Source organism: Nostoc sp. (assembly GCF_036917615.1).
Taxonomy (GTDB): Bacteria; Cyanobacteriota; Cyanobacteriia; order Cyanobacteriales; family Nostocaceae; genus Nostoc.
In genome coordinates this window covers 1-57,671 of record NZ_JBALCZ010000060.1, presented here as the reverse complement: position 1 = coordinate 57,671, position 57,671 = coordinate 1, and the positions used below count along the sequence as shown (strand labels likewise).

The window sequence follows — 57,671 nt, the reverse complement described above, 5'->3', positions numbered from 1 at the left end:
ATCGACTTTTAAGCCTTTGAATGTGGCGATCGCTCTGGAAAATAGCGTCATCAAACCAGATGATATGTTTAATGACTCCGGTTCTATTCGAGTAGCTAATTACACCATCAAAAATGCGATGAATAATGCTAACGGGCGAATCAGTATCGCTCAGATTTTGCAATATTCCAGCAACATTGGCATGGTGCAAATTATCCAACGCTTAAAGCCTTCAATTTACTACAACTGGCTAGAACGCTTGGGACTAGGACAAAAAGTTGATACAGATTTACCTTTTGAAGTTGGCGGTCGGCTGAAAAGTCAAGAGGAATTTATCGCTTCGCCAATTGAGGCAGCTACTACTTCCTTTGGGCAAGGCTTTTCCATGACACCGTTACAGCTAGTGCAAATGCACGGCGCTTTAGCCAATGGCGGTAAGTTGGTTACACCCCATGTAGTTCGAGGGCTGATTGATAGCAAAGGGCAGATGCATGATTCACCCACTCGCACCATCCCACGCCAAATTTTCTCAGCCGCAACAACCCAAAAGGTTTTGCAAATGATGGAAACTGTTGTTACTGAAGGTAGCGGGAAGGCGGCACAAATTCCGGGATATCGCATTGCTGGTAAAACTGGTACAGCCCAAAAAGCTAGTCCTAATGGCGGCTACATCAAGGGTGCTAGAATGACCAGCTTCGTGGCTATTTTGCCAGTGGAATCTCCTCGCTATGTAGTGTTTGCACTCGTGGATGAGCCAAAAGGAGAAAGTGCCTATGGTTCTACTGTCGCCGCGCCAATTGTGAAGTCGGTGATCGAAGCACTGATTCCTCTTGAGGAGATTCCGCCAAGTAAGGCGATTGAGCAACAGCCGGAAGCGCCGTAGGGAATGGGAGCAGGGGAGCAGGGGAGCAGGGGAGCAGGGGAGCAGGGGAGCAGGGGAGCAGGGGAGCAGGGGAGCAGGGGAGCAGGGGAGCAGGGGAGCAGGGGAGTTCAAAGACTCGTCCGCGAGTATCAAAGACTCGTCCGCGAGTATCAAAGACTCATCCGCTATTGCCCAATGCCCAATGCCCAATGCCCTGTATTCCTCTTCTAGACTTAATCTTTCTTTATAACCAGGGAAAGAGGTAGAGAAAGCTACTTGTGTGGAAACCTAAGTATTAGAGGTGAAAGTAATTTCTCACTTTTGCAAAGCTACCGAAGATTCCATGCAAAGCAATTTAGTTATATTTCCTAACGCTGGGGCTGCGAAAAAAAGCACGCAAACAGAAAAAAGAACAATTACCAAGTACAACCGTGCTGAGGAGCAATTTATAGAACTTCTAGCAATGGAGGATTTGGACAATCAACTGGATGTAGAACCTGCAAGAGCCAGTGAGTTTGAACAGACGCTCTCTATGGCAATTGGCGCCGCTTATCAAAACGATCGCTCTGATCAACAGGCTCACCTTTTTCTCCAGCGGATACTTTATCGAATTAATCGGCTAAAGCTGTTTTGGTACGACGATTTGCGGCACTATACCAATGAGCGATCGCTTTACTTGTACTCATGTCGTGACCAAATTGAAGCTGCTTGGCAAAAGTGGGAACTGGCACAAATCGATGTGGCTGCACTGCAACAATTGGATGTAAAACAAGCTTTAATTGAGCGTGCATCTGCCGATTTAAATCCGGCTTTGTCGGAGAGTAGTCGCTATATTCGTGAGGAAATGACTGAAGCTGGCTATCGTCATTTACTAGCGATCGGCTCCTTTGATGGGTTAGTTGAAGGTAGTCGTCTTTGCTACGTATTAGGTGGTGCTGCTAATGAAGTGCAGTGTACGCTGGTGCGAGTATTGCTAGAAGAATACGGCAATGGTCGTTTATCCCGCAAGCACTCTACATTTTTTGCTCAAATGCTGGCTGAATTTGGGATGAACACTCAACCAGAAGGATACTTCGATTTAGTACCTTGGGAAGTCCTAGCTTGCGATAATCATAACTTTCTGACCACTGATCGCAAACGCTATTTCCTCCGTTACAGTGGCGCGTTGACTTATTTTGAGGTGGCTGGCCCTGCGGCTTACAAAAACTATCTGGCGGCGGCGCAACGACTGGAACTGTCAGAAGCGGCGATGGGTTATTGGGAACTGCACATCAGAGAAGATGAACGCCACGGTCGTTGGATGTTGGATGATGTGGCTTTGCCTTTGGCAGAACGATATCCCGATAATGCATGGGAACTGGTGCTTGGATATGACCAGGAGAAACTAATGGGCGATCGCGCGGCTGGTGCTGTTATGCGATCGATACGTGCAGCAGAACAAGCCGCCTTACTCATCTAATAAATCTAAATCTAAGAAATTAGAAATTAAAAATGGCAGATTCTTTCTGGCGTTTCTAATTTCACATGTCTAAATCATTCTATTTCCTAATCTACTTACAACCCAATTTCTTTAGTGAGGACTTCTTTACTAAAGGAATGGTTAGACCAATTCAAAATTCAAAATTAAGAAAGCCTGATTGAGTCTAGTCCAGGTTTGTACCTGTCACATTCTTTTTTTTTGATTGGGATTATTTATTGCCTTTAAATTCAGGTAATAAATAACCTCCTATTAGATTGATTATACCTTATACATTGAAGTGCAGTCAAATGAAAGACATTTTTATCTGTCCTGAAGAATCTAATTTCTACTCAAGCTGCTTAGACAATTTTGTGATCAGAAATTGCAAAAACTACGAATCTATTGTGGAGTTTGGCTCAGGAGATGGTAGCCCTGTAATTAATTCCTTATTGAAAAACAACTTTGATGGCGTAATCCAGGGATTTGAATTAAATACTTCTGCATGGAAAGTCGCAAATTCAACCATCGATGAATATAATCTCACAACTAAATACATAATCCATAATTCATGTTTGTTTAATTCTTCTCAACCCGATGCAGAGTATCTTATAGCTAATCCACCGTATCTCCCCGCACCAGATAATGATATTTATATGCCACTCTTATTTGGCGGCATAGATGGAGCCACAGTTACCAACGAGCTTTTGTCGTTAGGTTATGAAAATGTGTTGGTTTTAATCTCTAGTTTTTCTAATCCAACAAGTACGCTGAACCTAGCAAAAGAAAATGGATATTGTGTTCAAAATTTCATGGTGTTGCCTTTGCAGTTCGGCTACTATAGCTCTGATCCCAAGGTAAAGAAACACATAGAAAAACTCCGAGAAAATAAGATGGCATTTTATTCTGGCGATTATTATTTTTTAGCTGGTGTTTTATTTAAAAAATGCCATGAGTCTGGAATTGATTTATCTAATGAATTAGCTCAGGTCATGACTAGTTTGTGAAAATCGAGAACAACTTACCGTCAGACGGCGAGAAAGCCCATTTTTTCTAGGTATGGGATTCTTCGCCGCTCACCGACAGGCGTCATTAGTCATTGGTCAATAGTCAGCCCCAACTCTTGGAGACGCTACGCCAACGGGTAAGTCAAAAGTCACTCATTCAAAATTCCCAAGTAATCAGTTTGTTTATCTGAAATTATTGGATTAACTTCTTTGTTCTATAGTTGCACTGCTAGAGTCAGGTTTGCCCTTGAGCGCTACAAATAAAATTACAACAGCACCGAACGACAAAATAGGAACGCCTGAAGTTGGTTCCGCTACAGAGACAGATGAAATTGGCGTCAAGAGGAAGGCGTGTAATTCACCATTAACTGCACCACGACCGACAATTTGTCCATTAATATTAATGGCAGATGCTGCTGTCAAGGTAAAGCCAGCGTTTGAACCAGGAGCAATCAGGTCATTTAAGTCGTACAGAGTGTTATCACTATAAAGAAAAGCCCGCAAACCATTGTCCTGTCCTCCAAAAGAGTTATTGTCAGAGCCAGAATACCCGACTACTTGACCCAAATTATTGATCCCCAAAGCAGCACTGAACAAATCTGTAGGATGTAACCTACCGAGGTTTTCGAGTCCCGTGCTGGAACTGTACAGAAAAGCACGACTATCATTTACTCCAGTGAGTCCCGAACTACCAACTACTTGTCCTAAGTCATTAATGTTCTGTGCTGAACTGTAGTTGTCACTCGGAGGAAGGATGCCGAGATTAGTGATTATGCCGTTGTTATATAAAAAGGCTCGGCTAGCGGTAGAACCGAAAATGCCAGCTACCTGACTTAGATTATTTATGCTATAGGCAACATAATTTTCTTGTAAATCATTGTTGTTTATGATAGTCGTTGTACCATTACTGTATTTGAAAGCGGCCCCATAGGGAAAGGCAAGTTTTGGGAATATACCGCCACCAGTCGTACCGCCAACCACCTCACCTGAGTCATTGATAGCATATGGAATGCCTTTAACACCGATATTTTGGGTTGTTCCATTACTGTAAATAAAGGCGTTATTATCACTGTCGGTGTTACCGATTGAATTACCAACTACTTGCCCCAAGTTATTGATACCAGTCACTGCAAGTTGATTATCGCCAGGTAACGGACTAATTTTTTTGAGCGAACCATTGCTGTAAAAAAAAGAACCCTTTAAAGAATTAATCGCTACCTCACCTGAGTCATTGATGTCTGTAGCGTAACTGTAGGCTTCTCCTGTAAGACTGCCTAAGTCAGTAACTGAGTATAGAGATACTGCCAATGCCGACTTGGATGCAGTAAGACTGATTGCGGTCAAGGTTATTGCTGTTATACAGGATTTCCACTTAAGTAAAACCATGTTACTTTTCCGTAATTTTCTATTACCCTACCAAATTACCACTCAACAGTAGAGTGGGAACCTGCCGTATCTGGGTAATCGCTAAATACGCCATTAACACCTAAGCTGAAAAATAGTTCATATTCCCCTTGGGGATTTCCTTGAAAGTCGAGTGGCAAAAAGCAGTCTTCATTGCGGAAAGTCCAGACATGAACCAGCAAACCAGCCACATGAGCATCTGTAACTAAAGATGTGAGCGATATCTGGCGACAAGCCGCTCCGCGTCTACGCAATTTACCATTGCTGTCTCTAGGAACCAATAAATTTTTATGAACGCCAACCGCCTGTGCATATTTAGCAATCTCCCTTAAACCTGATGCAGTTGCTAAATCTGCATAGGTGCTATCATTACCACTCACTACAAAATCATTAGGTTTACCACTGTTATTCAGCAATTGCACCAAAGGTAAATCAGTCTTTGTGGATAAATCTTGTAAATTACTGACTTCAAAAGACTGAATAAAAACAGGTGCATTAGCTCCCTGATAACCGTTAGCTGTCAAAGTTGCAAGTAAGGGTGCTTCTAGGGCTAACCCAATAGATTTAAAATAAGTTGGGTGCTTAGTTTCGGGGTAAATGCCGATCGCCCGATTAATTTCGGCACTTTTACCCTTGGCTAAATCGATGATTTCTTGCAGCGTGGGAATTTCTAAGAGTCCATCATAGGCGGTATTTTGCGATGCCTGGGTTGGGCTACGCCTACGCAGTTGGGGAATTCGCTCTTTGGCTCGTAGTGTTTTCAGTTCTGCCAGGGTAAAGTCTTCAGTAAACCAGCCAGTTTTTGATTCGCTATTAATTATTTTGGTGGTTTGACGGTGAGCAAATTCTGCATGGCTAGCAACGTCGGTGGTTTCAGAAATCTCATTTTTGTGACGAGCAATTAAAACACTGTCTTTGGTGGAAACTAAATCAGGTTCAATATAGTCAGCGCCCAGTGCGTAGGCGTACAGGCATCGCTAATTCATAAGCAGCCAAAGTATGTTCTGGACGATAGCCGCTAGCACCTCGGTGAGCAATGATAATTGAAGGTTTACCTGTAAAATTTTTAACCATGATTGCGTGCCATTTGTAATTTTGTAAGTTAAAAATTAAATATTAATTTAGGTGAGTGCATGACTAGTAATAATATTGAAATTGCTTTCAGCTTTGATACAACTGGGAGTATGTATCCTTGTCTTACCCAGGTACGGCGAAAAATCAAAAATACCGTTACCAGACTGATAGACGAAATTCCCTTGATTCGGATTGGGATTATTGCTCATGGTGACTACTGTGATGAAGGCTCAACTTATGTCACCAAAACATTTAATATATCCGGTGATGTTGATGCTATCTGTGATTTTGTGCAAAATGTTGCACCTACTGGTGGCGGAGATGCACCAGAATGTTACGAATTGGTATTACATGAATCTCAATCTTTATCTTGGTCAAAATCAGCAACAAAATCATTGGTTTTGATTGGCGATGATATTCCCCATCCTCCAGCACACAATCCTAAAAAACTGAATTGGCGCAAAGAGTTAGATAAATTAGCCGAGGCAGAAATTACAGTTTACGGAGTTCAAGCACTCAATCGCTCTCATGCTACTCCTTTTTATCAAGAACTTGCAGAAAAGTCTGGCGGTTTTCATATCAACTTAGACCAGTTTTCGTATATTAGTGACTTGTTTTTAGCAGTTTGCTACCAACAATCTTCTAATGAACAGCTACAAGCTTATGAACAAGAAGTAATTGACCAAGGACGCATGAGCCGGGGGTTAAATAAAATATTTAACACCATGATGAACCGGGAAGCAACATCCTATTACGAATCGGCTGATTTACGGGCAGTTTCTCCAGGGCGTTTCCAGATTTTAGAGGTTGAACAAGATATTTCAATTAAAGCCTTTGTATTGGAAAATGGTTTGAGTTTTAAAGTTGGGCGGGGTTTCTACGAATTCACAAAAACAGAAACTATCCAGGCTCAAAAAGAAATTATCTTAATGGATCGGGGAACGGGTGATTTATTTGAAGGAGGTGCGGCACGAGAAATGTTAGGTCTACCGATGGATGCAACGATTAGGATTAAACCGAGTAACCTAGAAAAGTATGTTGTGTTTGTCCAAAGTACCTCTGCTAATCGTAAACTGATTGGCAAAACTCGATTTTTATATGAAGTCGAAGACTGGGATCGCTAAGTCCCAACGACTACAAGTCGTGGCTACCCAAACAAAGCCTGCTGATGCAGGCTATTCTATTCGCTAGGTATTTTGTAATCATTCTAATGACACAGATTAAGCCTGAAGTAAAGCGCACAGAAGAGTTGCGCCAGTTATTGCAACAAGCCAGCTATGCTTATTACGTCCTAGATGCTCCAATCATGGAGGATGCAGTCTATGACCAGCTATATCGAGAATTGCAACAACTGGAAATTCAATATCCAGAATTGACGACACCCGATAGTCCGACTCAGCGCGTGGGTGAAAGGCCAGCAACGCAATTTACCTCGGTGCGGCATAATATCCCGTTGTACAGTCTGGAGAATGCATTCAATATCGATGAGTTGAAAGGGTGGGATCAGCGCTGGCGGCGACAAGTACCGAAAATAGATTCAGTGGAATATGTCACTGAACTCAAAATTGATGGTTCTGCTTTGGCTCTTACCTACCAGAATGGCATTCTAGTTAGGGGGACAACTAGGGGTGATGGGGTGACGGGTGAAGATATCACTCAAAATGTGCGGACAATTCGCTCAATTCCCTTGCGTTTGAATTTTGAAGGATTAGAAATTCTGGAAAGGGTGGAAGTACGCGGCGAGGCATTTTTGCCCTTGGAAGTATTTAAACAAATCAATCAGGAAAGGCAAAAAGCAGGTGAGCAATTATTTGCCAATCCCCGTAATGCCGCAGCTGGTACACTCAGGCAACTAGACTCCCGCATTGTCGCTAAACGGCGGTTAGATTTCTTTAGCTACACCTTGCACATTCCTGGTAGAGATGACACCAGTATTGCCAATACCCAATGGGAAGCATTGGAGTTGTTAGAACAGATGGGTTTTCGAGTCAACCCCAATCATAAACTGTGTGCTTCGATCGCAGAAGTGGCAAAATATTATGAATACTGGGATACGGAACGGCTGAATTTACCCTACATGACTGATGGGGTAGTAGTGAAACTGAATTCTTTTAAACTTCAAGAACAGCTAGGGTTTACGCAGAAATTCCCTCGCTGGGCGATCGCCTTAAAGTACGCAGCCGAAGAAGCGCCTACCCGTGTGGAAAATATTGCTGTAAATGTCGGACGAACGGGGGCATTAACGCCGTTAGCAGAAATGCGCCCTGTGCAACTGGCGGGAACAACAGTTTCCCGCGCGACTTTACATAATAGCGATCGCATTGCTCAATTAGATATCCGCATTGGCGATACTGTCATTGTCCGCAAAGCTGGGGAAATCATCCCAGAAGTGCTAAGGGTATTAAAAGAACTCCGTCCCTCTGACACTGAACCTTTCGTTATGCCCACCCATTGCCCAGTCTGTGGTCAACCAGTGGTGCGAGAATCAGGTGAGGCAGTGACTCGGTGCGTCAATGCTTGTTGTGCGGCGATTCTCAAAGGTTCCATTGAACATTGGGTAAGTCGTGATGCCTTGGATATTAAAGGTTTAGGCGAAAAATGCGTGCATCAACTCGTTGATAAAGGTTTGGTGCATTCCGTTGCTGATTTGTATGAGTTGACAGAAAGCAAATTGTGTGCATTGGAAAGGTTGGGGCAAAAGTCAGCAGAGAAATTAATAGATGCGATCGCTCAATCAAAAAATCAACCTTGGTCAAGGGTATTATATGGTTTAGGCATCCGTCACGTTGGCAGTGTGAATGCCCAATTGTTGACTCAGAAGTATTTCACTGTAGACCAGTTAACTACAGCAAAGCAATCAGATATTGAAGGAATTTACGGTATCGGTGCTGAAATTGCCCAATCTGTGTACCAGTGGTTTCGGATTGACGCTAACCAAGCGTTGATAGAACGCTTGCAAGCAGAAGGATTGCAATTAACTGCCACAGAGTCAACAAAAACAGTTGGTGATGGTAATCAAAAGTTCGCAGGTAAAACTTTTGTAGTTACGGGTACATTGCCAACCTTAAAGCGAGATGAAGCAAAGGTTTTGATTCAAAAAGCTGGTGGAAAAGTGACTGATTCCGTGAGTAAAAAAACAGATTATTTGGTGTTAGGAGAAGATGCCGGTTCTAAATTAGAAAAAGCGCTCTCCTTGGGAATTACGCAGTTAAGCGAGGCGCAATTATTGGAGATGCTTGAAGGTTGAAACAAGGTAAAAAGATAACTTATAGTAATTCTCCGTAAGCTTACACTTAATGATTACTCCTTCTCTACGTTTATTTGCTTAATTTCAACAGCAGTACTGTTTGTCAAAGTTTGATCACCAAAAATATTGGTAACAGTTACCAACAGTTGGTATTGTTTTAGAAACATGAATGCTCAAAGCCAAGGTTCATTGCTTATGCGATCGCCTATATCTTTGACATATTTTGTAGTGTGGTGATTTCAAAGTAAATAGTGAATTGTGAGGAGTGATAGTGGCTGTGGAAAAATTATTTGTCTTGTTTCGGCGATGTCTTTTATTTACCGCCTCAATAGTGGCGTACACTCTTCCTGTTTTGAGTCAGGAGATACCAAAAACTGACAGACAACTATTACCCCGACAGACAGCAGCCAATCAAGTTAAACCAACCCAAAAGATTTATAGTTTGAGTGATATGCAGTCAGCTTTCACCAGTGCAACTTATTTACTGAGGACACCCAGAGATCAGAACAAAGTCTCCCAACTTAGTCAAGCTACAATTCCTGTCGTGTCGGTGACGGATGTGAAGATAAACACTACCGACAAAGGAATAGAGATAATTTTAGTTACGCCCAGTTCTGAGAAATTGTCAGTTTTTGGGAAAGTAGAAGGTAATTCATACGTAGCAGATGTCAAAAATGCTCACTTTCAACTGACAAGTGGTGAGAGTTTCCAACAATCAAAGCCATCTGCCGGCATAGCACTAGTTACAGTTACCAATGTGGACACTAACACGGTGCGGTTAACAGTTGTGGGGAAAACGGGTGCGCCAGTAGTGGAATTATTTGATAATCAGACTCAGGGTTTGGTGTTTGGGGTAACGAGTACTGCAACAACACAGCAGACACCAGGGGAAAACCCGGCGATAGAATTAGAAGTAATTGCTCCCCCAGATACTGGTTATCGCGTACCGGATGCCACTACAGGGACAAGAACAAATACGCTAAACCGGGATATTCCACAAACGGTTCAAGTTGTCCCAAGGGCAGTAATTGACGACCAAGCAGACAAACGCGTTGGCGATGTCCTGAGAAATCTTGGCATCGGTCAGAACTCGGAACCAAGCCGCCTTGGTGAGAGTGTGATTATTCGCGGTTTCGATGTTGAGGCTTCAAATAGTCTCAGAGATGGCTTGAGAGATAACTTCACTAGTTTTATTGGTACTCCATTTCAAAATGACCTTGCCAACATAGAACGTGTAGAGGTGCTACGTGGACCTGCTTCGGTGCTTTATGGGAATGGTTCGCCGGGAGGTGTGTATAATTTAGTAACTAAACAGCCCTTAAGTACACCTTACTACTCAATACAGGGTAACGTCGGTAGTTATAGCTTATATAAATCCTCTATAGACTTCACAGGTCCTCTAACGACTGATAAAAAGCTGTTGTATCGCTTCAATGCTGATTACGAAAATTCCGGCAGCTATATTAATCATGTATACGCAGAGCGGACTTTTTTTGCACCCGTTATTAGTTGGCAACCGAGTCGTGACACAAAGTTGACTGTATCCGGGGAGTATCTCAATTCACGACAAGCGGAACTCTCTCCTCTGGGTTTACCCGCGATTGGAACAATACTACCAAATCCAAATGGCAAGATTTCTCCTAACACCTATGTGGGAGATCCCACGCAAGACAGAGAGAAGGTGACACAAGGACGAGCTAGCTACAAATTTGAGCATAATTTTAGTGATCAGTGGTCTTTGTACAATAGCTTGAGCTATGCGTTTGCAGAGCGACCTTATACTACTAACGTTACACCAACGAGTTTAGAGGCAGATAACCGTACTGTCGATCGCTTTGAGCAGATTTGGGGTCCGACTAGCGTCAGCAACCTTTCTCAAGATACTCATGTAGTGGGTAAGTTCAACACTGGTTCTTTAGAACACCAATTACTCGTTGGCGTTGATTGGTATCAACGGATAGTTTCACCCTACAGTTTTGTAGTCCGAACTTTTCCGTCGCTTGATATTTACAATCCAGTTTATGGACAGACACCAGGAGATTTTTTGGACACTCGCAAAGATAAGGAAAGAATCGATGACTTAGGAATTTATTTTCAAGACCAATTAGCGATCGCACCTAACTTGAAGTTGGTCTTGGGTGGACGTGGAGACTTTGTGGATCAAAAGACCATCGCCACAAGTGTTAGCGAGCAATCCAATTCAGCGTTTAGCCCACGCTTAGGCATTGTCTATCAACCGATTCCACCTGTTTCACTCTACGCCAGCTACAGTCGCTCTTTCGATCAACCTTTGGGTACAGATGTTAATAACAATTCCTTTGAACCTACACGCGGTACTCAGTATGAAGTTGGAGTCAAAACCGACTTGCTCAATAATAAACTTTCCGCAACACTGGCTTTGTACCAACTCACCCAAAGCAACATTGTAACGACAGATATAAACGATCCCACCTATAGTATCCAAGTTGGTGAGCAGAGAAGTAGAGGTGTTGAGCTATTTTTCACCGGGGAACTTGCCCCAGGATGGAACATCATTGCCGCTTACAACTATACTGATGGCCGTGTGACTCGTGACAACACCTATAAAGTCGGAAGTTTACTTGCTAATACTCCAGAAAATAGCGCGTCTTTATGGACAACCTATATTATCCCCAAAGGCAAATTGCAAGGGTTGGGAGGCGGCTTGGGTGTGTTCTATTTTGGTGACAGAGAAGGTGATTTAACTAACACATACACTTTACCCAGTTATGTTCGTACCGATGCTGCTTTATACTACCGCCACAACCACTTCCAAGCAGCACTAAATTTCCAAAATTTGTTTGATGTTCTTTATTATGAAGGTGCTTACAATATTAATCGCGTTTTTCGAGGTGAACCTTTCGGGGTAGAGGCAACTTTAAAGTGGCAATTATAAAAGTAACAATTATGGTGAGGTGGCTATCCCTAATTGCAATGTTGCTGCTGCTATTTTTGTATGGTTGCAGCTTGTGGAAACCTTCATACAACAATAGTCATTCCTTGACTAAATCACCATCCCAAGTCGATGTCCGCGTAGTCAAACATGTTATGGGTGAAACGATAGTTCCTGCCCATCCTCAACGGGTAGTAGTTTTGGTTTACGCTTTATTAGAACCTACTTTTGCTTTGGGAGTCACGCCCATCGCTGCCCCAAAGGATGCTGTCTCTGACTTGCAGCGATTGGTGGGCAAACTTAAAGGCATTGAGGATGTGGGTTTGGAGTCTCCCAATCTAGAGAAACTTTTGCGACTCAAGCCAGACTTAATTCTAGGCTTGAGTTCCCATCAAGATATCTACAGCCTGTTATCCCACATCGCACCTACAGTTTTGGCTACTTTTGATCCAGTTTCACCGTGGAAGGGGTTCTTAGCTTCTACTGCTGATGCCTTGGGGAAAACTCAGTTAGCGCAGCAGTTAATGACTAATTATTATGCACGTTTAGCACAGTTGAAAGCTTCTATAAATCAGCGTCTGTTACCTACAGTTATATCGGTTGCTGAATTGCGTACTGATGGAGTTTTCCTACCTGAGGCGGCTTCTTTTGAGGGAGAGATATTTAAAGATGCTGGTATTCAACGTCCGCCAAATCAATTACTCCATTTTGAAACAAGCAACAAAATGCGCTTGGGAGGACGTTATGCTTTTCTTCCCATATCTGAGGAACTCTTGGGTGAAATTGATGGAGATATCCTATTTTTAGTTACCGAAGATATAAGGAGTCATCAAAATCCCAATTCAGAACTTCAAAAGTTGAAGGCATCTCCATTATGGTCTAAGTTAAAAGTCGTGCAGCACTCCTCAGTAGATGAAGTTGGTTTTTACTGGCGTGGTATGGGCCCCATCTCGGCAAACCTGTTAATAGACGATTTATTCCGATATTTGATTAAATCTATTAAACCAACAACTACTATGCCATAAGTGTCCCACACCCAATGCTGATGCGTTGGGTAAAACTTGTTTCAATAATTATAACGCCGTGTACAAATTTTATTAAACTTTTGTAGCTCTTGATACAGACAAAAAGCTTAAAACTCTGTCTAAATATCAATTTTTCATTCAAAATAGGACGAATTGTCGTAAATAATTAGACATCTCCAGAAAAGAATGTAGAGACGCGAAATTTCGCGTCTCTACAAGGGTTTGGGTGAACGCATAATTAATTTTCGGAGATGTCTCAATAATTTATTGATTTTCGGTCAGATTTGCGTGAGGTAAGGAAAACATTGGCAGTAAAACTGATTTATCAATGCTACTTATATGAAGAAATTTAGACAATTTTAGATGTATCATTAGGCTGCATAATAGGCTGGAAACAAAGTTTTACTTAATAAAAGCAATGTCTGAACAAAAACCCGTAAGTCCCTGGAACTACAAACCTTGGTGGTGTCAGCCCTGGTCTATAGTTCTCACAGGTGTAACACTGATTGCTGGTAGCTGGTTACTATTTAAAACTATCTGGCTAACAGTTCTCGTCTCTATTCCTGTAGTGATGTGGATGGGATTTTTTGTGTTGTTTTGGCCGCAACTAATGATTCGCAGTGGTATTTTGGAGTCGTATAAAGAGTAATTTGAGCTTGATATGTTACTAAAAATTGCTTCAGGGAGAGAAAATTATTCCACCGTGTTAATAGATTTAGCAGCAAAGCTACGTGCAGCAGAAGATAGAAGTTTATTTAATAATTCATACTGCTGATGTAATGGTTTCCCTAGAATAATTTCCAGTGTATCTATCAGCTAGTAGGTGAGTGTTATTCAGGCAATATTTCATCTATGCTGAGTACTCACAGTAGACCTTTGTCAGATGGAGTGCTAACAGCAATTATAGTTCTGTTAGTAAATATTTTTAACATGTCGGTGAATTTGTGAACAGTTTTCATGATGTTATAATAACTTTCTATATCAGGGCAAATCATGATTAACATCAAAATCCCACTATTAATTTTGAAATACCAATGGCAACTTGACAACAAAATGCGTGTTATAAGTCGGTTGGCTCAAATAAACCGAACTATGTAACAAAATGTAAAATGCTCTAAACCCTTGCGATTGCTTCACTTCGCTTTGCTCCGTTCGCAATGACATAGTTATAAATTTTCACACACCTACTTATCATGTCTGCTTGATTAGTTATTATTCCGGGCATCTATGCAAAAATCTTAAAACCCTCTTTCCCCCTGCTCCCTGTGCTCTTAATGATAAGTCTTTTACCGAACATGATATTATCGCGATCGCCCGCTAAGAAAAAGTGTTGTTTCTGGATGCATTACACAGTTTATGTAGAGGTGAAGCTCACATTGCTGAGATGCACCTATACCACCCCGAAACAGGGGAGTACAATATTCCCTTTGTACGTGATGTTCTTTCCGGCAGAGAAGCAGTTGGGATCACCTTGGGATTCTGTGATAACAACTGACAATACTTAAGTCAAAGTTTTCCAGTCTTTGAGTTTCCCTATATCTGGTCATCTCTGCGTAGACGCGCAGAGATGACCAGGACTGTGCTGCAAAGTTAAGCGATCATCTCCGCTGGTCACAAGATGCCAAGTGCTGCCTGGCGATCACAAGCAAGAAGACGCTAAGGCTGCAAAAGGAAACGTCGAAATCATTGTTGCTAGCGAGATAAAAGTGAGTCCAGTCCTGTACCCTATTCTTAAAGCTTGCTACGTGTAGCGTCTTTGTCAGGAAAAGATAGGTTTTCCAACTTAGGGAACTAGTGTTAGCGATCGCGCATTTTTATTTTTGCCGTGAGTTACTAGTTTAGTTTTGTCTATTTCTTGATGTCTCTTAACTCACCGCTTCCGTACTCCTAAATCGAAGCAAGCTACGCGCAGCCTCTGCTAGAGAACACACGGGAAGGAGAAGTTCCAAGAAAGCTATCCCTCGCAACTTCCGTGCATCTATACAAACTAGCAGTATCAAAAATGTCAAGTTTTGACGAAGAACTCTGACAGATTGATAAGTTTTGATAATTTTTAGTTTATATTGATAGTTTTCGACCTGGCTTTGGGCACAAGACCTTGTAAGCATCTACATACTTAGGGAATTTGCACAGTGAAGGCTAGGGTGACATGAACAATAGAGTAAACCAAAGGCATGAAGAACATCATGTAATAAAATATTTCTGTATATTCAACCAAATGTTAATTTTCGTTGCAGAGATGTTTAGATCACGCAGCCATGATACTGGAGAGGTAACCCTGCGATTGTTGCAAAATTTCCAGCGTACTAGACTTTCCTGGCTAAGGCTCAGACACTCATCTGTGAAAACGCCAGCTGTTCCTCTAATTGAAAATGAAGCAGAAAGGCTCAAAGCATTGGCGGACTACAATATTTTGGATACCCTACCTGAACAAGCATTTGATGACCTAACTGCTCTTGCTGCCTACATTTGTAAGACTCCAATTGCTTTAATTAGCTTAGTTGATGCCGATCGCCAATGGTTTAAATCTAAGATTGGACTAAAAGCTAGGGAAACACCGAGAGAGTGGGCTTTTTGCTCCCATGCCATTCTTAAACCAGAGGATATATTAGTAGTTCCCAACGCCATCAAGGACGATCGCTTTAATAACAATCCCCTAGTCAAAGGTAATCCCAAAATTCGTTTTTATGCTGGTGCTCCACTAGTTACACCTAATGGTTTTCCCATCGGAACATTGTGTGTGATTGATACCATTCCTCGTCACCTAAGTTACCAGCAGTTGGATGCACTGCGCCGCCTAACTCGACAGGTGATTGCTCAGATGGAACTCATTCAAGAAGTTCGCAACCGCAAACAAGCAGAGATGACCGATGAACTAACAGGTTTGTATAACCGACGTGGCTTCTTCCTGATGGCTGAACAACAGTTAAAAATTGCTCACCGCATGAAAGTTTTGTGCTGGGTGATCTTCATTGATTTAGATGGGCTAAAACAGATTAACGACACCCTTGGTCACGACATGGGAGATGCCTTGATTGTTGATGCTGCTCAATTACTCAAGCAAAGTTTTCCGAACTCGGATATTGTTGCCCGCTTGGGTGGAGATGAGTTCATTGTTTTCATCTCCAGCTACTTTAAGGACGCTGATAGTATCCAAGCGTGTCTGCAAGCAAATATCGCCAACTTTAATCAACAGCAAAACCGTAGCTATGAACTTTCGATGAGTATCGGGATAGAGCGTTACTCACCAGAGAGCAATATGTCACTAAAACAACTAATCGCCAGGTCTGACGAATTAATGTACGCTGATAAACGTCTCAAGCGGCAATCTATTGCATGAAGGGGGCGGGGAAACTCAGTTTGAAAACTCCAATCGGATCAGACGAGAGTTGAAATTGAATAATAAAGAAATCTCGAAGATGCGTGGCATTGCTGGATTTAAGCGACTTGTTTTTCTAAAAAAGCTTTCTGGTGGCAATCCACATATTGCTGAAGTTCTTGTCGCCAAGAAACATAATTAGATGAAATCGGATTCAGAAACTTTTTCATCAACTCACGGGCAACATCGATGCGTCCGGCTTTTGCATAAACTCGCACAAGTCGCCCAATTGGTAAGATAAGGCTGGCGTTAGGTTCCTTTTGCTTATTGAGAACATTTGCAGCCCGTTCGAGCATTTTTATTGCTTCTTCAGGGCGATCGCGGTCGAGGTAAGCTTCAGCAAGTTGAGATGCTTGATCTAAAAATAATTCTGGCGCTCCGTAGCTATACTGTAAATCAACCGCTTGCTGGGCAATGGGTAAATTACCCAGTTGTAACGCTGTAACGACCAAACTGCTAATGTTTGTGTCTTTGTAAGCATCCTGAGAAATGTCCTGGAGTGTTTTCCAGGCTGCTTCGACTTGATTGGCCAGCAAAAACTGTTGCGAGATTAAGGACGGCATAGAGATCACATTGGGCTCGTTAGGTGACGATAAAGCCCATTTGACAGCAGTTTGACGAGTCGTTTCTGCGGCGGCTGTTTCTCCAACATTAGTATAAGCGCGAGCAATTGCTGCATAAGCTTGGGCACGAGTGTCAATTTCTTTGATGTTTGATGACAAGCTTAAAGCTTTCGCAAATATCATCTGAGCTTGAGTTTTTTGCCCACTTTTTGCAAATACTGTGGCAACCTGTGCCAATGTATCAATTGCAGAAGAATACCCTGAGCTTTGACGCGGAATTCGCTCTGCAATAGAGATGGCTTTGTCGGGTTGGTTCTGTTTAGCGTAAGCGATCGCCAGAGATTGGAGTAACTCAATGCGGCGCTCAGGGTCTTTTGACAAGCGTTGAACAAAAGGTGCGATCGCATCTAGGGCATTAATTTCAGCAGCAAAGCTAATAGGTGGTTCCACTTTTGCAAATGCGTTCTGGGCAAGTAATTGCTCAAAAGCTGTTTTGGCTTCTAGGAGATTGCCATCGGTAATCGCTGCCATTAGAACGTCGTCAAGACGCAAATTTCTAGATGGCGCAAGTTGCACGAATTGGGCGATCACTTTGGAGGCTTTTTCAGGTTGGTTGCGGCGGCGATATTCGCCTGCGGCTCGCAACGAATAGCTGCTACGCAAATCAAAGAGTCCCACTCCTTCAAGTGTCGGCAGCCCCCTGAAAAGGCGGTCGGGATTGCCCCCAGCTTTTAAGTAGGCGAACAAAAAGTGATCGTTTGTCATCCCCCTGTGCGGTACACTAAATCCATCCTTAAAGAGTTTATCAGCCTGTTGGGTCTGTTTAGCGCGATCGTAAGCAGCAACTAAACGTCCGTAGGGAGCATCATCATCAGGAGAGCTTCTTTTAAAATAAAGGTTGGCTCGTGATAGCTGATTTAATTGTAGATACAGCGCAATCAGGTCTGAATTGACGATTTGTCCTGCGGGGGTAGCTTTGGCAAGACGGTCGGCAAGTAGAAGTGCTTTTTGGGATTGGTTGGTATTTGCATAAACGCGGGCTAAAGATAAACTTGGGACGCTACGGGAAAGAACGGTTTCAATTTGCGGCAACTGTGGGGCAATAGCTTTGGACAGTCCAAGCTCTACAACTGCATCAAGAAGCTTGGTTAATTGAACAGCGCGGGCTTGGACATCGGTAGACTTTAATGCCTTGGCGATCGCCTGGTTGAGAAATAGAGCCGCGCGGTCATTGTCCTGTAACTGTTGGTAATAGCCTGCTAGTTTGCCAGTCATTTCTGTCCGTAAATTCAACGATGGCAACTTTTCAATCCGATTTGCTAATTGGTCGAAAATGGCAGTGAGTTGAGGTTTCTGACTGTTGGGTAGTGCTTTGAGCAATCCATCCATTCGGGCCGGAGCACCTGTGTCAGGCGGTCCTGGATCTGGCTTCTCGAACAACCATTCTACTAACTCCTGCTGTATGGCTAAATCTAAGGAACTGGGTGATACTGCAATCGCTTGGAGTTTATCGAGTTGAAGTGCCACTGCATCTGTAGCAACAGTTTCGGGCAATGGCTTTACCGGATACCAGTTGACATTATAAGTATGCTCGCCGTTCAACAAAGTTTGGCAGATTTGATTGGAGGTTTCTGCTTGTACTAATGAAAAGGGTAAGGAAGTTGCGATCGCAAGGCTGAAAATGGGAACTATTTTCAATAAGGGGTACATGGGTTTGAATTGGGGTAAATGGCTCAACACTAAAAAGCTGAAGGTGTTGCGATGGGCGATTGCACATGTTAAATCTCTGTTTGTGCAGTCGGTTTAGTAAAGCCAAACATGGTAAATAGCTAAAGGTGAAGGCATAGCACGTCCGTTTTCCCACCGATTCATCGTGGGATACGTGAGATCCAACTTTGCTGCAAACTTTTCTTGTGTCAACCCAGTTAAAAGCCGTAATTCACGAATGAGCTTACTGGCTGTCTGGCTGCTCTATTGCCAAGGGTTTTTTGATGCTTATTTGGCTACTGAATTTAAATAACACACATAAATCAAGCAAATGATATATTATTTGCTATAACTTAGCTACATTAAGCATCTTCTTCACTCCGGAAAAATACGGAACATTTTTGGGCTACTTTGAAACGCGCATTAAGGCTATCAATTTCCGGTTATGTCGGGTATGGGCGTGAGGCGGGGAATTTGTACAACTAAGCTGTTCCACATCTAGTTTGCATATCTAAATTTAATGAAAGTCTTGTGGGGTGGGCATCTTGCCCGCAATAATTATGCAATTTAAGTGTGGAACAGCTTATCACTATTAAATTACCAAGAGTAAGTGACGATTTTCTCACTATTTACGGGAACTATTATAAATAGTTATTCAAAGAATAAGTCGCTTAGTGCTAATTTACCACTTGGCTTCCATGAGTGCGGGGGTCATCTTGACTAGTTGTTGGTGCTACTGGGGCTGAAAATTTGGAAACTTTGCCGCTAGCTTGAGCATAGGGGAGAGACGAACCAGTAACCAAAGCTTCTAAGTTGCTAGCCATAATCGTGCGGGGTTGATCACCGATCGCTTGGGCGATGGTTTCCCCTTGCTGGCTCAAAAATACAAAATGGGGAATCCCATCCACCCGATATTTCAGCATTTCCGGCAGCCATTTAGTATTATCCACATTCAGCATGACAAAATTCATCTTGTCAGCATACTCTGTTTCCAGTTGGGTGATATCTGGTGCCATTTTTTGGCAGACAGTACACCAATCAGCATAAAACTCTACTAGAGATGGTTTGCCGTTACTGACGGCTACTTCTAACGGTGTGGAGGTATCACTTAATTTGGCTAGGGTTACCGAGGTTGTTTCAGTTCGCAATCCCAAGAAGAGGGCAACACTAAGAGCGATCGCTACCATTACAATTAAAAAGTTTCTCAAACGCTTGCCTAATGTGGATTCAGACTTATCGGGAGAATTAACAGGTGAATCGGTACTCATAACAGAATTATTAAAACTTATTAAGCAATTTCTTCTTTAGTCTAACTGACTCCAACCGCTCTTTAATACGTATTTTGATACTCAAAATGGGTATTACAAATAAGTACTTTAGATGAAATAGGTTTTAAAAGATGATTTTAAGCTTCAGAAATACCAGTGCTGTGTGTGCCGTATTTTTATTAGTCAGCGTTAGCAGCTTTCACAAGTCAGCCATAGCGACTATAAACAACCAGTCCCAACTAATAGCACAGCAGGGTAAAATCCAGCCACACCCAGTTTTTAAATCTATTCTGCCCAAATTAAAACAAAAGACTCAAATTAAGATTTTATTGCCGAAGTTTATTCCTGAGTCAGATGGGGAAAATCCAATTTACGCGATTATAGAAGCTGCTACACAAAAGAAGTACGATATTTTACTCGGTTTCAGTCCCAACTGTAATGGTGGAACTGCTTGTCGTTTGGGTGTCCTTTCCGCTGAAGCTGTAACCAGCAAAACACCGCGCCTGACTGGTAAACCTGTATCCTTAGCTAAGGGTATTACTGGCTATTTTGTGGATTTTACTTGTGGTGCTAATTGTTCAGATGCTACCTTGACTTGGCGGCAAAAGGGTGTACAGTATGTTGTTGGAGTGAAAGCAGGCGATCGCACTTCTTTGATAAAAATGGCTAATTCTGCGATTAATCCCTAGCTAACGTCAGAGTTTGATTTTACTTCCCAGCGAAACAGCCGTGGTGATTGAGACAGATTTCTAGCGTAGCTAACAATCCACAGCACCAATTCAAAAACCAATAAATATCGTTCCTCATATAGTTTGGCGCATCTTCATACAGAATTGGTATAAGTCATAAGACTTACCATTAAAGTCAATATTGCCAATCCTCCTAAAATAGCTAAAACTTGAGTAGTTCTATTACTTTTAGCGAGAATTTCTGAGTAAGATAGTTCATGATTCTGAATCAATAAAAAGGAATGAGGATTAAATAAAAAAGGGAATAAACGATTCAAAAGTAAGCGCCCAAAGAAGTTAAGACTCCATAATCGCTTCTGTAGAAGGTCTTGATTATATTGCCAAGGATAACTAATTTGTGCTAAACGGATTAAGGCTTTAATATCTGGTTGACGTAAGCTTTCATAGCGAGGAAGTGCTTGAGAGAGATTATCTTGAGTTGCTGCCAAAATTTCATGAATTTGATAGACATCTTCTAAGGCTGAATTAACGCCTTGTCCAATGTCGGGAGGAAAACAATGAACTGCATCTCCCAATAAAATTACCGCTGTTCCTTGGTTATCTTCAGGTTTTCCCCAAATTTTATACAACCCTGAACAATATTGAGGAATAGGAAATTTACCCCCATGACTAGATGTAAATCTAGCTATTTCTTCAGGAGAAATAATTTTTTCTAAGGGAAGCTGAGGAAATGCTTGTTTCAGAAATTCTTTAACTTCTTCTTTAGTTTCTAATTGCCAGATTTGATGATCTGGGTAAGTAATAATATTTGCGGTTCTTGGTTTATGAGGATTTTTAAAGGGTAATAACCCCAGAGAAATTGCTTTTTTACGCCCTTTAAAAGTAGACCTAATGGCATAAGCCATTGTAATTTGTGCTAAATCTCCTTCTGATTCTGATAAAGGAAATTGAGGAGGTAAAGTGAGAATTTTGTATTTTAAATCGGAACTAGGAGAAGGAAATTTTTGCATTTCAAAGGAATGCGATTGACCTTCCATTTGATGAAGAGTTTCACGCACAATAGAGTTTAAGCCATCACAACCTACTATCAGAGTAGGAATAAAGCTCAATTTTTCCTCATCTTGAGATTGGGTAATAATTTCTAAATGCTATACATGCTGTTTAATTTCTACACCTTCAGTATTAAATAAGACTTGAATCGAATCTTGCCAATGTTGATGAATTTCTTGGTAAAGTAACTCCACAAAAGATGCTCTTGGCAGCCAATAGGCAGTCTTGCGTTTAGAATCAGCAATGGGTAGTTTCGTTGTTTTGCGTGTGCCGTCTTTTTGAATGAGAGTAAAATAAAATTCGGTATTAGCGACACTCAAATCTGCTAGTTTGGCAGTTAGTTCTAACAAATCAGTTAATTTTTGTCCTCGACCATCAATTTGATAACTAAAGGATTTATCTGGTTCGTAATAATCTGCTGATGGTCTTTTTTCAATAACTGTAATATCTTTCCAACCTATTTTCGCTAACATTAAAGCTGTGGCTAATCCCGCCGGACCTCCTCCCATAATGACAACATTTTTCTTGTAAGAATGATTCATTAGACCTCTTGCAGAAAAGTTTTGTGGTATATTACTAGGCTAAACAATTTTCTAAAATTTAACTAGCCTTTCAAGTCAATCAATTGCCCTAAACCATAGCAGCACTTTCATGGGCATGAGAATCAGTCAACAATGCGGCAAGACGAATCGTGATTGATGGTCTGGGTGGGCAGATGCCCCTACCCCCAGTGACAAACTTAAGTGAGCGAATCACTGAAGCAATTGTCCAACATCTACAGGGTGTAAACAATCGTTTACAGATGGTTAAGACAAAGCCCGGATTTCTCACAAGTTCAGAAAAAATCGGGATCAAAAACTGCCAAAATATATTATATAGGATAAGCATTTGGGCAGTTTCAATACATGACCTTCTGGTAGAAACATTTTTAAAATCCTACACATCGCCACCGCGATAAATAGTATTAGATTTAGATGTAACTGACGACTTAGTACACAGGAATCAAAAACAAGCATTCTTCAACACTTACTATGGATAATACTGCTATGCTCCACTCTATATTTTTGTGCTTTGAGTAAAGAAATATACTTAGTCTCTACAATAAAACATCTACTTAAGGAGCTACGAAAAATATTTTAACTTTTGTTTGCTCTATTTTCTTGTATTACATGAATAATCGATGGCACTAAAGAAATAACTATAATCAATCCAATAATCGGTAACAAATACTTATCTACCTGTTCAGGTGGCAGAGATTTTCCTAAGAAAAACCCCAACATGGTGATGCCGAATGTCCAAAGAAAGCCACCGATTAAGTTGTAAGACATAAATATCCGATAATGCATCGCACCAATCCCAGCCACAATCGGCGCGAAAGTCCGTACAATAGGTAAGAAACGTGCTAAGACAATCGTTTTTTTACCGTGCTGTTCATAAAAGTTTTGGGTTTTAACAAGATGTTTTTTATGAAACAACCATGAATCTTCCTTTGAAAATAGTCTTCTGCCAAATTTATGCCCAGTAAAATAGCCAACATTGTCACCTAAGACTGCACAAACAAAAGCACCAAAAATCAGAACCCAAATGTTCAGTAAATTCTGAGATGCGACAAATCCAGCAGTGAACAATAAACTGTCTCCAGGCAGGAAAAAACCAATTAACAAGCCAGATTCAGCAAAGACAATTGCCCATACCCCAAAGTAGCCAATTGATTTAACCAGTTGTGGTAAATCCAGATGCATAGAATTTCTTACCTTTCAACAAGAGATCCACAACATCTTAACGTTTAGCAATTTTCCTGAATAAAAAGTAATATTAAATTTACGTAAATTTCTTGTGTAATTTTGTGAAATGTAATGACAGATGGCAGGTTTTGGGTTAGAGGTGCAAGATGCAAAGATATTTGAAAGTACTAAGACTATTTTGGACTGCTGCGATCGCAGCTGAGTTGGAGTATCGGATTAACTTTTTCATAGCTACCATCAGCAGCTTGGGAAACCTTGTTGGCAGCCTCTTTGGACTATTCTTGTTTTACCGCACTGGCTACACTTTTAGTGGCTGGTCATGGGAAGCAGCTTTAGTAGTTCTCGGAATTTTTACCTTACTACAAGGATTTTCTGCTACTTTTCTGGCGTCAAACTTGAATCGTATTGTCCGCCATGTAGAGGAAGGCACTTTGGACTTCATATTATTAAAACCTATCCGCAGTCAGTTTTGGCTTTCCACCCATACCCTTTCACCTTGGGGACTGCCGGATCTAATTTTTGGTAGTATTATTATTGGCTATGCAGGTAAACGTCTCGGTGTAGGGATAGACGACTATCTACTTGGTGTGCTGCCGTTATTGTTCAGCTTGGTGATTTTGTACAGCCTGTGGTTTTTGTTGGGAGCGACGAGTATCTGGTTCGTCAAAATATACAACGTTACTGAAGTGTTGCGTGGTTTGTTGGAAGCTGGACGATATCCAATTGCAGCATATCCCACTGTTTACCGCTTTTTCTTCACTTTTGTGATGCCAGTAGCTTTTTTAACTACTGTACCAGCCCAAGCGCTGCTGGGTCGGAGTGAAATTAGCTGGTTGATAGGTGCGGCAATATTAGCAGTAGCGTTGTTTTTCGCTTCCACTTGGTTTTGGCGATTTGCGTTGCGGTTTTATACTAGTGCTTCGAGTTAGAGAGAGAAGCAAAGACAAGGCAGCGCCTTGCCCAGAGTTGTTGGAGCAACATAAAGTTAACATATGAAAAGTAATCAAATTCCTCCTGGAAGCTTTGGTATACCTGTATTAGGTGAAACACTCTCCTTTATTTTCGACCGCGATTTTCGCAAAAAGCGCTATCGCCAGTATGGGCCCATCTTCAAAACTCATCTTCTTGGCAGACCAACTGTAGTAATGGCAGGGCCAGAGGCGTTAGAGTTCGTTTTGTCAAGCCATATGGATAATTTTTCTTGGCGGGAAGGATGGCCTGCTAATTTCAAGATATTACTGGGTGAATCACTTTTTTTGCAAGATGGAGAGGAACACCGCAGAAACCGCCGCTTGATGATGCCGGCGTTGCATGGCCCAGCATTAGTGAATTATGTCTCCACAATGGAAGATATCACACGCGGCTATCTCCAAAAGTGGGAGAAAAAACAGGAGTTTACTTGGTTGCAAGAATTTAAACAGCTGACATTTGATATTGCTAGCCAATTGTTGTTGGGTACGCGTCTTGGGGCTGAATGTGTGCGCCTCAGCCAGTTGTTTACAACCTTGACAAATGGGCTGTTTGCGATTAATCTGTTACCCTTACCATTTACTACATTTGGTAAAGCTATAGCCGCTCGTAATCAGATTTTAGAGCATCTAACTCAAGTTGTCAGAGAACGTCAGCAAAACCCAACTAAAGATACCATCAGCTTGTTAATACAAGCTAAAGATGAAGATGGTAACAGCCTAAGTGAAAAAGAAATCATTGCCCAAGCGGTGCTGTTACTCTTCGCTGGACATGAAACGACTACTTCGATGCTGACTTGGTTGTGTCTAGAGTTAGCCCGTCATCCAGAAGTACTCGAAAGAGCAAGAGTTGAACAATTGCAACTTGCAAGTAAAGGTGATTTGGATTTAGAACAATTAGGGAAAATGCCCTATTTAGAGCAGGTTCTATGGGAAGTGGAAAGATTGCATCAACCTGTTGGAGGTGGGTTTCGTGGTGTGATTAAAGACTTTGAGTTTAAAGGTTATCACGTTCCTGCTGGTTGGCAGTTGCTTTATTCAATTGTGATAACTCATAGCCTAAAGGAAATCTACCTTGAACCAGAGCGTTTTGATCCAGATCGTTTTAGTCCCCAGCGCCAAGAACACAAAAAGTATCCTTTTAGTTTAGTTGGTTTCGGTGGTGGGCCACGCATCTGTATTGGTATAGCCTTTGCCAAAATGAAAATGAAGATTATTGCTGCTCATCTTCTACGCAATTATCATTGGGAGATATTACCCAATCAAAGTTTAGAAACAGTGTTAGTTCCCAGCAATCGCCCCAAAGATGGGTTAAAGGTTAGATTTCAACCTCGGTGAAATGTTATATGGCATCCCAAATAGACATACATTTACCTAATGGAGTTTTACAACACTTGCAAAATGTGAAAGATTTTGTAAGTGAAAATGTTAACTCTTTAAGTAACTCAGCAGAGCAAGTTGGAGAGTCTTTAAAGGCAACAGCAACTACAACGACTGATAAAGCGATTGATACAGTGACGACAACTTTAGAACAAAGTTGGCAAACTGCTGATAAATTTAAGAGTACAACATCGGGAGTAGTTAAAGATGCGATCGCATCTTCTGCAAGTGATTGGCTGACACAACACCCGATATTTTTTAGGTTAGTTCAAATACTAAGTTGGGCGACTAATCACCCAATTATTAGTATAGTGATTTTGCTGTTTGCGATCGCTCTACTTTGGAGCATCATCAAAGCAATTGTCCGCTTGATTGAAACAGCTAGTTGGTCAATACTCCAAGTACCGATAAAATTAATTCAGACTTTTATTAAAGTTAGCTTTTTATCCTTAGTTAAAGTTGGCAGTTTTGCTATTCAACGAATGACTCCTACTAAAACAATTGATAACCTGCCAGCTTTACTACCTGAAAATTTTCAACTAAATAAACAACAGCGATTGGCAGAAATTTCTAATCGCTTGGAAGCAATTCAAAAGGAACAAAATAAACTTTTACAAGAAGCAGCAGACTTGATTGCTGCTGACACAATTGATATAGAAATCTCAAAAATTAAACCGCTAAAAAGCGTTGAATCACATCTTGGCTGAGTTCGGCTGTGGAACCGGAGGCGACAATACCACCTTTTTGCATGGCATAATAGTAATCCGCCTGACGTACAAAGTGCAAATGTTGCTCTACCAATAAAACTGAAATGCCTGTAGTTTCGACGATGCGACGGACTGCGGCTTCAATTTCTAAGATGATGGAGGGTTGAATACCTTCAGTAGGTTCATCTAAGACGAGTAATTGAGGTTCCCCCATTAAAGCACGGGCGATCGCTAATTGTTGCTGCTGTCCCCCACTTAAATCACCACCCATCCGCGAAAGCATGGTTTTCAACACCGGGAATAAGCTAAAAACTTCTTCTGAAATTTCTGCTTTTTTTACTGGTTTGCGTCTAGCTTCCAACCCCAGCAGCAGATTTTCTTTGACTGTCAAACGGGGGATAATTTCTCGTCCTTGGGGAACATAACCAATTCCTAACTTTGCCCTTTGGTCGGGAGATTTGGAGTTGATTAATTCTCCAGCTAAGTTAATTGTACCGCTGCGGGGTTTGAGTAAACCCATAATTGTTTTGAGTAATGTAGATTTACCGACACCATTGCGTCCAATCAGGCAAACCATTTGCCCAGATGGTACGTTTACAATCTACATTGCGGAGAATATGGCTTTCACCGTAATAAACGTTAAGGTTAGAAATTTGTAGCATAAGAAATTACCTAGATATGAAAATTTCGCCCAGAGGCGTAGAGAGAAAGATAGAGTTTTCGTACTTTTGTATAAGATGGAATCATTCATAGGCGTTGCATAATTAAAGCATGAATTTGAGCGTAGGCTTTAGCCTGTCGTAGACATCGCTATGCAATGTCCAAGGTGTGCATCAACTCATAAGCTGAACCACATCTAATTTTCGAGAGCGAACCATGCCAGTCAAAGGTTACAGTCGAAAGATTATGCAAGTTAAATCTGGAACAGCTTAACCGCAAGAATGGCAAAAAATGTAGTAAAAAAATCACATATATATTAACCCTCCCGGTCAGTGGCTGGCAGTAACCTTCGCAACTCCACAAGAAGATTGGGTCAGTCCGTTGCACAGGGCAAACGCATCTAAATTAGGCTTGACCACAACCAAGCTTAGAATCAACGAAAGAATCAGGATTTATCATTTGATTCATCGTTCCAGGCTCAAAGCGATGTCTACGACGGGCTACGCCTACGCCTAAATCTTTCTGAATAAATAGGGGTTAATGAGATTATTTTTTAATTTATTGAGAATGAAATTATTTTATTGACATGATGTGACTGCCCTGGTTCGTTGCACTGGAATTGTTAAGCTGTTTATCTGTTGCCGTATTTGGAGAGAAAGAGTCAGGAATTGAATTTAATGGTTCTTGTGTCAAGGTTGTAGTTCTTAAAGCCTCAAAATCGTCAACAATTTTGTCAATTCTATAATCAGCTTTGTATTCAAGGAAAGATTTAATTCTTTGAGCTTCAGCAACACTTGCTCGATAAAACCATACCCTCTTTTCAAGAGGGAAAATACCAAATGCACACTGAATAGCAGCCGAGGCAGCTCCCAAACCAGCAGCTAAACGAGCATTATTATTGATACCAGCAAGTGTTACACCAAGACTTAGACCAATAGAAGTAATACTAAATACAATACCTAAACATCTATTAAAATTCACTTGAAATTGATATTCCTTGATAAAAGGTTCTATCTCCTTTTTAATGAATTTAATCTCTGGTGTTTGTACTTGGTCTTGTTGATTAATATCTGGTGATTTCATAGGTTGATATTCTCAAATGTTAGAGCTAGTTTGTAAAGTCATGTGAACCCCTTAAAGGTTATTTTAAAAGTTGTAACTATACTCAAAAACCCTCTCCAAACCTCTACCCCATAGGGTATTATGTTACGCACTCTATAATAGTCACTTTCAAAAAGTTCTGGGATCAGGAAAAACACGTAAAGTCAAAAACTCTGGCATTTGTGCTACATAGTTTATTAATAGTAGTTCAGGAAAATAGCAATCTGGCAAGATTTTTTTTCGTTGAACTACTAAAACATTTCCCCTTTTATTTAGTTGCTCACAAGGATACAGAAATTGAGGTGGCGGGGCGACGGGCGAGATGTCGTTTACCTGACTTAATGGTTCACACAGAAGAATCTTATACTGCCCTTCTTGATGCGCCTCGTGCCACCCTCACCCGTGATATGCCGCCGCCTGCGCTAGTGATTGAAATTGTTTCTCCGGGAACGGCGAACCGCGTTCATGATTATCGCTACAAGCGAACGGAGTATGCCGCTAGGGAAATATTGGAGTATTGGATTGTTGATCCACAGATGCAACAAATTACGATTTGCCAGTGGGTGGAGGGACAGTATGAGGATAAGATATTTACAGGTGCAACTTGCATGGAATAAGTGGTAATTGCTGATTGGGCGCTAACAGTAGAGCAGGTGTTTAACAGCGCAAAGCGACCAGAATTACCAGGCAAATAAAAAGTGTGGTTGAGCTTTTCATTCTTGCTGTTGTCCCAAATATACTTCAATTACACGGGAGTCATTTTGCACTTCCTCAAAATTTCCTTCGCACAGCACCGAACCTTCATGTAATACCGTTACTTTTCGGGCAATTTGACGCACAAATTCCATATCGTGTTCAATTACTAAAATTGAATGACTTTGCGCTAGTGCTAAAAGTAGTTCGCCAATATTGTAGGTTTCTTCATCAGTTAAACCCGCAACTGGTTCATCAACGAGTAATAAGTCAGGTGACTGTGCTACTAACATACCAATTTCTAAACGTTGCTTTTCTCCGTGGGAAAGTAAACCTGCTCTGATGTCTGCTTTAGGAGTTAAACCAATAGTTTCTAATAATCCTTTAATACTATTCTTTTCAGCAGTATTAGAACGCCCAAACAAAGTAGAAAATACATTTTTATTGGGGTTGCTAGTAATTTCTAGATTTTCGCGGGGCGTTAAGTTAAGGTAAATTCTGGGTGTTTGAAACTTGCGCCCAATTCCTAACCGCGCAATTTGATGTTCAGGTAAAGAACGCAGGTTTCTTCCTTTGAAGATAACTCGCCCAACGGTTGGTTGCACTTTCCCCGTAATCACATCTAGAAATGTTGTTTTTCCTGCACCATTGGGGCCAATTACTACCCGCAACTCACCCACATCCATACTAAAGTTTAACTGATTTAGCGCCTTAGAACCGTCAAAACTAACAGTTACGTTTTCAGTTTCCAATATTTTCGCGTTCATGTTGCACTTCGGCGTCTTCTTCCAAGGTGGGATATGTAGAAATTTGTTGGCGACGGTTGAAAAGAGAAATATTCTGACTACGTAACCATCCCACTATACCGTCAGGAAGTACTGTGACAACTATCAAAAATAGTGCGCCTTGGAAAAATAGCCAGATTTCAGCAAATTGTTCACTTAAAAAAGTGCGGGCATAATTGACTAACAAAGTTCCAACAATCGCCCCAATTAAAGTAGCGCGTCCCCCTACAGCCACCCAAATCACCATTTCAATCGAAAAGGCAATATCCATTGCTCTGGGTGAGACAGAACCACTCTGGATGGTGTAAAATGCTCCTGCGATGCCTGCGATCGCACCTGAAACTGCAAACACCAGCACCTTAAAATCTGTAGGGTCGTAGCTAGAAAATCTTACCCGACTTTCATCATCACGAATAGCTATCAACAATCTCCCAAAGCGTCCACTTGTTAACCAGCGACAAATCCCGTAGGTAATTGCGAGAAACACTACAGTCAAGATGTAGAAAACAAATTGCGTTTTCGCATCGCTGACCGTTGTCCCAAACAAAGTTGTAAAATCTATCAGTCCATTCGTACCATTGAAAAGTTGTTGTTGGCCGTTAAAAAAGTTGAAAAATACAATAGTTCCGGCTTGAGTCAAGATAGAAAAATAAACTCCCTTGAGGCGATTACGAAATACTAAATATCCCAACAATCCCGCCAATAACCCTGGAATTAGTACCACAGAAGCTATTGTCCAAGGAAAAGAATAAAAAGGTTTCCAAAACCCTGGAAGTTCGGTGACGCCATAAAGTCCCATGAAATCAGGTAACTCACCAGTGGGAACTTGGAGTTTCAGGTACATTGCGATCGCATATCCACCCAAACCGAAGAAAATACCATGTCCCAAACTTAGTAAACCAGTATAACCCCAAATCAAATCAATACCTAAAGCCACAATCGCCAGCGACAAAAATCGCCCCAACAAATTCAGACGAAACTCCGAAAGTACCACTGGCATAATAATTATCAGCAAGAGTGCGATCGCAACCACTACCCCCACCTCAATTAATAATCCCCCTCCCTTCCTTCTCATTCTCTGCGTCCTCCCTTCGGGTTCACCAGTCGCCTGTGGAGGGAAACCCTCCTGCATGGTTCACTGCGCCTCTGCGGTTTAAACATCAACAGTACGTCCCTTTTGCGGAAAAATCCCTCCAGGCTTCCACTGTAAAAACACAATAATCAGTGCAAATACCATCACCTTAGCCATACTCGTCGTCGCAAAAAAAGTAAACAAATCAGCCAAAGGCTTCACAGGAGTCAACAACACAGCCAAAGTCCCAGAACCAATTAAAAAATTAGCTGTACCAATAGCCAAAGCTGCCACAATAGTACCTGCTAAATTGCCCACACCCCCAACGACAACAACCATAAAAGTATCAATAATATAGTTTTGTCCCGTATTTGGCCCTACAGAACCGAGCAAACTAATCGCACATCCAGCCACACCAGCTAAACCAGAACCCAGTGCAAAAGTAATCGCATCAACTTTTTGAGTTGGGATACCTAAACAAGCGCTCATACTCCGATTTTGCGTCACAGCCCGAATCCTTAAACCCCAGCTAGAACGTTGTAAAAACAAATAAATTCCCGCCACACAAATTATCGTTAAAGCAATAATAAATAACCTGGCAAAGGGTAATTGCACACCAGCCAAAGATATCCCCACTTGTAACCAGGTAGGCGCAGTTACATCCACATTTTGAGCGCCAAACCAAGGTTGAGTCACTCCCATCTGATAAGTTTGACTCAATAAATTGCCCGTTGTTATTGTCACCCCCAGGGATAATAAAAATATCACCGCCACAACCCAGTTACGAACTCTTCCTAAATTTGTGCGGGAATTTAAAATCCATAAACCTCCAAAAAACAACAGAGAAAATATAGCTATGCTAATTATCAATACCCAATTCACACTGCGGACAAACTGCTGAAAAATCAAACTTACTCCCCAAGTTGCTAGTAGAGTTTCTAAAGGGCGTCCATAGAGATAACGAATCACGCCTCTTTCTAGAATTAATCCCACAGCAGCCGTGAACATAAAAGCAATAATCAAAGCCAAAAATATGTAAACTTCAAACCACACCCCGCCCAATTGCTTACAGGCATTTTGGACAACAAATGTTGTGTAAGCGCCAAACATCATCAATTCACCATGCGCCATATTGATGACGCCCATCAATCCAAATATAATCGCCAGTCCCAACGCAGCAATTAATAAGACAGCGCCAATACTAATACCATTAAATACAGCTTCTAAAAAACCTGCTAACACTTTTTTGTCCTACATATCAGCTTCTAGCTAGCCATTATTAGCCTCTTTAGCCTCGTTCCCAGTCTCAGACTGGGAATGCCTATTGAGAGGGCTGCCGCCTCCTATAGAAGTGGCACCGCAATCTGGCGCATTTCCTTCTTAGACCTGGAAACGAGAATTTCACAAATTTAGACTTTCTTGTACTTACCACCCTTAGCAGGGTCAGTCCAATCACAAGCAAATCCCTTAGTTTCTTTGACAAATTGATTCCAAGGAACTGGCTCAACTGCTGTCGGAGTAGCATAGACAATATCAAACAAACCATCTAGCCTTACTTGACCAATTCGCACAATTTTGGATATGTGATGATTAGCATCCATTGTCACTTTACCTTCAGGTGCATCTAGAGTTTGACCATACGCCGCAGCACTTACTTTAGCTATGTCTGTAGCACCAGCTTTTTCTACAGCTTGCTTCCACAAATAAACTGCAATGTATGCTGCTTCCATTGGGTCATTTGTCACCCGATTTTCACCGTACTCTTTCTTAAAAGCTGCGACGAACTTCTTATTAGCAGGTGTGTCTACTGTTTGGAAATAGTTCCAAGCAGCGTAGTGACCTTTGAGATACTCTACACCAATTGCTTTAACTTCTTCTTCGGCAATACTGACAGACATGGAAGGATATCTTTCTGGTGTCAATCCAGCTCCTTTCAATTGTTTGAAGAAAGCAACGTTGCTATCACCATTCAGAGTATTGTAAATTACACCTCCATTAGGCAAAGCTTGCTTAATTTTAGTGATAATCGGTGTAACTTCTGCGTTACCCAGCGGTAAATAATCTTCGCCAACTGTTTTACCACCTAAAGCTTCTAGTTGAGCCTTAATAATTGTGTTAGCTGTACGGGGGAAAACGTAGTCTGAGCCAACTAAGAAAAATTCTTTGCCTTTATTTTTCAACAGCCAATCAACAGATGGTTCGATTTGTTGATTTGGCGCAGCGCCAGTGTAGAAAATATTTTTAGAACACTCTTGACCTTCGTACTGCACAGGATACCAGAGCATATGGTTTTTGCTCTCAAATACTGGTTTCACATTCTTGCGGCTAGCAGAAGTCCAACAACCAAAAACTACACTGACTTTATCTTGATCAATTAGCTTGGTTGCCTTTTCCCTAAAAGTATCCCAGTTAGAAGCACCATCTTCAGTAATTGCTTCAATTTGTTTACCTAAAATACCACCAGCAGCGTTAATTTCTTTGATTGCTAATTTTTCAGCATCGACAACGCTTTTTTCACTAATAGCCATTGTGCCACTCAGAGAGTGCAAGATACCTACTTTGATTGTGTCACCAACAGTAGCAGCCGCTGGGGAAGCAGTAGGAGGTGTTGCTGGACTCCTGTAGCAGTTGGGGAATTATTCGCGCAAGCTTTCAAAAAAAAGCTGCTTCCAAAAGTTAGAGAACCGTAGATTAAAAACTTGCGTCGGTTAAATTGTCTTCTCATATCTTTATGAATTTTCCTTTTGATGAATCAACTAACTTAATAAAAAGCTGACAGTATCAAACTTTAAAGTGTGATAATAGTGCGATATTTTACTAGTAAAAAGTGACTTATTATACAAAATGTTTGTTTTTGTAATAAAAAAATAAATTTGTAATGTTAATCTTTGTTAAGCTTAATATTATGAAATTACTATTAGCTGTGAAGAGATAGCTGGGTAATAATTTCATCTTCCTTGCCAGCAGCAAAGTTAGCAAAGCGCTTCGCTAAGGGTGGTATAATCACCAAAGGATTGCTAAACCCAGAGAATAGATGAACGCTCTCAAATCTGGGAAGAGTACCAATTAAAGGGAGTGTGTTGCTACTAAATGCCACCAAGCAATGATGCCAAGTTCCTGGTAAATTCTCCAAAACTGGCAAAACTTCACCAACACTTTTTCGCAGCCACTTTTCACTCGCCTCTGAGTCTACCTTGGCATGAGGATCTGTGAGAACGCGGCTAATTTGACCGATACGGAAGCTACCATCTTGCATCTGAATCGCACCCGCATCTAAAATTGGCGGTACTGGCTCATTACCGAGTTGATTCCACAATTCATCAACTTGAGTAGATTCAGCTTCTAGTTGAAACCGTTGCACATTAGCTGGCATAACTAAGGTGCGTAACTGTACATCCACAGGTGGGGTTTCAATTATTTCTGCGTGGGTAAAATACAGCTTGATGGGAATACCAGCAGATTTTAGAAGCTGGCGGCTCAGTCCACCCGCACAAATGACAACCTTAGCACTGTGGAAAGTTGCAGTAGTTGTTTTTACACCGTTTTGCAATATTTGCAATACTTGGCTAATCTGCATTTCACCCCCAGCCCGCTCAAAAGCTTGGATGTAAGCTTGTGCTGTTTTTTGTGGGTGAATATGACCGTGTTTGACAGTTAAAGCCCCAGATATCGCCTCTCGATTTAGCAGTGGTTCCAACTCACAAGCTTCTTGGACACTCAGTAAACGGGGTGGAATGGCACAATGATTATATGATGCAGCAGTTGCTTCTGGGTCACTGGCGGCTGAAATAGTTAGTAATAAATCTAATTCCCGAAATTGGATATCAGCTTCTAACTCTTGAGATAGGATATGGTAACGCCCGTAGGCGTAGCCAGTCGTAGACATCGCATCTTCGCACAATTGCCGAGTTAATGTTGTAGTACCCGACCAATAGGCAAGCCCACCATAACTATAGCGAGTTGCATTCTCTGGTGTGCTGTATTGCTCCAACAAAAGTACAGCAAAACCTGTTTTTACTAATTCATAGGCGAGTGCAGCACCCGCAATTCCACCACCAACCACAATCCAATCGTAGTTTTTCATATACAAATTACGAATTACTAAAGAGTCTATCGCTTGGTGTAGATCCAGATTCTCTCATTTAAATTGCTATCAAAATTCATTTATAAAATAAAGATGTACTAATCACCGAAAAACAGTAAACCCATCATGCTAAATTACGATCCATTAGCTTGTTTCCCCTCATCTGATGAACTACCAGACTCTGATGATACCCCTGTGGATAATGAGTTACAAGATTTGATTCCCGGTTTACTCAAAGCGCTCCTGGCGATCGCTTGGGCAGAACGCATGGATTGGTTTTTTGGCGTAGATATGGGTATTTATTATGACCCAGATTTTCCAGCAATAGTCCCAGATGGGTTTTTGAGTCTGGGCGTAGAGCGATTTTATGATGAAGACCTCCGCCCCAGTTATGTGCTTTGGGAAGAGAAGAAATTACCGATATTAGTGTTGGAGGTGGTATCTAAAACATACCGTGGTGAGTACTCGACCAAAAAAGCAGAGTATGCAAGATTGGAAATTTTGTATTATGTAGTTTACAACCCATTTCGTCGCCGCAAGCCACGTTTAGAAGTTTACAAATTAGTTAACAATGTTTATGAATTACATGATGGTAATCCAGTTTGGTTGCCAGAAATAGGTTTAGGAATTGGCATCGAACGAGGAACTTATCTAGGTATACCACGGGAATGGATGTATTGGTATAACCAACAAGGACAACGGTTTTTAACACCAGAAGAAGACAAAAAACTTGCTCAACAAGAAGCTCAGCAAGCAGAACAAAAAGCTCAACAAGCAGAACAAAAAGCTCAACAAGCACAGCAAGAAATCCAATTATTACGAGAACGCTTGCAATCGCTCGGCATAGATCCTGATTCTATCATTTAAATTGCTATCAAAATTCATTTATAAAATAAAGATGCACTAATAACTGAAAAACGGTAAATCTATCATGGTAAATTACGATCCATCAGCTCGTTTGCCCTCTTCAAAAGAACTACCTGACTCTGAAGATACTCCAGTAGATAATCAATTAAAAAAATCAATTCCTGGTTTACTCAAAACTACATTAGCTATGGCTTGGGAAGACCGCATGGATTGGTTTATTGGTGTAAATATGGGGATTTATTATGACCCCAATTTACCAGCGATAGTCCCAGATGGATTTCTGAGTCTGGGCGTTAAGCGATTTTATGATGAAAATCTCCGCTCCAGTTATGTGCTTTTGGAAGAAAAAAACTACCAATATTAGTACTTGAGGTGGTATCTCAGATATATCGCGGTGAGTACTCTACCAAAAAAGCAGAGTATGCAAGATTGGGGTTTTTGTATTACGTAGTTTACAACCCATTTCGTTGTCACAAGCCATGTTTATAAGTTTACAAATTAGTTAATAATGCTTATGAATTACATGATAGCGATCGCGTTTGGTTGCCAGAGATAGGTTTAGCGATTGGCATAGAACCGGGAACTTATCTAGGTATTGCGCGCGAGTGGTTGTATTGGTATAACGAGCAAGGTGAACGGTTTTTAACACCAGAAGAACAGGTAAAACAAGCTCAACAAAAAATCCAGCAAGCCAAGCAAGCCCAACAACGTGCCCAATTGCTAGCGCAACGGTAGCTTAGACGCGTAGCGGCTTGTCGTTAGACATCGCTCGGTGTAGATCCTGATTCTCTCACCTAAATTGCTATAAAGACTCATTCACGAGTATAAAAGACTCATTCACGAGTATAAAAGACTCATCCGCGAGTATCAAAGACTCGTCCGCGAGTATCAAAGACTCATTCACGAGTATCAAATACTCGTCCGCGAGTATCAAATACTCATTACAGTAATTTTCATTTATTTATAAAACACTCTCGCGTTCTTCTTTGCGCCTCTGCATGAGACAAAAAATCTTTCCGTGCTGTAATTACGAATTACGAATTACGAATTACCCTATCAAGACTTGCACTCACACTTTCAGCATCCGGTGACTTCAATCGCTGCAAAATCTCTAAAGCTGGTTGCAAATAGGATATCGCTTTAGTGTATTCACCCTGCTGTTCAGCCAAATGTCCTAACCACCACAGAGTCATTGCTTTGCCTTGGACATCACCAATGCGTTCAAATATTTCCAAAGACTGATTGTAGAGTGCGATCGCTTCATCCACTTCCCCTTTGTTGGCGTAGATTATTCCCAACTGGTGCAACATCGCCGCTTTGCCTTGGACATTACCAATGCGTTCATTTATTTCCAAAGACTGATTGTAGAGTGCGATCGCTTTGTCCCATTCTCCAAAATCATGATATGTGTAACCCAGTTCGTGGAGAACGCTGGCTTTGATTCCTGCTAAATTTTCATCTTCTTCAGTCAGCTTCAAAGCTTTTAGCAAAAAATCTTCTGCTTTTTGTACCTCACCAATACTGCTATAAGCTACCCCTAACTCCTTCAAAATATTAATGCGGGTACGTAGATCTGTTGATTGTTCCATTAGCAAGCGTTCAAGTAAATCAATCCGCTCTTGCCTTTCTGGTAAATCTAAACTTTCTAATATTCTCTCAGACTGAATAGTTTTTTCAATAGCCAACTCTTGAGTAGACTGGATTGTTTGAAAATAAAATACTTTTTTTCTCCATGCCCAAAAATCTGGGGCATATTTTGCCAAACGTGTTAGGGCATGATCTGGCAAAAATATCAGTACAGGGTGAGGAACGCTATAACTAAAAGCATCTCGCACAAAGTTCAAGTCTTGTAGTACAGGCGGATATTCCCCAGACAAGCCAAGAACCTATCCCACTGCTTATTCCGGAAAGCGACAGAAGAGGGATAATTATGGGGCATTGGCATTCCCCGTGTCCCCTGTCTCCGTGTCCCCCACTCTCCCACACCTCACCGCAAAATTGGACTACCGTGATGATGAACCAAATACCACTTACCGCCAAGAAACTGAAATATATTTGTAGCTGTTGATTGTGCTTCAAGTCTTCTCCCGCTTACCACTTGGAACACATTTTCTCTCAGCACAACATAGGCAATATTATCACTTAATTCTGTAGCAATTATATCTGTATTTATTTCGATATAAGCTGTGTTTTTAAATATCTGCTCCCAAGAGGTGCGAATTTCCTTCCAACCTCGCAGTATATTACTTCCAGGATGAATACAAAAACTACCAGTTCCTTGTGACCATACTGTACTCATTGTCTCAATATCTTTTCTTTCAAAAGCTCGGTAAAAAGCTGCATTAGCCGCTAAGACTTCATCCTTGGTCATGGGTAATCAAATATTAAAACTTAGAAGTAGGAGTTATAAGTCAGGAGTTATGAGTTACTAAATTATAGCGGTTATCGTTTGGATGCATTACAGTCTGACCTCACTTCCATTCCTCTCTCCTAAAAGAAGAGAGGCTTTGAGGCTTACTCCCCAACGCTACAAGGGAAGGGGCTGTTCTTTTTAGGTCTGTATCCCATGCAATTGAGAACCGCTATATAACTCTCAAATTTGACAAATAAATTAGTAATTCCCAATGCCCAATGCCCAACTCCTAACTCTTTTTGACTGTGCTAATAGTTTCCAATAATTGGCTAGCTGTATAAGGCTTGGATAAAAAGGCTTTGATACCCATGTCATAAGCTGTATTAACTTTATCAGTCGAACTCAGTCCACTGACAGCAATGATTTTGACATCTCGGTTAATTTTTCGCAGGGTGCGGATAGTAGTTATCCCATCCATAGACGGCATGACCATATCAGTTAATACAAGAGATATTTCATCTCAATGTTCTTATCGGAGAACAACAGCCGTTGGCAATTGCTTCGCGCAAAAGTTCCAGTCCATTGTGTGCCCCCAAACGGTCATTGCGATCGCATATTTTGTTGTTCTAATTCTGCTTGTACCCCTCAGCCAAAGGAAGCTTATCTCTTGAGAGGATGTTTTAAAAGTCCTATTGTAACTATCAAAACTTTCTAGATCCTCCTAAATCCCCCTTTTTAAGAGGGACTTTGATTCCAGTTCCCCCCTTATTAAGAGGGGTTGGGGGGATCAAAAGCCTGTGGGGCAACTCTAGATGTCATGAAAATTTTATATTGTGGTCATCGCTCAACATGTAACTAGCTAATAATGTTATGAAAACATGACAATTTGATCCCAGAAGGGCTGATAAATTCGTAAAACAGCCAAAAAACCTAGTTGTTACCACTTGATCCCTACATATGCTTAGTGGTTAATATTGACTTAACAAACAAAACTCCTTCGATCCCAAAGAAATGCTGATTTTGGCATAACAAGGAATTGCAAGGAAGTGACCTGAATTTAAAAACAGACTAAAAAACTTAAAAACTGGGCAAAACCAGGAGTCAGGAATAAGAAATTCATCTGGAGTGGATGACATTTTATATAGCATTCCTTAACCAGGGGAAATCATTTACCGCTTAAACTACTGGAGGCCAAATTAATGGCAAAAGAACGCCCGCCACTAGAGGAGATGACTTTACGCCAACTACGCAAAGTTGCTAGCGAATATAGCATCTCTCGCTATAGCCGAATGCGTAAATCACAACTGCTGACATCAATACAAGAAGTCCAGCGCAGCAGAACTTCGCTCAGTCCATCTCGTTCATTGGAGGCACAGGAAACCGTGGAAGCAGCAAAGTTTGAATTAGGTCAGGAAGATCGTACAGGTGGATCTTTGGCTGATGTTGATGAAGGACTCGCAGATTTGCCCTCTGGCTATGGTGAAAGCCGGATTGTACTCTTACCGCGCGATCCTCAGTGGGCTTACACTTACTGGGATATTCCGAATGAACACAAAGAGGAACTCCGCCGACAAGGGGGACAACAACTTGCACTACGGATTTATGATGTCACCGACATCGATATCGAATACCAAAGCCCCCACAGCATTCAAGAATATCCTGCTGATGAACTAGCTAGAGAATGGTATCTACCAGTTCCAGTTAGCGATCGCGATTATGTGATCGATATCGGCTATCGTGCTGCTGATGGTCGCTGGTTGGTACTAGCTCGTTCTGCTAAAGTACACATTCCTCCTGTTTATCCTTCTGACTGGATAGAGGATGTCTTCATCACTGTCAACTTTGAAGAAGATTTGCGTGGCCAGACTCAGTACGAACTGGTTTCCCCTGCCAAGGAGATCGCAGTTACTGCCAATGGTAATGCTGGTAATGCTGGTAATCCGGTGAATGGCAACCCTATCTACGACGAAATATTTGGTTTAGCGGAATCTGCCGAATCACAACGGGTTGCTGGTTCTATCTTCGGCTCCCAGCAGCAAGTACCAGGTTCAGCACGTCCCGAACAAGCCATCAGTTCCTACATTTTCCCATCTGGTGTGGGTCTGTGGGCAGTTCCCACCGTGTCTGGCTTAACAGCTTCCGGTGTAGGAATGTCAGGTGTTGGCTTCTCGGCTTCCGCTGTACCAGTGCGTTCGCGCCAGTTCTGGTTAATTGCCGATGCTGAGTTGATAGTCTACGGTGCAACCGAACCCGATGCTACCGTAACCATTGGCGATCGTCCAATTAAGCTAAATCCAGATGGGACATTCCGCTTCCAGATGTCCTTCCAGGATGGTTTAATTGACTATCCGATTTTGGCTGTAGCTGCTGATGGTGAGCAAACCCGGTCAATTCAAATGAAATTCAATCGTGAGACACCATCCCGAAATACTAACACCAAAGAAGAAGCTGTTTTAGAATGGTTCCCTTAAGTTTTGGCTCTTAGATTAACTCCAGATTGAAATTTTAAATTATTCCCCGCTATAGTAATTCTGTAGCGGTTTTTTTTCATTATATGTATACGAAAAAATTATTTTTGTTATTTATCTTGATAATTGGTGCAAGCTTATTATCAGGTTGTAAAGAGATTGAAGCAAATTCAGTCCCAAAAGCATCTAAAACTTGCCCGGGAAAAGATGCCAAGTTCAGTATTAATTTTTTTAAAACTAATAATCAAGGTGAAAAAAATCAAAGAGGTATTAACAATGTAATTATTTTTAATCCCAAATCAGCAGAATTAGATTTCAAAGTGAATGTTGGTCTATCTCATAAACTCTACGCGAAAGATGCTAGAGGCAAACTGCGTAGAGTTTATGTACCAAAACAGTTTCATGAACTCATTACCGATGAGAATGCTAAATTAAACGGACAGCTACCCATTGCCGCAATTAATGCTGACTATATAGGTACTGATGATAAACCACAAGGCTTAAATGTTTCTCGTGGCATAGAGTATTCAGGAGCATTTAAAAATAAACGTTCTTCCTTTGGGATATCAGGAGGTACACCTAACCAGCGACAGGCTACTATCCAAGCTGGCAGAAGAAAAAGCGATATTCTCAATTACAATTTAGTGGGCGGTAATGGCAGATTCTATCGTCAAGGTAAGTTTAAAGATATTTGTGAAGATTTGGGAGAATTTGCCTGTAAAAATGCTACTAATCGCTCTCTGGCAGCTATCACGAATCAAGGCTATGTAATATTATTAGTTAATGACTTAAAAGCTAATTCAGAGATTGAATTATCTCAAGTTAATCAAGAGTTACTGCCAGATATGTTTGATAATGTCCTGGAAAGCATTGCCAGCAATAATTGTTTAGGTAAGATTCAAGAAGGGATATTATTTGATGGAGGTATGTCTCCAGGATTATATTATAACCAGAAAACTTATGTAGAAAATCTTGGGCCAATTGGTTCAGTTTTTTTGATTTACAAAAAATAAAATAGTTATGCTAACCACAGTCATTGCACCCCAAAGAGCCAAAGCGACACTTTGTCCTCCTAAGAGCTTGCTCTTAGGGGATTAAGGGGTAGGTTTCTTAGGGTTTAATAAGTAATCAAGCCGACATGATATTACGGGTGATTTGCCGGACATTATATAAAGAGTTTTGTCGCTGGCTAAGACTAGATTTATTTCCATCTGGCTAAATTTTAGAGTACTGACTCTTTAACTTTTTGCGAATTCTCAAGCTTGTTTGGATTCACCCAACGATTGACAAATTCCTTGTTATGTTTGTACACCTTGATTTGCACTTGCTTGGAACTTAACTTGACTACTTCAGCGGTAATTCTTTGGACATCGCTAGAATCCGCACGAGCTTTATAAAGCCAAATGACTTTTTGCCCTACTTGAAAGTAGTTAGGATTACTAGTTAAAGAAGGCGCTCTTTCTGCCCAAGAGGGGAAAGAAATTGCTAAGTTGATCAAAAGTACTAAGACCACTAGAGTGATTTGGAAAAGTTTCATGATCATTGCACTTGTCTTCGGTCTGGTGGGGTAATCAATCTCCTGCTCTAGCATTTAGCTATTGTCCTCTTTTGGGTGTTAACGTTGCTGGTTGATAATTTTGCAGGATTCATGTTGCACCTCTTTTTCACCTAAGTTTGATAGCACTAGAGATTTGGGGAGTTATAAGACTTATGCAAAATATCTCTCCAACTCTGATTTCTACGTGTCCTCTGCACCTCTGCGGTAGCCTGCGGCAAGCCGCTTTGCGTCTACGTTATTCCGAAACTCGTGCGTAAGTCTTAAGTTAATTACTCAGCCTTTGGCTGTATTAATTGCAAGCCAAGTTTGTATTTTTTCAAAGCTCAAACCTCTACTGATTTCAGGATAAAGCGACTTTGAGAATAAAATCAAATAGTCTTTTTTCTTTAAACAATAACTTTAAGTTATGAAAAAAGTTGTAATGCTCTGACTTGAAAGGCAACCTACCCACAGGTGTTTGGCAGCGATCGCTATACCGATTGCACCATCGGGTCAGACGGGAAAAGCTGGTATATTGATTGCTGGTTTGAACCCCTCCAGGCTATTCGACGATAATTATAAAGGATTCATCTATTTACTGTGACCTGGGCGGTCAGGAACAGCCTTGTGAGCAATAACTTTAAGTAAAGTACAATAAAGTTGCTGACGTTTTAAGAAAGTTGCAGCTGAAAATTCCGGAATAAAGTTATTTAAATGATGGCGAGTGACGAGTAAGCTTTTCCTATCTAAAATGAATTTTGGGCAACCCGTACATCTTTTTAATTAATAATTTTTAATTTCGAGAAGCGACTTGACATTATTTATATTTATAGGCTCAGTTATAATATGATTTATTCCAATTAACTGACTTAAAACTAAAATAGCTGCTTTCTGGCAATTATCACCTCCATTTGATGCTGAATAATACTCTAAAACATAAGACCTGACATTGGCTTCAAAAAAATCAACAGCAGTTTTTAGTACACAACCTTCAGTATCAATTCCACAAACAAAGATTGTCTTAATATTTCTTTCTTGGAGAAATCTAAGAGTTTCTACATTGCAAGCAGTATATATATATTTATCAAAAACTTTGTTGGCAAATGCTTCAAGTTCAGTAACAATTTTTTGTTCTATTTCTGAAATAAGTCCATGCCAATTAAGATATTTTACATAAGGACTGTCAAGAGTATTTATAAATCTGGTGAAGATAACGTATTCAAATATATTTTGGTCTAATAAAGACTTAATCCGTTGTATAACATGCTTTGTGTTTTCAGATATAAACCCATGCTGAATATCAATGACAAAAAGGCAGAAGCTCATAGTGTGAATAATTCTAAAACTTGATAAATAGAATGGCTTAATGGCTTTTGCTGCGAAGCCCAAAGTAACTATGCCTAGTTTTTATCAAACATGGCGTGTGCCAACACACATAAGCGACAAGGCTGCAAGTGGAGAATTAGGATTGATGCCAGAGCATAATTGAGCGAAACGATACTTCTGATCAGATTTCCCATAATTGCCAAGCGATACTTCTGCACCAACCGTATGGTTATGGAGATAAACCAACACCCGGAAGCCAAGCGGCTCCAAAATTTTGTCGTAAAGCTCTCTTGTTACTCCATCCCCAGGTCGGTGATGAACCTCTGTTGCTAATGCCCAAGTTTGCTCTGTTGCTGTTGCATGACCTCCTCGTTTCATTAGCCTATATGATGAGTTTAACTTTTAGAGGCAATACTAGTATAAAAATATATTAGTACGTTCAAAATCCATTCTCAGAGGTCGGACTTTTGACTTTATAGTCAACTTTTAGAATTGCTGACATTCCTGGATGAAATCGGGACTCGTAACCTTGAATACTTGACCCATCAAACACGATCTTGATAGGAATTTGATGTAGCGAATTACTCGAAGCTGAATTACTGGTAAGATTATCTTCTGGTATAAAGGCGATACTATCTACCTTGCCTTGAAATTGCCGATTAGCAAAGGCTGAGACTGTAATTTTCACCTTTTGTCCTGGCTGTATCTTTTCTAACTGCTTTTCTGGGAAGTAGGCAATAAGCCAAGGATATGGCTGCATTATTGATAAGAGAGTCTGCCCTGGAACCACGTGTTGTCCTACTTGGACATTTTTATTCCCAACTAGTCCGCCAACCGCAGTTGCAATGTTAGTGTAGCTTAACTCCAGTTCCGCTTTTTTTACCTCTATCTGCTTTTGAGTAAAAGTAGCCAACGCTATCTTATATTGTTGCTCATTTAGCCTCTTTTGCTGATTCAGGACTTGTGCTTGTAAAGTTCTTTTTTTTATCAAAGCTCGTTGTTCTATCTGAGCATTTTTGCGATTGGAGACTGGCTGTAGTTCGGGAGTATCAACCACAATTTTGGAAATTTTTTCCTGTGCCAATACTGCTTGCTGTTTAGCTAATTCTAAAGATGTTTTTGCCTGTGCCAGAGATAATTGGTAGTTGCTTTTATCAAGTTTCACTAATACCATGCCCGGAGATACCATTTGATTATCATTAAATTCAATTTCAGTAACTATTCCTGATACACGAGTAGTCACAGGGTTAACCTCTGCGGTGACATGAGCATTATCAGTTTCTAAATATCTTTGCCTGTATTGCCATTCAGGGTAAGCATAATTGACTAAATAAATTGTAAGTCCACCCAAGAATACTCCCGATCCCGTAAGCAGTAGCAGATTCCGAACCCAAGAAGGTGATAATTTTGACTTGAGAGCATTGTTCGATTCAGTAGAAGTTTTAGTTGCATCCTGTTGCGGCAACACAGGAGTTTTTTGTGATGATAATGTTGTAACTTTTTGGGAATGTTGTAAAAAATTTAAGCGTTTCATCTTGGAGTGTTTTTGGAAAAAATAGTAGATTGCTTAAGCCGAAATGTGTAAAACAGTCCTCAGCAGGAAAACGTCTGTCAAGCAGTTGTTGAGCTAAATCACCAATTTCTGTCCAAGGAGCTTCTACATCAATGTGAAAACGTAACTGATCTGCTTCAATAAGCCTTAAAAGCCGCTTCAGTCCCACTGTCGCTGATTCGCGTTGAAGTTTGTGGAACAGAAACAAAGCGTAGAGGCTAGCACCAGCAGTTGCGTAAAACTGCGAAGCATCGAATTTTACCTCAGACCCACCGGAACTTTTAAATAGAACTGTTCATCTGTTGCTAGTAATTTCAGGGCTGTTGATAAGGTACTACCTCCCACTGATTCCACTATCATTTAAGTTAATTTTCCACTATTCGTGGTCTTTAATAAAGATATCTATCTATATAGATAGATGCTACATAGCAACATATCTTCCTTGAGAAAGATATATTCTCAAAAATCATTTAATTTTCACGGATAAATCTAGACTAAACTAGCTATAGTTTGATTTTTTAACTGAGTGAGCAAATTATACTCGCTGGTGCGGCTTTAAGCAAAGCGGGTATAAAATGGAAGTTTTCATCTGAAGCGGCATTGGAAGATTTAGTCCTGTCCTTTTACAAGCTCTTGTTGATTTAGCACTTACCAAGCATTCGTGAGAGGTTAAGGTAAGATACCCTTTGTCAATAAGCAATAGTACTTAAAATATTGCTTTGAATCGGGGTTGGAAACACAATTTTTGAACAGGCGATGCCGTACCCCTACAATACAAGCAAGCGGGAGCAGAGCGTCTGGTAGAGTTGGCGGGCTGACGCTCCTGCGTCGCTAACGCTACGCTATCGGTGAGGCGTAATCTTAATACGTATCATTCATTCTTGCCTGATCAGTTTAGTACAATAGCTAATTTAATACCTCTGTATTTCTAAATTTTCAGCATAATTTCTAATTGACAAAGGTAAAATTATCTTAACCTCTCACCGATGCTTATCAAGTGGCTTGCTAGAATTTGACCATCTGGAAATAGCTGTTTGGGAGAGTACTGGAATACGCTCTTTAGTTGAAGTGCGATCGCTCAACGAGTTTGCTGTAGGTATCGCTACTCATTCGAGTTAACCAATTCCCCGTTTACAATCACAATCCCCCACTGCTCAAAATTCGCCAATAAATTCTTGATCACAATCTCTAAACCCGGATCATCATTCCAGCACCAGAGCAAGTACTCGAAAAAGTGGATTTTCTCGCCAAATGTCAGCAATATTGAGCTTTTCCAGTCTTTGAGTCCGCAATGCAGTTTATGACCAGAGGCGAAGCAGAAATCTAAATTTTTATTATATTTAGCGAACAAACTTAAAGGCAAGAGTTGCATCTATAGGGCCACAACCCGATATATGCGGGTATTTGATTTGCGATCGCTCCACTTCTTCTGCTTGTTCTGGGCGTTCTGGGGCAAATGGGGCCTTTGCCCAAATTCCAATATCAGACAATGAGGCGATGTTAACGTCAGATGGAGGAATCGGGAGTGTCGGATCAGCTATGCCGACTAAGGGAACTTCTCCAGTTTGCAAATAGCACTCAGAATTCCCAGTAGCTCTGACCCAATTACCTCGAAATTAGAGCATCAAGAAAAATCGCCTTGTTGTTTTTTGAGGCTAAATTCATTGTTAAGTAATATATAAATAGTCTTAATTAATCAATCTAAAAATTCTTGCTATACAGGCTAATTTTTGCTTTTTTTTAAAATTTAAATTATTAATATAAATCCTGATTAGTTTGCTAAATTGCAGAAAATATATTGGTAATTACTTGAGCATTTATGAGAAATTTTGGGATGTGTTGGTGAGTCACCTAATCAGCTAAATTATTCAGTTTACCGAACTCATCAAATCTTCATCTATTTGAAGTGGAGTTTATCTTTTATAGGAAAAATAATGGGAATAATAAAATAAATCGGATTAAGCAAATTAGTTAGCTATGAGCCAAATATGTGCTATCTCCAAAACCTGTGCTTGTCGCAATGTTACACGCTGCCGGACTAAGGAAGCAGGCAGGCTCTTTCTCTGGTTTCCCGTTCCACATACCCTGAAAAAAGTCACCTCCTACCTACAGCAGTTTGCCCTTAAGTATGAACTGATGCATGAGCGACCAGGTTTGAGTTTGGACTGTAGACCCGGAGAGTCGCTAGAAATTGCCCGTAACCTGGCCCAACTACTTGCACCGAGAGAATTAAAAGAGACACAAGTCCTTTTCATGCGAGGCGCTATCCAACCTCAACTCCACGATTTTAGTGACATAGCCTCATTACAACGCTTCATTAAGTTCAACCAATCCGACTGGCTGGTTGAAATGCTAGCAACAGAGCGATTCACCAGTTTCTTCCAACCCATTGTCTCAATTAACGATACATCAAAGATTTTTGGATATGAATCGCTCTTGCGGGGGCTGGATGAACAAGGCAATTTAGTGCTACCGGGAGCAATTCTGGAGTTAGCAACCGAAGCCGGACTCCTACCACAACTCGACCAAGTTGCTCGCTTCAGCACAATTACTCAAGTCAAGCGCTATCAAGTGAGTGGGCACATCTTCATCAATTTTGCACCAACGTCACTTTATGACCCAGCTTTTTGCCTACGTAGTACGGTAGAGGCAATTGATGCTGCCGGCATTTCCCATGAGCGGGTTGTTTTTGAAGTCGTGGAGTCAGACAATCCTCAAGATTTAGCCCACCTCAAAACAGTGCTTCAATACTACCGGGATGCTGGGTTTTTAGTCGCCCTTGATGACCTCGGTTCTGGCTATTCCAACCTAAACTTGTTGCATCAGTTACGTCCAGACTTTATCAAGCTGGACATGGAGTTAATTCGAGATGTGCATCAAAACCTTTACAAAGCCTCGATTACCGAGAAGCTTCTAGAGATTACTCAAAAGTTAAATATCCAGACTGTTGCTGAAGGAATTGAGTGCATTGAGGAACTGAACTGGCTGCAAGAACGAGGTGCAACTTTTGCTCAAGGCCATTTGATTGCTAAACCCAGTGCAGTGCCTGTCACTACAACCCCTTACTTTGCTCCGCTCCCGTTAATAGTATCAGCAAATTGTCAGGTGGTTGAGGAGCAGGTTGAACACCAAAGTGAGTCTGAGCGAATTGTCGCGGCTGTGACGCAGCGCATTCGACAATCGTTGGAGTTAGACGAGATTTTGCAAACCACAGCAGCCGAGGTGCGACAACTATTTGAGGTAGACCGAGTGGTGATTTACCAGTTTGAGCCAGACTGGAGTGGTTTAGTCGCTGTAGAATCCTTAGCAGAAGGATGCATGTCCATTCTGGGATTTCACGTTATGGACACGTGCTTTCAACCTAGCCGTGCAGCTTACTATCAACAAGGTAAGACCAAAGCGATCGAAGACATTGAAACTGCGGGACTATCCCCATGTCATATTGACCTCCTGCGGAGTTTAGAAATCAGGGCAAACCTTATCGTGCCCATTTTGCAGCAAGAGCGTTTGTGGGGACTATTGATCGCTCACCAATGCCGTCAACCCAGACAATGGCAGCAATCGGAGATTAACTTGTTTAACCAGTTAGCAAGTCAAGCTGCGATCGCTATTCAGCAATCAGAACTTTACCACCAATTACAACAAGCAAACCAGGAATTACAGCGCCTTGCCTGTTCGGATGGTCTAACCCAAGTGGGAAATCGACGCTGCTTTGATGAGACGTTTAACGCACAGTGGCAACGGTTGGCACGAGAGCAAGGTTCGTTATCTTTAATTTTGTGTGATGTCGATTACTTTAAGCTTTACAACGATACGCATGGACATCTGGCAGGAGATGATGCACTCAGACAGGTTGCCAAGGCAATCTCTCAGACAGGTAAACACCCCGCTGATTTAGTTGCTCGTTATGGTGGAGAAGAGTTTGCAGTCATCTTGCCGAATACTGATATCGAAAGGGCTATTACAGTTGCAAGAGATATTCAGACCAATGTTAGTGCATTACAAATGCCTCATCCGCATTCTCATGTCAGTGAATTCATTACGCTAAGTCTTGGTGTCGCAACCATCACTCCTCATAGCAAATTATCTCCTGCAACCTTAATTGCTGCTGCTGACCAGGGACTCTACCAGGCAAAAGCACAAGGAAGAAATTGTGTAGTGCAGATGGATTGTGAGGATGCTGACCGAATAATTAAGTAGATGGGTGTAAATAAATATAATATGGACTGTCATTGCGTTCGCGTAGCGTCTCGTAGAGAGGAACGTCGTTCCTCCTCGCAATAATAAGCTGCCCTTGCTTTAATTTGCACAACTAGGGCGGGCAAGATCCCATTGGTGTTAAGTTAAGAAAAATAGAAACTGCCATTGATGGAAAAAGCAATCAAAAAGTTGCTTAACCATTTAGGTAATAGTAAAAACCATTGAGCATTTCAAGCACTACATAAAAACTACATAAATATAATGAAACAAGAAAGTGCAGAAGTTTAAAAAATTTTTAACTTTCTACATTTTAAACTTCTGTGAAAATCTCAGGAATTATGGAGTTTGAAGAAAACACCGCCTTTAAGCGATCGCGTCTCAGTTCCATAACTACTGACTGTGAGTGATCGCATTTCATTAAATTTTCAATATCCTTCAGCTCTTGGCTAAACCTGTAGACTTCTTGGACATTTGGATCATCTGGACAGAGTTCATAAGCCCAATAGCCTAATTGATAAATATCTTCAAATCCTAAATCCCGATTTTGGAACCCCTTTATTAATATTTCTACGCAAATGTCTGACACAATATTACGTAGACGTTGATACTGAGATTTATTAGGACGTTGGACAACTTCTTCAAATTTATTATTTTTTAATAAATTGTCAATTAATTCTAATTCTCGGTTAAATTCAATTCTCTCAATTAAGTCAATGACAATAGGATTTTGATTGTCAATTTCTTGAATTTTTTGTAGTTCTATCATGGCTGTTGCTGATGAAATTTGTTCATTAGCAATTTGTTCGCGTATTTGTTCCGCCTTATACTCAGCTAAATTCTACAGGTTTATTTTCTAGCCAAGGCACATCTTGAAGGCTAGGATCTTCAGTTATATTTGCCAACGCTGTTGATAAGGAAAATATCAAATTTAACAGCTTTATAGGTTCAGTTTGAGGAAGATAATAATTTGCTACTGCCAAATTATGTAATGTAGTAATATTAGGCTGTGAAATCCAGGCTTTTTCAGCTTTATCGGCAATAATCCTCCAGTCTTTACCTTGCCATAGTTCTGCTTCTAAACGTGGCTGAATATATTCGTTGAGATTTTGCTCGACTAAAGGATCGAAACCAAATTTTTGGGTAAATTGTGTACTTTCTGTTTTAGCATTCTCCCAATTCTCAACCTTTACCAGCTGCTCTATATTCTGTAGTCTTAGCAGGCGTTGACGTTGGGAAAGGTTTTTGATAATTTCTCGTTGCTTGGCAATGTTAGCAGTAGTCAGCCCTTGCCATTCTTTATAAGCTACCTGTAAATTTTCTTGTTGGGCGTAGGCAAATCCCCGCAAGTAAGCAGCTTGTTCTCCAGGCACAGTCTCTAGGTGAGTTAGTGCGGTTGCCCATGCCTGAGTTTTAATTGCCACAAGTGCTAACCGGATTTTGCAGTATGTATTGGGCAAGAGCAATTTAGCATTTTTATAAAGAGATGCAGCCGCCTTAAAATCACCCACTTTTTCTGCTGCTAGCCCTTGGCGAAACTGTTCTCTTCCTTTAAGTGTTTGTTGTAGCTTTTGGAGTAAATCAAGTCCGTCAGAACGAGAAAAGTTAATCAGGGCATTTTTTAACAGTGCGATCGCTCCCTGTAATCTTCCTTCACTTTGAGCTTGTTGCACCTTCTGGAGAGTGGCGTAGTAAATTTCTTCTTGTTGGATTTGGGCAACACTTGCAGCGATCGCCTGTTGTAGAGACTCAGTAGAATAAAGCTTTTCAGCCTCTCGGTAAACTGCGATCGCATTTTTATAAAACCGATTTTCTGCTTGAGACTGTGCCTGTGTCACTAAATTCAAAAACTGCTGTCGCCGTTGCAGTTCTTGTTGGTACTGCTTAATTACCCGCGATATGCGATCATCGTGGAGAATTTTGGTACAGCGCTGATAAATGGCGAGCGCACTTAAGAGTACTTGCGTTTCTAAAGGGTCACCCGTATCTTGCTTGAGAAGGGTTTTGGCATTAGCAGCTAGTTTATCTACTTCTGCCACTTGATAGCGCCACTGCTTTAGTTGCTGAGTAAGATTGTCTAATAGCTTACCCAGTAGCAATTGATAAATCAAACGCTCCCAAAAACCTGGTTTCTTAGACCAGACAGCGAGAGCTTTTTCTGCAATAATGACTGCTTCTGGCAAGTGTTTATTTTGGGCTAATTGTGCTGCTTTTTCGCTGGCTTCTTTAGTCTGTGGTGCTTGCTTCTAGGCGTCAACAATACCCACTCCCAGTAAAGTTTTACTTAAAGCATTCAAGCTATTAAGGATACTCATCAAGCGCTTTCCTTGCAGTTGGGAATTTTTAACACATCCCCTACGTCTATATCATCTTCTCGTCCTTTGAGTCGCTGCAACTACCTGGGTAGTGTGTAAATTATCTCTGATGTATTTAAGACTCACTGCCACATCAAACCTAAATTTCTAGGCCAGCAGCCAGTACCTATCCAAAGATTACAAATACAAATAGCAAATACTACAGAAAATCTACGTAAATATCACATAACAAGAAAGTGCAGAAGGTAAAAGAATTTTTTACCTTCTGCACTTTGATTTTCTGTGAAAATCTCACGAATTATAGAGTTTGAAGAAAACACCACCTTTAAGCGATCGCGTGTCAGTTCCATAACTACTGACTGTGAGCGATCGCAAATTGTTAAAAAATGGTTTGCCTAAGACTTCCACTAGTTTGAGAATCGGTACTTGACGCTCTAACAAATTCTGGCTCTTTGTCCAGTCAAGATATATATAGCCTTGGTTCGGTAAGGGAATTGCAGCGATACTATCTTTGAAATTGGGATTATCAATTATGGAATTATCCTTGGTTGTGAGAATTTCATTCATTGTTTCTAAGTCAGAGGTGAAAATTTCGTAATTTCCTAAAGTTGTATGCAATCCCTGCACTTTTGTTTCAATGCTGAAAGATGCTCCTTCTTTGACATCACTTTTTTTTGTAGCCGTAGTTAACTCTGTCCAAGCGGAAATTTTTTGCTTATCTATAGTCAGAGGACTGATGCTGAGTCCCTTGGATGAGGCGATCGCATCCAAACGCGCAATACCTTGTTCTACACTCTCGGATTTTTCCACCACAAAAATCCAATTAGGGGTTGTTTGCTCTTTCTGGGGTAACAATGCTATGGCATATTCTCCCTGTACCCAACTGAAAATATCCTCTGGGAAGTTTATGCTCCAACGTTTTTGAATATCCGCTAAGGGTTTTGCTAACCGAGAAACCACATCTTCCTCAGAACCATATATGGTTGCTGTTGCTTGTCTCCAGAGTTTGGCTAAATCACTGTTACCCAAATTACTCAAATTTGAGCCAGAAATTGCCAAGCCTGCTGATGCTGGAATATACTGCAATGCTCCCACAGGTTTAGATAGTGGTGTAGATGGAGGGACAATTTCCGATGAAGTCAGAAAGGTACTTTCTGCTAGCAATCCTTTGGGGTTCAACGCCAAGGATATGATTTGGCTGTTATAAAGTTGTTCTGGTAACTCTAACCCTTGCCATTTTGCCACAATGGGAAGATTCAAGAAAGCTACAGCTAAACCCCTTTTGGGCAGTTCTTTGGTAGCTTTTTGGTATTCAGACGAACTGCTCAAATTCAGATCGGGCGCTTGGACGTTATTGATAGCATCTCGCAGCACCTTCGGATCATTGGCAAATAACACAAAGCCTTCACCGATCACAGCACCTGCAAGCAAGTCTTGTTCTGGTTGAGAATTGTCAGAAATCAGCTTTACGCCTTTGTATTGTTCAACAGCTAAGTTTGCTCCAGCTAAGGCCCGTTTAGAAAACAATAACTCGACAAACTCGCGGCTTTTCTCCGGTTGCTTAGTTGCTAGTGCTAACAGATACCCTGGCTGCTGTCCGTTTTCTCGGTCGCGATCAATATCTGAAGTGGTGATCGCTAATGTAATTTCGTCCCCTAACCAGGGTTGAATGTCTTGTTTGTAATCTATGCCACTCTTGGCGAATAAACTGGTTTTGAGTTTAGATAGTTCCTCTTCCCGCTCCAGCGCCTGCAAACGATCAGGATTCGCCAGCAATGAAACCATTACAGGGGACAGTTTCGACACGAATATGGCTGCATCAGGCCCAGAGGTAGAAGCAATCAGGTTAGCCGGACTTTTGGCGAAAAACCAGTAAAAGCCAGCGATCACAAGCACTAGCAGTGCGATCGCACCTGCGACGAAAAAACCGATAAATGAACGTTGCCTATTCACATTAAACCTATTAAAAAAGACAATTTACAGCCATTTAAGCAGAAAGCCCAGCCTTTTTATGAAGAGGACACACAGAGAGGGGAAGACGCAAAGAATAAAAATGTCCCCGTGTGATCATGATATCCCCGCGTCCTTTTGAGAATGGATGCTCATGCCAAGGCAGAGATTTTCTGTCACCATTAATAGTATTAGGACTGTTTACACAAACCTGATGACAGGGAACTCTTTTAGTCAACCCATGAACCAAATTAGTGTAGAAGAACTGGCACAACGTCTATCTTCTAGCGATGCAAGTATTCAGCTAGTAGATGTACGCGAACCACAAGAATTAGCGATCGCTAGCATTAAGGGCTTTGTCAACTTACCTTTAAGTCAATTTGCCGAATGGGCAGATCAAGTACCTACTCTCTTCAATCCTCAAGCTGAAACCCTAGTGCTATGCCACCACGGCATCCGCTCTGCCCAGATGTGTCAATGGCTAGTTGTTCAAGGTTTTACAAATGTTCAAAACATTTCAGGTGGTATTGATGCCTACTCCTTATTAGTTGATCCTTCAATTCCCCAGTATTAATTTCTGACTGAATCCATGACTCAGCTGGGACTTACTCTTCCAGCTGGCTTCTGCTATTCTAAAAATAGAACTGTATCAAATTAGAGTTTTGAGGGTAAAGTTTACACCTTTCGCTAGTGAGTATATATTCACGGAGCTTTTCGACCCAAACATATCAGCTATTCCAGAAAAATACGTATTCAATCATACTGTTATCAGTTGAAAGTTATGCAAAAATACTGTTATTAGTATAACTAATGGCAGCTTTTGCAGTCCAAGCCTAGCTCCTATTTCAAGCGCACTCTCAAAAAATGCTGGACGTAAACTTTAAAAATACTTATTATTATACAAGTGTATAATTTGCTATCTTAATTAATTATTAATAATCTCTGTTTGCGATCAAATACAGAAATTTTTTCAGAGTTTGATTAAAATTTGCCTTCAGTAAAACATGCCATATGGAAGTCCAGTTAACAAATCGACAACAGCATATACTTTGGGCAACGGTACGTCACTATATTGCGACAGCAGAGCCTGTTGGTTCAAAAGCTTTGGTTGATGAGTACGACCTGGGTGTAAGTTCAGCCACAATTCGCAATGTGATGGGCGTTTTAGAAAAGTCTGGGTTACTTTACCAACCACATGCCTCTGCTGGACGTGTACCTTCAGACTCAGGCTATCGCATTTATGTTGACCAGCTAATTACACCTTCTCTGCGAGACGCTACGCGTAGCTTGCTTCCACGAAGTGGTACCGAAACTTTAGGGCGAGAAGTAGAGGTGGCAATGCAAAAGCGTCTCCAGTGGGAAGATTGGAGTTTAGAAACCCTACTGCAAGGAGCCGCGCAAATTTTAGCAACCTTGAGTGGTTGCATTAGCTTGATCACTATGCCGCAAACAACTACAGCGCTAGTGCGACATCTGCAATTAGTGCAAATAGAAGCCGGAAGGATCATGCTGATTGTGGTCACCGATGGTTATGAGACACATTCCAAATTGATGGATTTGTCGCCAGTACCAGAGGAAACACAACGCGATCCAGAGGTAATTGATCGCGAGTTGCAGATTGTTTCTAACTTTTTGAATAGCCACTTACGGGGGCGAAGTCTGTTGGAATTAGCCTATCTTGACTGGAGTCAACTAGATCAGGAGTTCCAGCGCTACGGCGAATTCTTGAAAAATTCAGTAGCCGAATTGACTCGTCGCACTCTTGCGCCGACTGCAACACAAATTATGGTTCGGGGTGTGTCAGAAGTTTTGCGCCAGCCGGAATTTTCCCAGTTACAGCAAGTACAAACGATTATCCACCTGCTGGAAGAAGAACAAGACCAACTATGGCGATTAATATTTGAGGAACCAGAACCGGAGGATGTGGGTAAACCAAAGGTGACGGTTCGCATTGGCGCAGAAAATCCTCTAGAACCGATACGCACCTGCACCTTAATTTCTTCCACCTATCGCCGAGGTTCGATAGCAGTAGGAAGTGTAGGAGTCTTGGGCCCAACGCGTCTAGATTATGAAGGTGCGATCGCAGTCGTGGCATCTGCTGCTGATTACCTCTCAGAGGCTTTCAGTTATTTCAATCTCTAATAGCGACTAATCGTATTATGGTGATGTCTGGAGAGAAGCTGCTACGTGTTTAGACAAAAGAATAATACCATAGCAGGCAGATAAGCCCAATTTATATTGGGAAAATCAATAATTAATACTTTTTAACTCTTATATGGTTAGAAAAATTGCCTTTGGCGTGCTGTGGCTGGGATTCACTACCTATGCTTTTTTCCTCGCTCCTCCTGAGCAACCTGGTACATTCGAGTTAATTAAAAACCTTTCTACTGGCCAGTGGCAAGGGATTAACCCGTTAGTCATAGCACTATTCAACCTCATGGGTATCTGGCCTCTGATCTACAGTGCAGTAGTGTTGATTGATGGTAGAGGGCAAAAAATACCTGCTTGGCTATTTGCGATCGCCTCTTTCGGAGTCGGGATATTTGCCTTGTTACCCTACTTAGCCCTTAAGGAACCAAATAATAAGTTTGTCGGTAAAAAGAATGCCTTGTTTAAGCTGCTAGATTCTCGTGTGACTGGGGTTGTCTTGACTGTAGCCACGGCTATTCTAGTTGCCTATGGTTTAACAGGAGGAGATTGGGGTAATTTTGTCCAACAGTGGCAAACTAACCGCTTCATCAATGTGATGAGTTTAGATTTCTGCCTACTTTGCCTATTATTTCCGGTATTACTAGGGGATGATATGGCGCGTCGCGGTTGGAAAAATCCACAGATGTTCTGGTTAGCAGCTTTGATACCGCTATTCGGGCCATTGATTTATTTATGTGTGCGTCCACCTCTACCAGAAATGGGCGTAGAGGCAATACCCAGTCAGCAGCCAGCTGCAAATTAAAGCAATTTTTAATTCGTAATTAAAGATAGTTTCAGTCGGGGTCTAAATCCCCAACTGAAAGAACAATCACGTACATACGTACCCCTATTCTTAAGCAAGCTAAGGGCAGCGTTCTACAAAAAGGGGGATTTAGACTCAAAAATTACTAATTTATAATTCGTAATTATGTTAAATGCACGCCATCTAAAGATGATGAATAGAAAAGTTGCATTGTGGTTACTATGGGTTGGATTTATCGCCTATATTTTACTGTTAGCACCGCCCCTGCATTTAGAAGAAACGCTAATGCTACTGAAAAATATATTTATTCTTCAGTGGCTTGCTATAAATCCAATTATCCTTTCCTTGTTTTCTCTGGTGGGCATCTGGCTACTAATTTACAGTGGTTTGTTATTCATTGATGGCAGGATGCAACGGATTCCTTTTTGGCCTTTTGCCTTGGCATCAATAGGGTCAGGAGTGCTTGGTATCTTACCTTATTTGGCTTTTAGTGAACCAAATCAAGAATTTTCTGGACAAAAAGATGCTTTTTTACGGCTGCTAGATTCTCGTTCTTTTGGGATTGTTTTGAGTTTAAGCACTGTTGGCTTGCTCGCCTATGCGTTTGCCTTAGGTGACTGGGGAGATTTTGTCCAGCAGTTTCAAGGCGATCGCTTTATTAATGGGATGAGCTTGGCATTTTGCCTTTTTTGTCTTTTATTCCCCACAATCCTTGCCCATGATATGGCTCGTCGCCACTGGAATAATCCCCAGGTGTTTTGGGCAGTAGCGTTTGTCCCGCTACTTGGGCCACTTGCTTATCTTTGCTTGCGCCCGCCCCTACCATCAACTATTCCTGAAGAATCGCTTGATAGCTAATCGGTAATAGATTTCTTCTATTTATCACCGAGGTTCAATGCCAGGAGGAAGTGTGGGAGTTTTGGAGGCAACCCACCTAGATGATAAAAGTGCGTAGGGTAGCCCGCACTTCTCTACGAGACGCTGCGCGTAGCTTGCTTCCACGTTTGCGGAGCGTTCCGTAGGAAAGTGGTACGACAAGCTCAGTGATCATCGTAGATATCCCTCTCATCACTACTGTTGATTACGCAAAGTCCCCTTTTTCAGTGAGTTGGGAATTTTCTACTCCGGTGCGTAAATCCCAAGAGAAAATTTTTTCTGAAAGTACTTTACAAAACGCAATAAATTATTTAAGATGTGTAACAGGTAGTGAAACCTACCTAATTCATTCACAAATAATCGCATTTATAAAACAATGACAACAGCCTTACAACGTCGCGAAAGCGCCAACGTATGGGATAGATTCTGCGAGTGGATCACCAGCACCAACAACCGGATCT

44 protein-coding genes and 7 pseudogenes (1 of these 51 running past the window's edge) are annotated in these 57,671 nt (G+C 41.2%); 25 read left to right on the top strand and 26 right to left on the bottom strand.

The genetic code is table 11. The features are described 5' to 3' along the window. From V7K85_RS20695 to V7K85_RS20685, 3 genes are all read left to right on the top strand, one after another. Window positions 1-862, top strand: partial view of a peptidoglycan D,D-transpeptidase FtsI family protein gene (locus V7K85_RS20695; RefSeq protein ID WP_334816074.1) — the 3' portion only. The gene continues 977 nt to the left of window position 1, outside the view; only the last 862 of its 1,839 coding nucleotides appear in the window; the start codon falls outside the window, past its left edge; it ends in the stop codon at window positions 860-862. 322 nt (window positions 863-1,184) lie between these two features. Next, complete coding sequence (locus V7K85_RS20690) at window positions 1,185-2,300, top strand: iron-containing redox enzyme family protein (RefSeq protein WP_334816072.1); 1,116 nt, start codon at window positions 1,185-1,187, stop codon at window positions 2,298-2,300. A 308-nt stretch (window positions 2,301-2,608) separates the two neighbouring features. Further along, window positions 2,609-3,304 carry an SAM-dependent methyltransferase gene (locus tag V7K85_RS20685; RefSeq protein WP_334816071.1) on the top strand — a complete coding sequence of 232 codons (696 nt, stop codon included), beginning with the start codon at window positions 2,609-2,611 and terminating at the stop codon, window positions 3,302-3,304. Between the two features lie 201 nt (window positions 3,305-3,505). Here the strand turns inward: V7K85_RS20685 and V7K85_RS20680 are convergent, their stop codons facing one another. Both V7K85_RS20680 and V7K85_RS20675 read right to left on the bottom strand, forming a co-directional pair. Next, the gene (locus V7K85_RS20680) at window positions 3,506-4,648 is read right to left on the bottom strand and encodes a DUF3466 family protein (protein WP_334816069.1); all 1,143 of its coding nucleotides are present in this window, start codon (window positions 4,646-4,648) and stop codon (window positions 3,506-3,508) included. Window positions 4,649-4,725: 77 nt separating this feature from the next. Next, a pseudogene (locus V7K85_RS20675) lies at window positions 4,726-5,782 on the bottom strand (glycerophosphodiester phosphodiesterase). Between the two features lie 59 nt (window positions 5,783-5,841). On the opposite strand from V7K85_RS20675, the gene V7K85_RS20670 reads away from it, so the two are divergent. From V7K85_RS20670 to V7K85_RS20640, 7 genes and pseudogenes are all read left to right on the top strand, one after another. Next, complete coding sequence (locus V7K85_RS20670; RefSeq protein ID WP_334816066.1) at window positions 5,842-6,906, top strand: vWA domain-containing protein; 1,065 nt, start codon at window positions 5,842-5,844, stop codon at window positions 6,904-6,906. Window positions 6,907-6,992: 86 nt separating this feature from the next. Next, window positions 6,993-9,029, top strand: a complete 2,037-nt coding sequence (ligA, locus tag V7K85_RS20665; RefSeq protein ID WP_334816064.1) for an NAD-dependent DNA ligase LigA — start codon at window positions 6,993-6,995, stop codon at window positions 9,027-9,029. 271 nt (window positions 9,030-9,300) lie between these two features. After that, on the top strand, window positions 9,301-11,943 hold the full coding sequence (locus V7K85_RS20660; protein WP_334816062.1) for a TonB-dependent siderophore receptor: 2,643 nt from the start codon (window positions 9,301-9,303) through the stop codon (window positions 11,941-11,943). Beyond that, window positions 11,931-12,965 (top strand): ABC transporter substrate-binding protein, encoded by a 1,035-nt coding sequence (locus tag V7K85_RS20655; RefSeq protein ID WP_334816060.1) that lies wholly within the window; start codon window positions 11,931-11,933, stop codon window positions 12,963-12,965. The genes V7K85_RS20660 and V7K85_RS20655 overlap by 13 nt, the downstream gene beginning before the upstream one ends. 418 nt (window positions 12,966-13,383) lie before the next feature. After that, window positions 13,384-13,614: a DUF6737 family protein gene (locus V7K85_RS20650; RefSeq protein ID WP_334816058.1), complete on the top strand. Its 231-nt coding sequence runs from the start codon at window positions 13,384-13,386 to the stop codon at window positions 13,612-13,614. A gap of 693 nt (window positions 13,615-14,307) precedes the next feature. Next, a pseudogene (locus tag V7K85_RS20645) lies at window positions 14,308-14,442 on the top strand (substrate-binding domain-containing protein); the annotation flags it as partial. Between the two features lie 762 nt (window positions 14,443-15,204). Next, window positions 15,205-16,305, top strand: coding sequence for a sensor domain-containing diguanylate cyclase (locus tag V7K85_RS20640; protein WP_334816056.1), 1,101 nt, complete (start codon window positions 15,205-15,207; stop codon window positions 16,303-16,305). Between the two features lie 98 nt (window positions 16,306-16,403). On the opposite strand, the gene V7K85_RS20635 is transcribed toward V7K85_RS20640, so the two are convergent. The 3 genes from V7K85_RS20635 to V7K85_RS20625 form a co-directional block, all read right to left on the bottom strand. Beyond that, window positions 16,404-18,617 (bottom strand): tetratricopeptide repeat protein, encoded by a 2,214-nt coding sequence (locus tag V7K85_RS20635; RefSeq protein WP_334816054.1) that lies wholly within the window; start codon window positions 18,615-18,617, stop codon window positions 16,404-16,406. A 93-nt stretch (window positions 18,618-18,710) separates the two neighbouring features. Then, window positions 18,711-18,827, bottom strand: a complete 117-nt coding sequence (locus tag V7K85_RS20630) for a helix-turn-helix domain-containing protein (protein ID WP_334816052.1) — start codon at window positions 18,825-18,827, stop codon at window positions 18,711-18,713. A gap of 464 nt (window positions 18,828-19,291) precedes the next feature. Further along, window positions 19,292-19,882, bottom strand: a complete 591-nt coding sequence (locus tag V7K85_RS20625) for a thioredoxin family protein (protein ID WP_334816050.1) — start codon at window positions 19,880-19,882, stop codon at window positions 19,292-19,294. 131 nt (window positions 19,883-20,013) lie between these two features. Between V7K85_RS20625 and V7K85_RS20620 the strand changes: the two genes are divergently transcribed. After that, window positions 20,014-20,571, top strand: coding sequence for a hypothetical protein (locus V7K85_RS20620; protein WP_334816048.1), 558 nt, complete (start codon window positions 20,014-20,016; stop codon window positions 20,569-20,571). 134 nt (window positions 20,572-20,705) lie between these two features. Here the strand turns inward: V7K85_RS20620 and V7K85_RS20615 are convergent, their stop codons facing one another. Next, window positions 20,706-21,680, bottom strand: a complete 975-nt coding sequence (locus tag V7K85_RS20615; protein ID WP_334816047.1) for an FAD-dependent oxidoreductase — start codon at window positions 21,678-21,680, stop codon at window positions 20,706-20,708. Window positions 21,681-21,719: 39 nt separating this feature from the next. Further along, window positions 21,720-22,163, bottom strand: coding sequence for an FAD-dependent oxidoreductase (locus tag V7K85_RS20610; protein WP_334816046.1), 444 nt, complete (start codon window positions 22,161-22,163; stop codon window positions 21,720-21,722). A 374-nt stretch (window positions 22,164-22,537) separates the two neighbouring features. Here V7K85_RS20610 and V7K85_RS20605 point away from each other — a divergent pair. Then, window positions 22,538-22,657: pseudogene (locus V7K85_RS20605) on the top strand (transposase); the annotation flags it as partial. Window positions 22,658-22,757: 100 nt separating this feature from the next. On the opposite strand, the gene V7K85_RS20600 reads toward V7K85_RS20605, so the two are convergent. Continuing rightward, on the bottom strand, window positions 22,758-23,363 hold the full coding sequence (locus tag V7K85_RS20600; protein ID WP_334816045.1) for a DedA family protein: 606 nt from the start codon (window positions 23,361-23,363) through the stop codon (window positions 22,758-22,760). A 149-nt stretch (window positions 23,364-23,512) separates the two neighbouring features. Here V7K85_RS20600 and V7K85_RS20595 point away from each other — a divergent pair, with 149 nt between their 5' ends. The 3 genes from V7K85_RS20595 to V7K85_RS20585 all read left to right on the top strand — a co-directional run bounded on the left by V7K85_RS20595 (window position 23,513) and on the right by V7K85_RS20585 (window position 26,421). Beyond that, window positions 23,513-24,295 carry an ABC transporter permease gene (locus V7K85_RS20595; protein ID WP_334816043.1) on the top strand — a complete coding sequence of 261 codons (783 nt, stop codon included), beginning with the start codon at window positions 23,513-23,515 and terminating at the stop codon, window positions 24,293-24,295. A gap of 63 nt (window positions 24,296-24,358) precedes the next feature. Further along, the gene (locus V7K85_RS20590; RefSeq protein WP_334816041.1) at window positions 24,359-25,672 is read left to right on the top strand and encodes a cytochrome P450; all 1,314 of its coding nucleotides are present in this window, start codon (window positions 24,359-24,361) and stop codon (window positions 25,670-25,672) included. Between the two features lie 8 nt (window positions 25,673-25,680). Beyond that, entirely contained in the window at window positions 25,681-26,421 is a 741-nt protein-coding gene (locus V7K85_RS20585; protein ID WP_334816037.1) for a hypothetical protein, read from the top strand. Here the strand turns inward: V7K85_RS20585 and urtE are convergent. Further along, a pseudogene (gene urtE / locus V7K85_RS20580) lies at window positions 26,384-27,083 on the bottom strand (urea ABC transporter ATP-binding subunit UrtE). The gene V7K85_RS20585 and the pseudogene urtE overlap by 38 nt on opposite strands. Window positions 27,084-27,654: 571 nt before the next feature. Beyond that, complete coding sequence (locus tag V7K85_RS20575; protein ID WP_334816035.1) at window positions 27,655-28,164, bottom strand: hypothetical protein; 510 nt, start codon at window positions 28,162-28,164, stop codon at window positions 27,655-27,657. A 200-nt stretch (window positions 28,165-28,364) separates the two neighbouring features. Between V7K85_RS20575 and V7K85_RS20570 the strand changes: the two genes are divergently transcribed. Continuing rightward, the gene (locus V7K85_RS20570; protein WP_334816033.1) at window positions 28,365-28,799 is read left to right on the top strand and encodes a Uma2 family endonuclease; all 435 of its coding nucleotides are present in this window, start codon (window positions 28,365-28,367) and stop codon (window positions 28,797-28,799) included. Between the two features lie 96 nt (window positions 28,800-28,895). On the opposite strand, the gene urtD is transcribed toward V7K85_RS20570, so the two are convergent. From urtD to V7K85_RS20545, 5 genes and pseudogenes are all read right to left on the bottom strand, one after another. Then, complete coding sequence (gene urtD, locus V7K85_RS20565) at window positions 28,896-29,642, bottom strand: urea ABC transporter ATP-binding protein UrtD (protein WP_334816031.1); 747 nt, start codon at window positions 29,640-29,642, stop codon at window positions 28,896-28,898. Then, window positions 29,617-30,735 carry an urea ABC transporter permease subunit UrtC gene (gene urtC / locus V7K85_RS20560; protein ID WP_334816029.1) on the bottom strand — a complete coding sequence of 373 codons (1,119 nt, stop codon included), beginning with the start codon at window positions 30,733-30,735 and terminating at the stop codon, window positions 29,617-29,619. Before urtC ends, urtD begins: the two co-directional genes overlap by 26 nt. 78 nt (window positions 30,736-30,813) lie before the next feature. Next, entirely contained in the window at window positions 30,814-31,974 is a 1,161-nt protein-coding gene (locus V7K85_RS20555) for an ABC transporter permease subunit (protein WP_334816027.1), read from the bottom strand. A gap of 167 nt (window positions 31,975-32,141) precedes the next feature. Continuing rightward, window positions 32,142-33,457 (bottom strand): annotated as a pseudogene (urtA, locus tag V7K85_RS20550) (urea ABC transporter substrate-binding protein). Between the two features lie 192 nt (window positions 33,458-33,649). After that, window positions 33,650-34,816: an NAD(P)/FAD-dependent oxidoreductase gene (locus V7K85_RS20545; RefSeq protein ID WP_334816025.1), complete on the bottom strand. Its 1,167-nt coding sequence runs from the start codon at window positions 34,814-34,816 to the stop codon at window positions 33,650-33,652. A 126-nt stretch (window positions 34,817-34,942) separates the two neighbouring features. Between V7K85_RS20545 and V7K85_RS20540 the strand changes: the two genes are divergently transcribed. Both V7K85_RS20540 and V7K85_RS20535 read left to right on the top strand, forming a co-directional pair. Continuing rightward, complete coding sequence (locus V7K85_RS20540) at window positions 34,943-35,683, top strand: Uma2 family endonuclease (protein WP_334816023.1); 741 nt, start codon at window positions 34,943-34,945, stop codon at window positions 35,681-35,683. A gap of 64 nt (window positions 35,684-35,747) precedes the next feature. Beyond that, a pseudogene (locus V7K85_RS20535) lies at window positions 35,748-36,418 on the top strand (Uma2 family endonuclease). A 299-nt stretch (window positions 36,419-36,717) separates the two neighbouring features. Here the strand turns inward: V7K85_RS20535 and V7K85_RS20530 are convergent. The 3 genes and pseudogenes from V7K85_RS20530 to V7K85_RS20520 all read right to left on the bottom strand — a co-directional run. Further along, a complete protein-coding gene (locus V7K85_RS20530; protein WP_334816021.1) occupies window positions 36,718-37,560 on the bottom strand; it encodes a tetratricopeptide repeat protein in 843 nt (280 codons plus the stop codon). A gap of 110 nt (window positions 37,561-37,670) precedes the next feature. Beyond that, on the bottom strand, window positions 37,671-38,054 hold the full coding sequence (locus V7K85_RS20525) for a nuclear transport factor 2 family protein (RefSeq protein ID WP_334816019.1): 384 nt from the start codon (window positions 38,052-38,054) through the stop codon (window positions 37,671-37,673). Window positions 38,055-38,325: 271 nt separating this feature from the next. Further along, window positions 38,326-38,556 (bottom strand): annotated as a pseudogene (locus V7K85_RS20520) (response regulator); the annotation flags it as partial. A gap of 679 nt (window positions 38,557-39,235) precedes the next feature. Between V7K85_RS20520 and V7K85_RS20515 the strand changes: the two are divergent. Both V7K85_RS20515 and V7K85_RS20510 read left to right on the top strand, forming a co-directional pair. Continuing rightward, entirely contained in the window at window positions 39,236-40,507 is a 1,272-nt protein-coding gene (locus V7K85_RS20515; RefSeq protein ID WP_334816017.1) for a DUF4912 domain-containing protein, read from the top strand. Between the two features lie 83 nt (window positions 40,508-40,590). Further along, window positions 40,591-41,517 carry a phosphodiester glycosidase family protein gene (locus V7K85_RS20510; protein ID WP_334816015.1) on the top strand — a complete coding sequence of 309 codons (927 nt, stop codon included), beginning with the start codon at window positions 40,591-40,593 and terminating at the stop codon, window positions 41,515-41,517. A gap of 209 nt (window positions 41,518-41,726) precedes the next feature. On the opposite strand, the gene V7K85_RS20505 is transcribed toward V7K85_RS20510, so the two are convergent. From V7K85_RS20505 to V7K85_RS20485, 5 genes are all read right to left on the bottom strand, one after another. Beyond that, the gene (locus tag V7K85_RS20505) at window positions 41,727-42,095 is read right to left on the bottom strand and encodes a hypothetical protein (protein WP_334816013.1); all 369 of its coding nucleotides are present in this window, start codon (window positions 42,093-42,095) and stop codon (window positions 41,727-41,729) included. Window positions 42,096-42,824: 729 nt separating this feature from the next. Further along, on the bottom strand, window positions 42,825-43,430 hold the full coding sequence (locus tag V7K85_RS20500; protein WP_334816011.1) for an isochorismatase family protein: 606 nt from the start codon (window positions 43,428-43,430) through the stop codon (window positions 42,825-42,827). 21 nt (window positions 43,431-43,451) lie between these two features. Continuing rightward, entirely contained in the window at window positions 43,452-43,745 is a 294-nt protein-coding gene (locus tag V7K85_RS20495; protein ID WP_334816009.1) for a hypothetical protein, read from the bottom strand. Window positions 43,746-43,806: 61 nt separating this feature from the next. Further along, window positions 43,807-44,901, bottom strand: coding sequence for an HlyD family secretion protein (locus V7K85_RS20490; RefSeq protein ID WP_334816007.1), 1,095 nt, complete (start codon window positions 44,899-44,901; stop codon window positions 43,807-43,809). Between the two features lie 1,358 nt (window positions 44,902-46,259). Further along, window positions 46,260-46,490: a hypothetical protein gene (locus tag V7K85_RS20485; protein WP_334816005.1), complete on the bottom strand. Its 231-nt coding sequence runs from the start codon at window positions 46,488-46,490 to the stop codon at window positions 46,260-46,262. A gap of 406 nt (window positions 46,491-46,896) precedes the next feature. Here V7K85_RS20485 and V7K85_RS20480 point away from each other — a divergent pair, with 406 nt between their 5' ends. Next, the gene (locus V7K85_RS20480) at window positions 46,897-49,119 is read left to right on the top strand and encodes an EAL domain-containing protein (protein WP_334816003.1); all 2,223 of its coding nucleotides are present in this window, start codon (window positions 46,897-46,899) and stop codon (window positions 49,117-49,119) included. A 310-nt stretch (window positions 49,120-49,429) separates the two neighbouring features. Here the strand turns inward: V7K85_RS20480 and V7K85_RS20475 are convergent, their stop codons facing one another. From V7K85_RS20475 to V7K85_RS20465, 3 genes are all read right to left on the bottom strand, one after another. Further along, window positions 49,430-49,885: a hypothetical protein gene (locus tag V7K85_RS20475; RefSeq protein ID WP_334816001.1), complete on the bottom strand. Its 456-nt coding sequence runs from the start codon at window positions 49,883-49,885 to the stop codon at window positions 49,430-49,432. Window positions 49,886-49,946: 61 nt separating this feature from the next. Continuing rightward, window positions 49,947-51,299, bottom strand: a complete 1,353-nt coding sequence (locus V7K85_RS20470; RefSeq protein ID WP_334815999.1) for a hypothetical protein — start codon at window positions 51,297-51,299, stop codon at window positions 49,947-49,949. Between the two features lie 423 nt (window positions 51,300-51,722). After that, window positions 51,723-53,384 (bottom strand): DUF3352 domain-containing protein, encoded by a 1,662-nt coding sequence (locus V7K85_RS20465; RefSeq protein WP_334815997.1) that lies wholly within the window; start codon window positions 53,382-53,384, stop codon window positions 51,723-51,725. A 211-nt stretch (window positions 53,385-53,595) separates the two neighbouring features. Between V7K85_RS20465 and V7K85_RS20460 the strand changes: the two genes are divergently transcribed. The 4 genes from V7K85_RS20460 to V7K85_RS20445 all read left to right on the top strand — a co-directional run bounded on the left by V7K85_RS20460 (window position 53,596) and on the right by V7K85_RS20445 (window position 57,192). Beyond that, a complete protein-coding gene (locus tag V7K85_RS20460) occupies window positions 53,596-53,955 on the top strand; it encodes a rhodanese-like domain-containing protein (protein ID WP_334815995.1) in 360 nt (119 codons plus the stop codon). Between the two features lie 437 nt (window positions 53,956-54,392). Next, the gene (gene hrcA, locus V7K85_RS20455) at window positions 54,393-55,523 is read left to right on the top strand and encodes a heat-inducible transcriptional repressor HrcA (protein ID WP_334815993.1); all 1,131 of its coding nucleotides are present in this window, start codon (window positions 54,393-54,395) and stop codon (window positions 55,521-55,523) included. Window positions 55,524-55,656: 133 nt separating this feature from the next. Continuing rightward, window positions 55,657-56,334: a DUF2834 domain-containing protein gene (locus V7K85_RS20450; RefSeq protein WP_334815991.1), complete on the top strand. Its 678-nt coding sequence runs from the start codon at window positions 55,657-55,659 to the stop codon at window positions 56,332-56,334. A 192-nt stretch (window positions 56,335-56,526) separates the two neighbouring features. Beyond that, the gene (locus V7K85_RS20445) at window positions 56,527-57,192 is read left to right on the top strand and encodes a hypothetical protein (RefSeq protein ID WP_334816298.1); all 666 of its coding nucleotides are present in this window, start codon (window positions 56,527-56,529) and stop codon (window positions 57,190-57,192) included. Window positions 57,193-57,671: the final 479 nt, after the last annotated feature.

What these genes read in the sequence shown, in the direction of transcription:
- V7K85_RS20460 (WP_334815995.1), top strand. Translation starts at nt 53,596, where the DNA reads ATGACAGGGAACTCTTTTAGTCAACCCATGAACCAAATTAGTGTAGAA.
- V7K85_RS20635 (WP_334816054.1), bottom strand. Translation starts at nt 18,617, where the DNA reads ATGTACCCCTTATTGAAAATAGTTCCCATTTTCAGCCTTGCGATCGCA.
- V7K85_RS20540 (WP_334816023.1), top strand. Translation starts at nt 34,943, where the DNA reads ATGCTAAATTACGATCCATTAGCTTGTTTCCCCTCATCTGATGAACTA.
- V7K85_RS20690 (WP_334816072.1), top strand. Translation starts at nt 1,185, where the DNA reads ATGCAAAGCAATTTAGTTATATTTCCTAACGCTGGGGCTGCGAAAAAA.
- V7K85_RS20510 (WP_334816015.1), top strand. Translation starts at nt 40,591, where the DNA reads ATGTATACGAAAAAATTATTTTTGTTATTTATCTTGATAATTGGTGCA.
- V7K85_RS20515 (WP_334816017.1), top strand. Translation starts at nt 39,236, where the DNA reads ATGGCAAAAGAACGCCCGCCACTAGAGGAGATGACTTTACGCCAACTA.
- V7K85_RS20575 (WP_334816035.1), bottom strand. Translation starts at nt 28,164, where the DNA reads ATGAAATCACCAGATATTAATCAACAAGACCAAGTACAAACACCAGAG.
- V7K85_RS20545 (WP_334816025.1), bottom strand. Translation starts at nt 34,816, where the DNA reads ATGAAAAACTACGATTGGATTGTGGTTGGTGGTGGAATTGCGGGTGCT.
- V7K85_RS20600 (WP_334816045.1), bottom strand. Translation starts at nt 23,363, where the DNA reads ATGCATCTGGATTTACCACAACTGGTTAAATCAATTGGCTACTTTGGG.
- hrcA (WP_334815993.1), top strand. Translation starts at nt 54,393, where the DNA reads ATGGAAGTCCAGTTAACAAATCGACAACAGCATATACTTTGGGCAACG.
- V7K85_RS20625 (WP_334816050.1), bottom strand. Translation starts at nt 19,882, where the DNA reads ATGAGTACCGATTCACCTGTTAATTCTCCCGATAAGTCTGAATCCACA.
- V7K85_RS20620 (WP_334816048.1), top strand. Translation starts at nt 20,014, where the DNA reads ATGATTTTAAGCTTCAGAAATACCAGTGCTGTGTGTGCCGTATTTTTA.
- V7K85_RS20480 (WP_334816003.1), top strand. Translation starts at nt 46,897, where the DNA reads ATGAGCCAAATATGTGCTATCTCCAAAACCTGTGCTTGTCGCAATGTT.
- V7K85_RS20495 (WP_334816009.1), bottom strand. Translation starts at nt 43,745, where the DNA reads ATGAAACGAGGAGGTCATGCAACAGCAACAGAGCAAACTTGGGCATTA.
- V7K85_RS20595 (WP_334816043.1), top strand. Translation starts at nt 23,513, where the DNA reads ATGCAAAGATATTTGAAAGTACTAAGACTATTTTGGACTGCTGCGATC.
- V7K85_RS20640 (WP_334816056.1), top strand. Translation starts at nt 15,205, where the DNA reads ATGTTTAGATCACGCAGCCATGATACTGGAGAGGTAACCCTGCGATTG.
- V7K85_RS20505 (WP_334816013.1), bottom strand. Translation starts at nt 42,095, where the DNA reads ATGCTAGAGCAGGAGATTGATTACCCCACCAGACCGAAGACAAGTGCA.
- V7K85_RS20445 (WP_334816298.1), top strand. Translation starts at nt 56,527, where the DNA reads ATGAATAGAAAAGTTGCATTGTGGTTACTATGGGTTGGATTTATCGCC.
- V7K85_RS20670 (WP_334816066.1), top strand. Translation starts at nt 5,842, where the DNA reads ATGACTAGTAATAATATTGAAATTGCTTTCAGCTTTGATACAACTGGG.
- V7K85_RS20650 (WP_334816058.1), top strand. Translation starts at nt 13,384, where the DNA reads ATGTCTGAACAAAAACCCGTAAGTCCCTGGAACTACAAACCTTGGTGG.
- ligA (WP_334816064.1), top strand. Translation starts at nt 6,993, where the DNA reads ATGACACAGATTAAGCCTGAAGTAAAGCGCACAGAAGAGTTGCGCCAG.
- V7K85_RS20585 (WP_334816037.1), top strand. Translation starts at nt 25,681, where the DNA reads ATGGCATCCCAAATAGACATACATTTACCTAATGGAGTTTTACAACAC.
- urtC (WP_334816029.1), bottom strand. Translation starts at nt 30,735, where the DNA reads ATGAGAAGGAAGGGAGGGGGATTATTAATTGAGGTGGGGGTAGTGGTT.
- V7K85_RS20590 (WP_334816041.1), top strand. Translation starts at nt 24,359, where the DNA reads ATGAAAAGTAATCAAATTCCTCCTGGAAGCTTTGGTATACCTGTATTA.
- V7K85_RS20525 (WP_334816019.1), bottom strand. Translation starts at nt 38,054, where the DNA reads ATGACCAAGGATGAAGTCTTAGCGGCTAATGCAGCTTTTTACCGAGCT.
- urtD (WP_334816031.1), bottom strand. Translation starts at nt 29,642, where the DNA reads ATGAACGCGAAAATATTGGAAACTGAAAACGTAACTGTTAGTTTTGAC.
- V7K85_RS20450 (WP_334815991.1), top strand. Translation starts at nt 55,657, where the DNA reads ATGGTTAGAAAAATTGCCTTTGGCGTGCTGTGGCTGGGATTCACTACC.
- V7K85_RS20610 (WP_334816046.1), bottom strand. Translation starts at nt 22,163, where the DNA reads ATGAATCATTCTTACAAGAAAAATGTTGTCATTATGGGAGGAGGTCCG.
- V7K85_RS20490 (WP_334816007.1), bottom strand. Translation starts at nt 44,901, where the DNA reads ATGAAACGCTTAAATTTTTTACAACATTCCCAAAAAGTTACAACATTA.
- V7K85_RS20475 (WP_334816001.1), bottom strand. Translation starts at nt 49,885, where the DNA reads ATGATAGAACTACAAAAAATTCAAGAAATTGACAATCAAAATCCTATT.
- V7K85_RS20685 (WP_334816071.1), top strand. Translation starts at nt 2,609, where the DNA reads ATGAAAGACATTTTTATCTGTCCTGAAGAATCTAATTTCTACTCAAGC.